This window comes from Streptomyces sp. NPDC040405 (genome assembly GCF_055595765.1).
The window spans coordinates 1,422,096-1,478,367 of record NZ_JBVIVI010000002.1; the positions used below are offsets into that span (position 1 = coordinate 1,422,096).

50 protein-coding genes, 2 pseudogenes and 1 riboswitch are annotated in these 56,272 nt (G+C 72.5%); of the genes and pseudogenes, 38 read left to right on the plus strand and 14 right to left on the minus strand.

The features are described from left to right. Positions 1–147: 147 nt before the first annotated feature. Complete coding sequence (locus ACZ59A_RS13660; RefSeq protein WP_470957562.1) at positions 148–1,011, minus strand: SAM-dependent methyltransferase; 864 nt, start codon at positions 1,009–1,011, stop codon at positions 148–150. 263 nt (positions 1,012–1,274) lie between these two features. Here ACZ59A_RS13660 and proS point away from each other — a divergent pair, with 263 nt between their 5' ends. The 18 genes and pseudogenes from proS (at position 1,275) to ACZ59A_RS13750 (ending at position 15,909) form a co-directional block, all read left to right on the plus strand. Further along, positions 1,275–2,690: a proline--tRNA ligase gene (gene proS / locus ACZ59A_RS13665; protein ID WP_470957565.1), complete on the plus strand. Its 1,416-nt coding sequence runs from the start codon at positions 1,275–1,277 to the stop codon at positions 2,688–2,690. Between the two features lie 205 nt (positions 2,691–2,895). Then, positions 2,896–3,489 carry a hypothetical protein gene (locus tag ACZ59A_RS13670; protein WP_468042313.1) on the plus strand — a complete coding sequence of 198 codons (594 nt, stop codon included), beginning with the start codon at positions 2,896–2,898 and terminating at the stop codon, positions 3,487–3,489. 155 nt (positions 3,490–3,644) lie between these two features. Then, entirely contained in the window at positions 3,645–4,088 is a 444-nt protein-coding gene (gene rpsP / locus ACZ59A_RS13675; RefSeq protein WP_385439403.1) for a 30S ribosomal protein S16, read from the plus strand. A 2-nt stretch (positions 4,089–4,090) separates the two neighbouring features. Continuing rightward, positions 4,091–4,330: an RNA-binding protein gene (locus ACZ59A_RS13680; protein ID WP_003958958.1), complete on the plus strand. Its 240-nt coding sequence runs from the start codon at positions 4,091–4,093 to the stop codon at positions 4,328–4,330. Positions 4,331–4,413: 83 nt separating this feature from the next. Further along, positions 4,414–4,989 carry a ribosome maturation factor RimM gene (gene rimM, locus ACZ59A_RS13685; protein WP_470957568.1) on the plus strand — a complete coding sequence of 192 codons (576 nt, stop codon included), beginning with the start codon at positions 4,414–4,416 and terminating at the stop codon, positions 4,987–4,989. Then, entirely contained in the window at positions 4,986–5,828 is an 843-nt protein-coding gene (gene trmD, locus ACZ59A_RS13690) for a tRNA (guanosine(37)-N1)-methyltransferase TrmD (RefSeq protein ID WP_470957570.1), read from the plus strand. The genes rimM and trmD overlap by 4 nt, the downstream gene beginning before the upstream one ends. Positions 5,829–5,960: 132 nt before the next feature. Beyond that, complete coding sequence (gene rplS, locus ACZ59A_RS13695) at positions 5,961–6,311, plus strand: 50S ribosomal protein L19 (protein ID WP_468042320.1); 351 nt, start codon at positions 5,961–5,963, stop codon at positions 6,309–6,311. Positions 6,312–6,373: 62 nt separating this feature from the next. Further along, the gene (lepB, locus tag ACZ59A_RS13700) at positions 6,374–7,210 is read left to right on the plus strand and encodes a signal peptidase I (protein WP_470957572.1); all 837 of its coding nucleotides are present in this window, start codon (positions 6,374–6,376) and stop codon (positions 7,208–7,210) included. After that, positions 7,203–8,277, plus strand: a pseudogene (gene lepB, locus ACZ59A_RS13705) (signal peptidase I). Before lepB (ACZ59A_RS13700) ends, lepB (ACZ59A_RS13705) begins: the two are co-directional and overlap by 8 nt. Next, positions 8,192–9,232 carry a signal peptidase I gene (lepB, locus tag ACZ59A_RS13710; RefSeq protein WP_470957929.1) on the plus strand — a complete coding sequence of 347 codons (1,041 nt, stop codon included), beginning with the start codon at positions 8,192–8,194 and terminating at the stop codon, positions 9,230–9,232. The pseudogene lepB (ACZ59A_RS13705) and the gene lepB (ACZ59A_RS13710) overlap by 86 nt, the downstream one beginning before the upstream one ends. A 91-nt stretch (positions 9,233–9,323) precedes the next feature. After that, positions 9,324–10,079: a signal peptidase I gene (gene lepB, locus ACZ59A_RS13715; protein ID WP_470957574.1), complete on the plus strand. Its 756-nt coding sequence runs from the start codon at positions 9,324–9,326 to the stop codon at positions 10,077–10,079. Further along, entirely contained in the window at positions 10,072–10,590 is a 519-nt protein-coding gene (locus ACZ59A_RS13720) for an NUDIX hydrolase (RefSeq protein WP_470957576.1), read from the plus strand. Before lepB (ACZ59A_RS13715) ends, ACZ59A_RS13720 begins: the two co-directional genes overlap by 8 nt. A 39-nt stretch (positions 10,591–10,629) precedes the next feature. Continuing rightward, the gene (locus tag ACZ59A_RS13725) at positions 10,630–10,938 is read left to right on the plus strand and encodes a DUF2469 domain-containing protein (RefSeq protein ID WP_004944840.1); all 309 of its coding nucleotides are present in this window, start codon (positions 10,630–10,632) and stop codon (positions 10,936–10,938) included. 129 nt (positions 10,939–11,067) lie between these two features. Next, a complete protein-coding gene (locus ACZ59A_RS13730) occupies positions 11,068–11,427 on the plus strand; it encodes a YraN family protein (RefSeq protein ID WP_468042328.1) in 360 nt (119 codons plus the stop codon). Then, positions 11,428–13,050 (plus strand): YifB family Mg chelatase-like AAA ATPase, encoded by a 1,623-nt coding sequence (locus ACZ59A_RS13735; protein WP_470957579.1) that lies wholly within the window; start codon positions 11,428–11,430, stop codon positions 13,048–13,050. It begins immediately after the preceding gene. Next, positions 13,050–14,303, plus strand: a complete 1,254-nt coding sequence (dprA, locus tag ACZ59A_RS13740; RefSeq protein WP_470957580.1) for a DNA-processing protein DprA — start codon at positions 13,050–13,052, stop codon at positions 14,301–14,303. Before ACZ59A_RS13735 ends, dprA begins: the two co-directional genes overlap by 1 nt. A 129-nt stretch (positions 14,304–14,432) precedes the next feature. Beyond that, positions 14,433–15,266, plus strand: coding sequence for an RNA polymerase sigma factor WhiG (gene whiG / locus ACZ59A_RS13745; protein ID WP_009714726.1), 834 nt, complete (start codon positions 14,433–14,435; stop codon positions 15,264–15,266). A gap of 103 nt (positions 15,267–15,369) precedes the next feature. Next, on the plus strand, positions 15,370–15,909 hold the full coding sequence (locus ACZ59A_RS13750) for a TetR/AcrR family transcriptional regulator (RefSeq protein WP_470957932.1): 540 nt from the start codon (positions 15,370–15,372) through the stop codon (positions 15,907–15,909). Positions 15,910–16,397: 488 nt separating this feature from the next. On the opposite strand, the pseudogene ACZ59A_RS13755 reads toward ACZ59A_RS13750, so the two are convergent. Next, positions 16,398–16,853 (minus strand): annotated as a pseudogene (locus ACZ59A_RS13755) (peptidoglycan DD-metalloendopeptidase family protein); the annotation flags it as partial. Positions 16,854–17,169: 316 nt separating this feature from the next. Here ACZ59A_RS13755 and rpsB point away from each other — a divergent pair. From rpsB to ACZ59A_RS13800, 9 genes are all read left to right on the plus strand, one after another. Then, the gene (gene rpsB, locus ACZ59A_RS13760) at positions 17,170–18,093 is read left to right on the plus strand and encodes a 30S ribosomal protein S2 (protein WP_470957584.1); all 924 of its coding nucleotides are present in this window, start codon (positions 17,170–17,172) and stop codon (positions 18,091–18,093) included. A 98-nt stretch (positions 18,094–18,191) separates the two neighbouring features. Continuing rightward, positions 18,192–19,028, plus strand: a complete 837-nt coding sequence (gene tsf / locus ACZ59A_RS13765) for a translation elongation factor Ts (RefSeq protein WP_470957586.1) — start codon at positions 18,192–18,194, stop codon at positions 19,026–19,028. Positions 19,029–19,183: 155 nt separating this feature from the next. Continuing rightward, complete coding sequence (gene pyrH / locus ACZ59A_RS13770; protein ID WP_468042339.1) at positions 19,184–19,963, plus strand: UMP kinase; 780 nt, start codon at positions 19,184–19,186, stop codon at positions 19,961–19,963. A gap of 104 nt (positions 19,964–20,067) precedes the next feature. Further along, positions 20,068–20,625: a ribosome recycling factor gene (frr, locus tag ACZ59A_RS13775; RefSeq protein ID WP_358621071.1), complete on the plus strand. Its 558-nt coding sequence runs from the start codon at positions 20,068–20,070 to the stop codon at positions 20,623–20,625. After that, complete coding sequence (locus tag ACZ59A_RS13780; protein WP_470957590.1) at positions 20,625–21,800, plus strand: phosphatidate cytidylyltransferase; 1,176 nt, start codon at positions 20,625–20,627, stop codon at positions 21,798–21,800. Before frr ends, ACZ59A_RS13780 begins: the two co-directional genes overlap by 1 nt. A 78-nt stretch (positions 21,801–21,878) precedes the next feature. Continuing rightward, on the plus strand, positions 21,879–22,985 hold the full coding sequence (gene rlmN, locus ACZ59A_RS13785) for a dual-specificity RNA methyltransferase RlmN (RefSeq protein ID WP_470957593.1): 1,107 nt from the start codon (positions 21,879–21,881) through the stop codon (positions 22,983–22,985). Between the two features lie 66 nt (positions 22,986–23,051). Next, a riboswitch (TPP riboswitch) is annotated at positions 23,052–23,155 on the plus strand. Continuing rightward, positions 23,151–24,224, plus strand: a complete 1,074-nt coding sequence (locus ACZ59A_RS13790; RefSeq protein WP_470957596.1) for a thiamine ABC transporter substrate-binding protein — start codon at positions 23,151–23,153, stop codon at positions 24,222–24,224. (Overlaps the previous riboswitch by 5 nt.) A gap of 77 nt (positions 24,225–24,301) precedes the next feature. Beyond that, positions 24,302–25,915 carry an ABC transporter permease gene (locus tag ACZ59A_RS13795; RefSeq protein ID WP_470957935.1) on the plus strand — a complete coding sequence of 538 codons (1,614 nt, stop codon included), beginning with the start codon at positions 24,302–24,304 and terminating at the stop codon, positions 25,913–25,915. 16 nt (positions 25,916–25,931) lie between these two features. Beyond that, positions 25,932–26,960, plus strand: coding sequence for an ABC transporter ATP-binding protein (locus ACZ59A_RS13800; protein WP_470957599.1), 1,029 nt, complete (start codon positions 25,932–25,934; stop codon positions 26,958–26,960). A gap of 41 nt (positions 26,961–27,001) precedes the next feature. On the opposite strand, the gene ACZ59A_RS13805 is transcribed toward ACZ59A_RS13800, so the two are convergent. The 5 genes from ACZ59A_RS13805 to ACZ59A_RS13825 form a co-directional block, all read right to left on the minus strand. After that, positions 27,002–28,156 (minus strand): LOG family protein, encoded by a 1,155-nt coding sequence (locus ACZ59A_RS13805; protein ID WP_470957602.1) that lies wholly within the window; start codon positions 28,154–28,156, stop codon positions 27,002–27,004. A 34-nt stretch (positions 28,157–28,190) separates the two neighbouring features. Then, positions 28,191–29,429: a hypothetical protein gene (locus ACZ59A_RS13810; RefSeq protein ID WP_470957605.1), complete on the minus strand. Its 1,239-nt coding sequence runs from the start codon at positions 29,427–29,429 to the stop codon at positions 28,191–28,193. Then, on the minus strand, positions 29,411–30,139 hold the full coding sequence (locus ACZ59A_RS13815) for an ABC transporter ATP-binding protein (protein WP_470957608.1): 729 nt from the start codon (positions 30,137–30,139) through the stop codon (positions 29,411–29,413). Before ACZ59A_RS13815 ends, ACZ59A_RS13810 begins: the two co-directional genes overlap by 19 nt. A 143-nt stretch (positions 30,140–30,282) precedes the next feature. Next, positions 30,283–31,935, minus strand: a complete 1,653-nt coding sequence (locus tag ACZ59A_RS13820) for a thiamine pyrophosphate-binding protein (RefSeq protein WP_470957611.1) — start codon at positions 31,933–31,935, stop codon at positions 30,283–30,285. Between the two features lie 39 nt (positions 31,936–31,974). Beyond that, the gene (locus tag ACZ59A_RS13825; protein ID WP_470957614.1) at positions 31,975–33,429 is read right to left on the minus strand and encodes a sodium:solute symporter family protein; all 1,455 of its coding nucleotides are present in this window, start codon (positions 33,427–33,429) and stop codon (positions 31,975–31,977) included. Between the two features lie 113 nt (positions 33,430–33,542). On the opposite strand from ACZ59A_RS13825, the gene ACZ59A_RS13830 reads away from it, so the two are divergent. Then, positions 33,543–34,982, plus strand: a complete 1,440-nt coding sequence (locus tag ACZ59A_RS13830) for a PucR family transcriptional regulator (RefSeq protein ID WP_470957617.1) — start codon at positions 33,543–33,545, stop codon at positions 34,980–34,982. Between the two features lie 392 nt (positions 34,983–35,374). Here ACZ59A_RS13830 and ACZ59A_RS13835 read toward each other — a convergent pair whose 3' ends face one another. Continuing rightward, positions 35,375–36,736: an aspartate aminotransferase family protein gene (locus tag ACZ59A_RS13835; RefSeq protein ID WP_468042361.1), complete on the minus strand. Its 1,362-nt coding sequence runs from the start codon at positions 36,734–36,736 to the stop codon at positions 35,375–35,377. A gap of 2 nt (positions 36,737–36,738) precedes the next feature. Then, on the minus strand, positions 36,739–37,212 hold the full coding sequence (locus ACZ59A_RS13840) for an Lrp/AsnC family transcriptional regulator (protein ID WP_468042363.1): 474 nt from the start codon (positions 37,210–37,212) through the stop codon (positions 36,739–36,741). Positions 37,213–37,389: 177 nt separating this feature from the next. Here ACZ59A_RS13840 and ACZ59A_RS13845 point away from each other — a divergent pair, with 177 nt between their 5' ends. Beyond that, positions 37,390–38,841: a gamma-aminobutyraldehyde dehydrogenase gene (locus ACZ59A_RS13845; protein ID WP_470957621.1), complete on the plus strand. Its 1,452-nt coding sequence runs from the start codon at positions 37,390–37,392 to the stop codon at positions 38,839–38,841. A gap of 7 nt (positions 38,842–38,848) precedes the next feature. Here the strand turns inward: ACZ59A_RS13845 and ACZ59A_RS13850 are convergent, their stop codons facing one another. Next, positions 38,849–39,553, minus strand: coding sequence for a glycerophosphodiester phosphodiesterase (locus ACZ59A_RS13850; protein ID WP_470957624.1), 705 nt, complete (start codon positions 39,551–39,553; stop codon positions 38,849–38,851). After that, complete coding sequence (locus ACZ59A_RS13855) at positions 39,553–40,629, minus strand: adenosine deaminase (protein WP_470957626.1); 1,077 nt, start codon at positions 40,627–40,629, stop codon at positions 39,553–39,555. The genes ACZ59A_RS13850 and ACZ59A_RS13855 overlap by 1 nt, the downstream gene beginning before the upstream one ends. Before the next feature lie 57 nt (positions 40,630–40,686). On the opposite strand from ACZ59A_RS13855, the gene ACZ59A_RS13860 reads away from it, so the two are divergent. Then, complete coding sequence (locus ACZ59A_RS13860) at positions 40,687–41,622, plus strand: DUF4190 domain-containing protein (protein ID WP_470957627.1); 936 nt, start codon at positions 40,687–40,689, stop codon at positions 41,620–41,622. Here the strand turns inward: ACZ59A_RS13860 and ACZ59A_RS13865 are convergent. Continuing rightward, positions 41,568–42,029 carry an NADAR family protein gene (locus ACZ59A_RS13865; protein ID WP_470957629.1) on the minus strand — a complete coding sequence of 154 codons (462 nt, stop codon included), beginning with the start codon at positions 42,027–42,029 and terminating at the stop codon, positions 41,568–41,570. The two genes, ACZ59A_RS13860 and ACZ59A_RS13865, sit on opposite strands and share 55 nt — an antisense overlap. A gap of 264 nt (positions 42,030–42,293) precedes the next feature. On the opposite strand from ACZ59A_RS13865, the gene ACZ59A_RS13870 reads away from it, so the two are divergent. Genes ACZ59A_RS13870 through ACZ59A_RS13890 form a run of 5 tightly spaced genes read left to right on the plus strand, consistent with a single transcriptional unit; the run spans position 42,294 to position 47,979 of the window. Beyond that, the gene (locus tag ACZ59A_RS13870) at positions 42,294–43,541 is read left to right on the plus strand and encodes a polyamine ABC transporter substrate-binding protein (protein ID WP_470957632.1); all 1,248 of its coding nucleotides are present in this window, start codon (positions 42,294–42,296) and stop codon (positions 43,539–43,541) included. A gap of 27 nt (positions 43,542–43,568) precedes the next feature. Further along, complete coding sequence (locus tag ACZ59A_RS13875) at positions 43,569–44,759, plus strand: ABC transporter ATP-binding protein (RefSeq protein ID WP_470957635.1); 1,191 nt, start codon at positions 43,569–43,571, stop codon at positions 44,757–44,759. Continuing rightward, positions 44,756–45,673 carry an ABC transporter permease gene (locus ACZ59A_RS13880; RefSeq protein WP_470957638.1) on the plus strand — a complete coding sequence of 306 codons (918 nt, stop codon included), beginning with the start codon at positions 44,756–44,758 and terminating at the stop codon, positions 45,671–45,673. Before ACZ59A_RS13875 ends, ACZ59A_RS13880 begins: the two co-directional genes overlap by 4 nt. Continuing rightward, positions 45,673–46,467 carry an ABC transporter permease gene (locus tag ACZ59A_RS13885; RefSeq protein WP_470957641.1) on the plus strand — a complete coding sequence of 265 codons (795 nt, stop codon included), beginning with the start codon at positions 45,673–45,675 and terminating at the stop codon, positions 46,465–46,467. Before ACZ59A_RS13880 ends, ACZ59A_RS13885 begins: the two co-directional genes overlap by 1 nt. Positions 46,468–46,473: 6 nt before the next feature. Next, positions 46,474–47,979, plus strand: coding sequence for an NAD(P)/FAD-dependent oxidoreductase (locus ACZ59A_RS13890; protein WP_470957643.1), 1,506 nt, complete (start codon positions 46,474–46,476; stop codon positions 47,977–47,979). A gap of 10 nt (positions 47,980–47,989) precedes the next feature. Here ACZ59A_RS13890 and ACZ59A_RS13895 read toward each other — a convergent pair whose 3' ends face one another. Further along, positions 47,990–48,853, minus strand: coding sequence for a phosphatase PAP2 family protein (locus ACZ59A_RS13895; RefSeq protein ID WP_470957647.1), 864 nt, complete (start codon positions 48,851–48,853; stop codon positions 47,990–47,992). 114 nt (positions 48,854–48,967) lie between these two features. After that, the gene (gene gabT / locus ACZ59A_RS13900) at positions 48,968–50,317 is read right to left on the minus strand and encodes a 4-aminobutyrate--2-oxoglutarate transaminase (protein WP_470957649.1); all 1,350 of its coding nucleotides are present in this window, start codon (positions 50,315–50,317) and stop codon (positions 48,968–48,970) included. Positions 50,318–50,586: 269 nt separating this feature from the next. Between gabT and ACZ59A_RS13905 the strand changes: the two genes are divergently transcribed. The 3 genes from ACZ59A_RS13905 to ACZ59A_RS13915 all read left to right on the plus strand — a co-directional run bounded on the left by ACZ59A_RS13905 (position 50,587) and on the right by ACZ59A_RS13915 (position 56,255). Then, on the plus strand, positions 50,587–52,755 hold the full coding sequence (locus tag ACZ59A_RS13905; protein WP_470957652.1) for a type IV secretory system conjugative DNA transfer family protein: 2,169 nt from the start codon (positions 50,587–50,589) through the stop codon (positions 52,753–52,755). 120 nt (positions 52,756–52,875) lie between these two features. Then, positions 52,876–54,630, plus strand: a complete 1,755-nt coding sequence (locus ACZ59A_RS13910) for a PucR family transcriptional regulator (protein ID WP_470957655.1) — start codon at positions 52,876–52,878, stop codon at positions 54,628–54,630. Between the two features lie 164 nt (positions 54,631–54,794). Next, positions 54,795–56,255: an aldehyde dehydrogenase family protein gene (locus ACZ59A_RS13915; RefSeq protein ID WP_470957657.1), complete on the plus strand. Its 1,461-nt coding sequence runs from the start codon at positions 54,795–54,797 to the stop codon at positions 56,253–56,255. Positions 56,256–56,272 lie beyond the last annotated feature (17 nt).

Below are 56,272 nucleotides of genomic sequence, written 5' to 3' on the forward strand. Positions count from 1 at the left end.
GCGTTTTCGACCCACCCGGGGCCAGCAAGGGCGGCAAGGACTTAAACCCCCCCGAGGAGTAAAAGAAGTGAAGGGGCGAAACCGCCCGAACAACGACCGGGTGCGCGGCCCCTACAACGGACGGCGGGGCCCCCCGCACCCGTATGTTCAGGCGCGCGCGATCAGATAGCGCAGTACGTTCGGCATCCACACCGTCCCGTCCGCCCGCTGATACGGATGCAGCGCCTCCGCTATCTCCTTGCGCACCTGTGTCGGATCGGTCGCCCGCTCCGCGGCGTCGAACAGCCCCGTCGACAGCAGCCCGCGCACCGCGCTGTCCAGGTCGGCGTACCCGAACGGGCAGGCCACCCGCCCCGATCCGTCCGGCCGCAGCCCGGCCCGCTCGGCCAGCGTCTCCAGGTCGTCCCGGCCGCACGGCCGCCAGCGCCCGGGGGCGCACATCGGGTCGGCGAGCCGGGCGCCCACCCGTAGCACCGACGAGGTGGCGCACCGCTCCGGCGGACCCCACCCGGCCAGCACCACCGCGCCGCCGCGCTCGGCGAGCGCCGCGGCCGCCGTGAGCGAGGACACCGCCGCGTCGAGCCCGCCGGGGCCGCCCGCCACCGGGGAGCCCGCCATCGGGGCGGCGGGCAGTGGCTCGAAGGCGGTCACCACGGTGAAGCGGGAGCCCGCCGCCGCATCCCGCGCGCACGCCGACTCCGGACCGCCGAACCCCAGCCGCACCGGGGCGGCCAGCCGCTCCCGCGCCAGCGCGAGGCGCGGCTCGTCCGTGTCGACCCCGCAGACGGCGGCGCCGCGCCCGGCCGCCATGAGGAGGGCGAGTCCCGAGCCGCAGCCCAGGCCCAGCAGTCGCGTGCCGTCGCCGACGTCCAGCCGTTCGTACACGGCCTCGTACAGCGGCACCAGCATCCGCTCCTGGATCTCCGCCCAGTCGCGGGCGCGGGCGTGGTGGTCCGCCGTGCGCTGCGAGGAGGGGTGCGGGTGGCGCCGCCGTACGAGCGTAGATGTCATCGAAAGGGCCCCAATCAGCGAAGAGCAGTGCCGTCGTCAGATCCCCCGGCGTTGCGCGCTTGGTGCGTCCCACCCCCGTATGCCAGAGAACTCCGCATCCGTCCCCGCGTCCAGAGCTTTCACGGCCGTGCTTGCGTGCCCCCTCCGTGCGCCCCCGCACGCCTTCGCGTCCGCCCCGCTCCCGGCCCCGCCCCGGGGCGCCGCGACCGCCCCCGGGCATTATTCGCGCGCCTCGGAGATCGCCGCCGCCTACGATCGGCCGCATGGCCAAAGCACCCGTTCTCACCCCTCGTGCGGTGGATTTTCCGCGCTGGTACCAAGATGTGATCAATAAGGCCGAGCTGGCCGAGAACGGTCCGGTGCGCGGCACCATGGTCATCCGACCGTACGGATACGGGCTGTGGGAGGGCATGCAGCGCGATCTGGACGCCCGGATCAAGGCGGTGGGCGTCCAGAACGCCTACTTCCCCCTTTTCATCCCGCAGTCGTATCTGACGCGGGAGGCCGAGCACGTCGAGGGCTTCGCGCCCGAACTCGCGGTCGTCACCCACGGCGGCGGCAAGCAGCTGCAGGAGCCGGTGGTGGTCCGGCCCACCTCCGAGACGATCGTCAACGAGTACTTCTCGAAGTGGGTGCAGAGCTACCGCGATCTGCCGCTGCTGATCAACCAGTGGGCCAATGTGGTGCGTTGGGAGCTGCGGCCCCGGCTGTTCCTGCGGACGACGGAATTCCTCTGGCAGGAGGGCCACACCGCCCACGCTACCTACGAGGACGCCCGGGAGTTCGCCGCCCGCATCCACCGCGACGTCTACGCCGACTTCATGGAGAACGTGCTCGCCATGGACGTCGTCCTGGGGCGCAAGACCGCCCGCGAGCGCTTCGCCGGTGCCGTCAACACCCTCACTCTCGAAGGGATGATGGGCGACGGCAAGGCGCTGCAGCTGGGCACCAGCCATGAGCTGGGCCAGAACTTCGCCCGCGCCTTTAATACCCGCTATCTGTCCAGGACCGGCGAACAGGAGCTGGTCTGGCAGACGTCCTGGGGCAGCACGACCCGCATGATCGGCGCGCTGGTGATGATGCACGGCGACGACGACGGGCTGCGGCTGCCGCCCCGGCTGGCGCCGGTCCAGGCCGTCGTCCTCGCGGTCAAGGGCGACGACGCGGTGCTCGCCGCGGTCCGCGAGACGGGCGACCGGCTGGCGGCGGCGGGCGTACGGGTGCGGATCGACGACCGCGCGGACCTCCCCTTCGGCCGCCGCGCCGTCGACTGGGAGCTGCGGGGCGTACCGGTGCGCGTCGAGATCGGTCCGCGGGATCTGGAGGCGGGCACCGCCACGCTCGCCCGGCGGATTCCCGGCGGCAAGGAGCCGGTGCCCACCGATCTGCTGGCCGAGGCGGTGCCGAAGGCGCTGGAGGAGGACCAGGCGCTGCTGCTGCGCCAGGCCCGGGAGCGGCGCACGGCGCGCACGGTGGAGGTGCGGACCGTGGAGGAGGCCGCGGAGGCGGCGGCCGCGGGCGGCTGGGCGCGCATCCGGTGGGCCGACCTGGGCCCGGAGGGTGAGGCCGCGCTCGCCGAGCGGGCGGTGTCCGTACGGTGTCTGGTCACCGAGGACGGGGCGGTGCCGGACGCCGATGACGCGCCGGGTAACGTCGCCTACGTGGCGCGCGCCTACTGATCGGCGCGGAACCCGCGAGCCGGTGTCTACGGGCCGGGCCGTACGAGGCGGTACGTACCGCCTTGGTGTGCGGTGGGCGGCTCATCCATGCATGTGCGCACCCGCCCTCGTCGCGACGCATCAGCGCTGAACTGACTGGTACGTGCAAATTATTTGAGATGCCCCGGAATCGGAACACCGGGCGGCTCCTGCTCGTTAGCACGACGTGAGCACGACACCACCTGTACTCGCCGCAGAGCTGGCACAGGCGTGGGCCGATATTCAACGGCACCACCCCGAGCTGCCAGATCTCGCCGCGCCCGAATCGCTGATCGGAGAGTCGTCGTCCGCATGTGGCGCCGAGCTCTCCTTCGAACGGCTGCTGCACGAGGCAGTCCATGGCATCGCCGCCGCCCGCGGTGTCCGTGACACCTCGCGCGCCGGCCGCTACCACAACCGCCGGTTCCTGGCGATTGCCGAGGAGCTGGGGCTTGACCACTCCGAGGAGCCGCATCCCAGCAGCGGCTTCTCGCTGGTCACCCTCAGCCCCGAGGCGAGAAAGCGCTATCGGACCACGATCGACCGGCTGCACCGCGCCCTCAAGGCGCACACCGTCGCCACCGGGGCCGAGACCTCCCGTGCCTTCCGCGGCCCCGCCGCGCGGCACGGTTCGTCCGGGGGCGGTGTCCGGGTCAAGGCGGTGTGCGACTGCGGGCGCAACGTCCGCGTCGTTCCGTCCGTGCTGGCCCAGGCGCCGATCATGTGCGGCGGCTGCGGGAAGCCGTTCCGGATCCCGGACGCGGTGGCCGCGGTCGGCTGACCGGCCACGGTGTGGCAGAATGGTCCGCTGTACTCGACAGCCGACCAGGACCCCTCTCTCCTCCGGCTGACGCGTCCATCGGGCACTCGGGTACCGCAACCCCACGCGGCACTTCGCAGTGCTCAACCACGTCAAGACCAGGAGACACCACTTCCGTGGCAGTCAAGATCAAGCTGAAGCGTCTGGGCAAGATCCGTTCGCCTCACTACCGCATCGTCGTCGCCGACTCCCGTACCCGCCGTGACGGCCGGGCCATCGAGGAGATCGGCCTGTACCACCCGGTGCAGAACCCGTCGCGCATCGAGGTCGACTCGGAGCGTGTGCAGCACTGGCTGAAGGTCGGCGCCCAGCCGACCGAGCCGGTGCTCGCCATCCTGAAGGTCACCGGTGACTGGCAGCAGTTCAAGGGCCTGCCCGCCCCGGCGCCGATGAAGGTCGCCGAGCCGAAGGCCGACAAGCGCGCCCTGTTCGAGGCAGCCGCCAAGGACGCTGGTGACGAGCCGAAGGGTGAGGCCATCACCCCGAAGGCGAAGAAGTCCGAGAAGAAGTCGGACGAGGCGGCCGAGGCCGCTGAGTCCACCGCCTCGACCGAGGCCTGAGGATGCTCGAGGAAGCCCTCGAGCACCTGGTGAAGGGCATCGTCGACAACCCCGACGACGTGCAGGTCGCCTCGCGCAACCTGCGTCGCGGGCGCGTGCTCGAGGTCCGGGTGCACCCCGATGACCTGGGCAAGGTGATCGGCCGCAACGGCCGCACCGCCCGCGCGCTGCGCACCGTCGTGGGCGCCATCGGCGGCCGTGGTATCCGCGTCGACCTCGTCGACGTGGATCAGGTCAGCTGAAAGGCGATCAAGAGGAGCACCGGCACGGGCCGGGGAGGGCTTTGGGCCGTCCCCGGCCCGTGTGCGTGAAAGGGACATGCATCGTGCAGTTGGTTGTCGCGCGGATCGGCCGTGCCCATGGCATCAAGGGCGAGGTCACCGTCGAGGTGCGCACGGACGAGCCCGAGCTGCGGCTCGGCCCGGGCGCCGTACTGGCCACCGAGCCCGCCTCGGCCGGACCGCTGACCATCGAGACCGGCCGGGTGCACAGCGGTCGGCTGCTGCTGCGCTTCGAGGGGGTGCGGGACCGTACGGGCGCGGAGGCGCTGCGCAACGTCCTGCTCATCGCGGAGGTCGACCCCGACGAGGTCCCCGAGGACCCCGAGGAGTACTACGACCACCAGCTGATCGACCTCGACGTGGTCACCGTGGACGGCACGGAGGTCGGCCGGATCTCCGAGATCTCCCATCTCCCGTACCAGGACCTGCTGATCGTGAAGCGGCCCGACGGCAGCGAGGTGATGATCCCGTTCGTCTCCGCGGTGGTGCCGGAGATCGACCTCGAAGAGCAGCGCGCGGTCATCGACCCGCCGCCGGGACTGCTGGACGAGGCCGAGGCGGAGATCGCGAGCAGCCGTGACGACGCCTCCGCGAGCGACGCCGAGGACGCGTCGTCATGAGGCTCGACGTCGTCACGATCTTCCCGGAGTACCTGGAGCCGCTGAACGTCTCGCTGGTCGGCAAGGCACGCACCCGCGGCGTGCTGGACGTCCGCGTGCACGACCTGCGCTCCTGGGCGCACGACCGGCACAACACGGTGGACGACACCCCGTACGGCGGCGGCCCGGGCATGGTCATGAAGCCGGAGCCCTGGGGCGAGGCGCTGGACGAGGTCATCGCGTCGGGCGAGGGCGAGGGGCTGCCCAAGCCGACGCTGGTGGTGCCCACCCCGAGCGGTCGCCCGTTCACCCAGACCCTTGCGGTGGAGCTGTCGAAACGCCCCTGGCTGGTCTTCGCGCCGGCGCGCTACGAGGGCATCGACCGGCGGGTGATCGAGGAGTACGGGGAGCGGCTGGAGATCCACGAGGTCTCCATCGGCGACTACGTCCTGGCGGGCGGGGAGGCCGCGGTCCTGGTGATCACGGAGGCCGTCGCCCGGCTGCTGCCCGGGGTGCTGGGCAACGCCGAGTCGCACCAGGACGACTCCTTCGCCCCGGGTGCGATGGCCGATCTGCTGGAGGGCCCCGTCTACACCAAGCCCCCCGAGTGGCGCGGCCGGGACATCCCGGAGGTGCTGGTCAGCGGCCATCACGGCAAGATCGCCCGGTGGCGCAGGGACGAGGCGTTCCGCCGTACCAGTGCCCACCGCCCCGATCTGATCGAACGCTGCGACCCGGCGACGCTCGACAAGCACGACCGGGCGCTCCTGGCCGAGCTGGGCTGGGAGGAGCTGCCCGGAGCGGGCGGAACCGGGGGACGGGCCCGATTTGGGCGGCCGGACCAGGCCGTGGAAGAATAGGCCGCTGCCGTACGTCCGGGTGTGCGCCCCTGCCACAGGGGGACCGACGCCCACCCGATGAGGGCGGCACTCCCATCAACATTCCGATATGCCGCTGATGACCTGTGGCATCAGCGAGGAAAGCAGACGATCATGACTCACCTGCTCGACAACGTCGACTCCGCGTCGCTGCGCAGCGACATCCCGGCCTTCCGCCCCGGCGACACGGTCAACGTCCACGTCCGCGTCATCGAGGGCAACCGCTCGCGTGTGCAGCAGTTCAAGGGCGTCGTCATCCGCCGCCAGGGCTCCGGCGTGCGGGAGACCTTCACCGTCCGCAAGGTGAGCTTCAGCGTCGGCGTCGAGCGCACCTTCCCGGTGCACACCCCGATCGTCGAGAAGATCGAGGTCGTCACCCGCGGTGACGTGCGCCGTGCGAAGCTGTACTACCTGCGTGACCTCCGCGGCAAGGCCGCGAAGATCAAGGAGAAGCGCACCAACTGAGTTTTGCTCGACTGCTGAGCTCCCGTCGGATGCCCCAGCCGGGCCGGATAGGCTCTGGCCCGATGGACATCGAAGGACGGCTCGCGGAGCGCGATCGCTCCTCCTGCTCCGACCCGGAGCACGAGGAGCGATCGCGCTCTTCGCATATCCCGGAGGAGCCCCCCGCGGAGCAGCCTCCCGCCCGGCGCCCGCGGGTGTGGCCGCCCGGCAACCGGCCGTGGCGGCGCGCCGCGCTCCTCGCGGCCGCCTCCATGGTGCTGGTCCTGCTGGTGAGCGGGTTCGTGGTGCAGCCGTTCCAGATTCCCAGCGGCTCCATGGAGAACACCCTGCGCCCGGGGGACCGGGTGCTGGTGAACAAGCTCGCCTACGGTTTCGGGGACGATCCGCGCCGCGGCGACGTTGTCGTCTTCGACGGCACGGGCTCCTTCTTCCAGGAGGAGTCGTCCGGGAACCCGGTGACCGGTGTGCTGCGCAAGGCGGCCGCGGCGGTCGGCCTCGCCGAGCCCGCCGAGACCGACTACATCAAGCGGGTGGTGGGCGTCGGCGGTGACCGGGTCGTCTGCTGCGACAAGCGGGGGAGGATCGAGGTGAACGGGCGGCCCGTGAACGAGGACTACCTGTACCCCGGGGACAGCCCCTCGCGGGTGCCGTTCGACACCGTCGTACCCGAAGGGCGGCTGTGGGTGATGGGCGATCACCGCAGCGCCTCCCGGGACTCCCGCGACCACCTCGGCGAGCCGGGCGGCGGCACCGTCCCGGTGGACCAGGTGATCGGGCGGGCCGACTGGATCGGCTGGCCGTTCGGCCGGTGGTCCCGCATCCGGGGCCCGGAGGTCTTCGCTCACGTTCCCGGACCCGGCGGGGCGGGGGGCGCGGTCCCGGGCGGTGCGCATGGGTAACCGCGGCCGCCCTCGCTCCGGCGCTCGCCGGGCGGGCCCCGACACCGCCCCCGCCGCGACCGCGCCGCCGCGCGAGCCGGGGCAGCGGCGGCTCGCCACGCGCGCGGAGCGGCGCCGGGTGCAGCAGCGGATCAAGCGCAGAAGGCGCCGTTCCGCCGTGCGGGAGATACCGATCCTGATCGGTGTGGCGCTGGTGATCGCGCTGGTCCTCAAGACCTTCCTGGTGCAGGCGTTCGTGATCCCGTCCGGCTCGATGGAGCAGACGATCAAGATCGGCGACCGGGTGCTGGTCGACAAGTTCACCCCGTGGTTCGGCTCCAAGCCGACGCGCGGGGACGTGGTGGTGTTCAAGGACCCCGGTGGCTGGCTGGAGGACGAGCGGAAGCCCCCCAAGGACGATCCGCCGGTCATCAAGCAGGGCAAGGAGTTCCTGACCTTCATCGGCCTGCTGCCCTCGTCGGACGAGCAGGACCTGATCAAGCGCGTGGTCGCGGTCGGCGGCGACACGGTGGCCTGCTGCGACTCGAGCGGCAAGGTCACGGTCAACGGGACGCCGCTGAACGAGTCGTATCTGTACCCGGGGAACGCGCCGTCGCAGCGCAAGTTCAAGGTGACCGTCCCGCAGGGGCGGATGTTCATGATGGGCGACCACCGGGCCAACTCGGCGGACTCCCGGGTCCATCTCGGGGAGGCGTACCAGGGCACCGTCGCGGACGAGAGCGTGGTGGGCCGCGCCGTGGTGATCGCCTGGCCGTTCGGCCACATGCAACAGCTGGACGAGCCCGGAACGTATGCGTCCGTGCGGGACGCGCCGAGTGGGGCGTCACAGGCGAGCGGTGCGCCGCATAGGGTGTCCCCCATGGATCGGCAAGGAATGATCCAGCTCCCGACCCCTGCGGAACTCCCGCTCGTTATGGGAGTGGTGGGCCTGCGCCGTTCGTGGAGCAGGCGGCAGCGGCGTGAGGAGTGAATGTGGGGGACTTGGCGGTCGGAGCGCGATCCGGTCACGAAGAGCCCGAGAGGCGGCCCGGGACGACGGGGGAGGGGACCACGGACCAGGCGTCTGAAGCGCCCGGGGCGTCCTCGGCACCGGGAGGGGCTCCCACGGCGGAACCGGCTGACGCGCAGTCCTCCGGCCCGTCCGGTCCGTCCCGGCCGGGGCCCGGGGCCGGGCCCGGCGCGGAGCGGGAGACCGGCTCCGCGGAGGACGGCAAGGAGCCGGGGGCCGGGCGGCGGCCCGCGAAGGGGCGGAAGGTGCGCTCCTTCTGGAAGGAGCTGCCGATCCTGATCTTCATCGCGCTGGTGCTGGCGCTGCTGATCAAGACCTTCCTGGTGCAGGCGTTCTCGATCCCGTCCGACTCGATGCAGAACACGCTGCAGCGGGGCGACCGGGTGCTGGTGGACAAGCTCACTCCGTGGTTCGGCTCGAAGCCGGAGCGCGGCGAGGTGGTCGTCTTCCATGACCCGGGCGGCTGGCTCGGGGAAACCCAGACGCAGGACTCGGGCCCGGTCGCCGAGGGCATCCAGGAGGCGCTCAGCAAGGTCGGCCTGATGCCGTCCGCCGACGAGAAGGACCTGATCAAGCGGGTCATCGCGGTCGGCGGGGACACCGTCTCGTGCAAGCGCGGCGGCAAGGTGATGGTCAACGGCAAGGCGCTGGACGAGCCGTACATCTTCCCCGGGAACACGCCCTGTGACGAGAAGCCGTTCGGCCCGGTCAAGGTGCCCAAGGACCGGATCTGGGTGATGGGCGACCACCGCCAGGACTCGCTGGACTCCCGCTACCACCAGAACCTGCACAACGGCACCGTCTCGGTCGACGACGTCGTCGGGCGCGCGATCGTGGTCGCCTGGCCGGTCAACCGCTGGTCCGCCCTGTCGGTCCCGGACACCTTCGACCAGCCGGGGCTGAGCGCGGCGGCAGCCATGGCCCCCTCGGCGCTCGGGCTCGCGGGCGCGGTGCCGCTCGTGCTGTGGCGTCGTCGCAGGCAGGCGGCGAAGGTGGCGGGGACGGCTGACTGACGCCCCGTACCGCGGGTAAGGTGCGATCCCGTGCCTCAGGGCATGCGGAACATGACCTTCTATGTCTGCTGGACACGGTGGGAGCACTGGAATGAGCGATGCCCGAGGGGCGGGGGGCGGCAGGCTGGGCGCCGTGCTGTCCGGGCTGGCGGTGGCCGTCGGCTGTGTGCTGTTCCTGGGCGGCTTCGCCTGGGGCGCGGTGCTCTACAAGCCGTACAGCGTCCCGACGGACTCGATGTCGCCGACCATCGGCAAGGGCGACCGGGTGCTCGCGGAGCGCATCGACGGCGGTGAGGTGCACCGCGGCGATGTGGTCGTCTTCCAGGACGAGATCTGGGGCGCCCTGCCGATGGTGAAGCGGGTCATCGGGGTCGGCGGCGACAAGGTCGTGTGCTGCGACAAGCAGAACCGCATCACCGTCGACGGCAAGGTGCTCGAAGAACCGTATCTTCAGGCCAAGGAACCGGCCTCGATGACCCGGTTCACCACCACCGTGCCCAAGGGGCGCCTGTTCCTCATGGGCGACCACCGCAGCGACTCCCTCGACTCCCGGGTGCACCTCACCGACAGCAGTCATGGAGCGGTCCCCACGGACGCCGTGACGGCCCGGGTGGACGCCACCGCCTGGCCGCTGGGGTCCTTCGGCATGATGGGGCGCCCGGAGGTGTTCGAGGAGCTGCCGGGCGGGGTCTCGCAGCCCGGTCCGCTCCGGCTCGTATTGGTCTCGGTCCTGACCGGCGCCGTGCTCATCCTGGGAGGTGCGGCCCACGGGCCGGTCGCGCGCCGGATGGGAGGCGGCGCCGCCCGGCGGAACGAGACGCGGGAGAAGGTGGCGGCCAGTGGCTGACGAGGCCCAGGAGACCGGCGGAGACGGGACGCGGCTGCGGAAGGTCGCCCGGGTGGTGCTGCTCGACCCGCGGGACCGGATCCTTCTGCTGCACGGCTTCGAACCGGACGACCCCTCGCGGACCTGGTGGTTCACCCCGGGCGGCGGGCTGGAGGGCGACGAGAGCCGCGAGCAGGCCGCCCTGCGCGAGGTGGCGGAGGAGACCGGGATCACCGATGTCCGGCTCGGCCCGCTGCTCTGGCGGCGCGTCTGCTCCTTCCCGTTCTACGGCCGGCGCTGGGACCAGGACGAGTGGTACTACCTGGCCCGTACGGAGCAGACCACGACGCGTCCGGAGGGGCTGACGGAGCTGGAGCGGCGCAGCGTGACCGGGCTGCGCTGGTGGACGCTGGAGGAGCTGGCCGGGGCGACCGAGCCGGTGTACCCGACCCGGCTCGTGGAACTGTTGCGTACGCTGCTCGACGAGGGACCGCCCAGTACACCGGTGATCCTGGAGACTGAGCGCGTCTGACGCACAATGGGGGGACGCACGGCTGAAGGGGAACATGCCATGAGCGCCGAGGACCTCGAGAAGTACGAGACCGAGATGGAGCTGAAGCTCTACCGGGAGTACCGCGACGTCGTCGGTCTGTTCAAATACGTGATCGAGACCGAGCGCCGCTTCTATCTCACCAACGACTACGAGATGCAGGTGCACTCGGTCCAGGGTGAGGTCTTCTTCGAGGTGTCGATGGCGGACGCCTGGGTCTGGGACATGTACCGACCAGCGCGGTTCGTCAAGCAGGTACGCGTACTCACGTTCAAGGACGTGAATATCGAGGAGCTGAACAAGAGCGACCTCGACCTTCCCAGCGGCTGATCCGCCGGGGGCTGGCTCACTCTTCCGGGTGGCCGAGTTGTCCACCAAAGCCGGGTCGTCCACAGAAATCCACCAAGATCCCTGAATTCGGGGCGGGCGGGTCACAGTCGGTGCCGGAGGTGGTGCCGAATGAACGCCCGGGGAGCACTGGGCCGCTACGGCGAGGATCTGGCGGCACGCCGGCTGGCCGAGGTGGGGATGACCGTCCTGGAGCGCAATTGGCGGTGCCGGGACGGCGAGATCGACATCGTCGCGCTGGATGCCGGGGCGCTGGTCGTCTGCGAGGTCAAGACGCGTCGCGCAGAGGGTTACGAACCTCCGGCGGCGGCGGTCGGGCCCCGCAAGACCGACCGGCTGCGGCGGCTCGCCGAGCGCTGGCTGGAGCGGCACGGCGGCCCGCCGCCGGGAGGCGTGCGGATCGACCTGGTGGGCGTGGTGCTGCCGCGGCGCGGTGCGCCCGTGGTCGAGCATCTGCGGGGGGTGGTCTGAATGGGATTCGCCCGCACCTGCTCGGTCGCGCTGGTCGGGGTCGACGGCGTGGTGGTCGAGGTCCAGGCCGATCTGGAGCCCGGCGTGGCTGCCTTCACCCTGGTCGGCCTGCCCGACAAATCCCTGGTGGAAAGCCGGGACCGGGTCCGCGCGGCCGTGGTCAACTCCGGAGACGCCTGGCCGCAGAAGAAGCTCACGGTCGGGCTCAGCCCGGCCTCCGTCCCCAAGGGCGGCAGCGGCTTCGACCTGGCCGTGGCCTGCGCGGTGCTCGGCGCCGCCGAGCGCATCGACCCGCGGGAGATCGCCGATCTGATGATGATCGGGGAGCTGGGTCTGGACGGCCGGGTCCGGCCCGTGCGCGGGGTCCTGCCCGCCGTGCTCGCGGCCGCCGAGGCCGGATACCGGCAGGTCGTCGTCCCGGAGCAGACCGCGGCCGAGGCATCCCTGGTCCCGGGCATCTCGGTGCTCGGGGTGCGGAGCCTGCGTCAGCTGGTCGCGGTCCTCACCGACGAACCGGTGCCCGAGGAGGACGAGCCGCTGGAGGCCGGGCGGCCCGATCCGATGCTGGCGGGGCTCGCCATGCCCGGCGCGGGCATGGGCACCGGAGTGGCCGCGCTTCCCGGGTCCGGGGTGGGGCGGCCCGATCTGGCCGAGGTCGCCGGGCAGCGGGCCGCCCGCACCGCGCTGGAGGCCGCCGCTGCCGGGGGCCACCATCTGTTCCTGGTGGGGCCGCCGGGCGCCGGGAAGACGATGCTCGCCGAGCGGCTGCCCGGGCTGCTGCCGCCGCTCACCCAGCAGGAGGCGCTGGAGGTCACCGCCGTGCACTCGGTGGCCGGGGCGCTGCCACCGGGCCAGCCCCTGGTGGAGACACCGCCGTACTGCGCACCGCACCACTCGGCGACCATGGCCGCCCTGGTCGGCGGCGGCAACGGGCTGCCGCGCCCGGGCGCGGTCTCCCTCGCCCACCGGGGGCTGCTCTTCCTGGACGAGGCACCCGAGTTCAGCGGCCGGGCCCTGGACGCCCTGCGGCAGCCGCTGGAATCGGGCCATGTGGTGGTCGCCCGCTCCGCGGGCATGATGCGCATGCCCGCGCGCTTCCTCCTCATGCTGGCCGCCAACCCCTGTCCGTGCGGGCGCCACGGGCTGATGGGGGACGGCTGCGAATGCTCGCCCTCGACGGTCCGCCGCTATCAGTCGCGGCTCTCCGGCCCGCTGCTGGACCGGGTCGACCTGCGCGTCCGCGTCGAGGCGGTCAGCCGGGCCGAGCTGACCGGGGCGGTCGGCGCGGCGGAGGGCACCGCCTCGGTCGCGGCCCGCGTGCGCGAGGCGAGAGAGCGGGCCGCCGCGCGCCTCGCGGACACCCCCTGGCGGCTGAACAGCGAGGTGCCGGGCCATGAGCTGCGCACCCGCTGGCAGCCCTGCCCCGGGGCGCTCCGCGAGGCCGAGCGCGACATGGAGCGCGGGCTGCTCACCGCCCGCGGCCTTGACCGGGTGCTGCGGGTCGCCTGGACCGTCGCCGACCTCGCCGGGCACGACCGGCCGCTGGCGCCGGACATCGCCCAGGCACTCCAGCTGCGCACCGGAGTGGCCCGCGGGGTGCCGGTCGGCGCGGGGGAGTGCTGATGGCCGCCTGTCCGGTGGGCGGTCCGCCCGCGGCACCCGCGATGCCATCCGCCGGGGACCCCGGGCCGGGCGTGGGGGACGAGGAGCGGCTCGCCCGGGCGGCCCTCACCCGGCTCGTGGAGCCTGGCGACGAGGCGGTGGGGCGCTGGCTGCGCCGCCTGGGGCCGGTCGGGCTGCGCCGGGCGCTCACCGGGCAGGCCCCGCCGCCGTCCGGGGCGAGCGCGCAGCGGCTGGCCGGATGCGCGCTGCGGGCCGGTGGGCTCGACCCCGCGGCCGACCTCGGCCTGATCGCCGCCCGCGGCGGGCGGTTCATCTGCCCCGGGGACATGGAGTGGCCCGGTCAGCTCGACGACCTCGGGGACGCTCGCCCGGTCGGGTTATGGGTGCGGGGCCCCGCGTCGCTGCGCATGTGGGCGCTGCGCTCGGTCGCGGTGGTGGGAGCGCGCGCCTGCAGCGACTACGGCGCGCATGTCGCGGCGACGATGGGCTCCGGGCTCACCGAGCGTGGCTGGGTGGTGGTCTCCGGCGCGGCCCAGGGGGTGGACGGCGCGGCACACCGCGGGGCGCTCGCCGCGGGCGGGGCCACCGTCGCGGTGCTCGCCTCCGGGGTGGACACCCCTTATCCGCGGGGGCACGCCGAGTTGATCGAGCGCATCGCGGAACAGGGGCTGGTACTGGCCGAGTTGCCGCCCGGGGCGCATCCCACCCGCAGCCGCTTCGTGCTGCGCAACCGGGTCATCGCCGCCCTCACCCGCGGCACGGTCGTCATCGAGGCCGAGTACCGCAGCGGATCGCTGGCCACCGCGCGCCGGGCACAACAGCTCGGCCGGTCCACCATGGGAGTGCCCGGCCCGGTCACCAGCGGGCTTTCCGCGGGGGTCCATGAACTGCTGCGCGGCGAGGCCGTCGTGGTCACCGACGCCGACGAAGTGGTCGAGCTGATCGGCGGCATCGGAGACCTCGCGCCCGTCCGGGAAGGGCCCCTCGTCGAGCGGGACCTGCTCGATCCCGTGACGGCACGGGTGCTGGAAGCGTTGTCGGCACAGGGCGGCAACGAAGGACATGAGGTGGCCAGGGATTCCGGGACGAGCTGCGAGGAGGCCGTGGGCCGGCTCTACGAACTGCTCGCCCTGGGTTTCGTCGAACGCCATGGCGACCGCTGGCAGTTGGCGCCGCCCGCACGCCGGAGTGACGGCACACGGCGAGGCGATCCCCCAAATCGGGGCAATCGGGTGAAAGGGTTGAGGCGATGACCGTATCCGCACACCGCCGAGCCGCTTCCCTTCGCATACCGCGACGTCACAGTCACGCTACGCTCACAAGGTTTCCGGTGGAAGCGTACGTCCTCACCCATGTCATGGCAGAACGGCTCAAGGCGACGAATGCCCCAGCACATCTCCGGGTCTGACCGCGCGGCGCCGCCCGCTGCCCGCGGCGCGGTGCGCCCCGCGGCGCCGTCCTCGCTGGACGAGCTGTGGCGGTCGTACAAAGCCACGGGCGACGGGCGGCTGCGGGAGCAGCTGATCCTGCACTACTCGCCACTGGTGAAATACGTGGCCGGGCGGGTCAGCGTCGGGTTGCCCTCCAATGTCGAGCAGGCCGACTTCGTCTCGTCCGGAGTCTTCGGACTCATCGACGCCATCGAGAAGTTCGACCCCGAGCGCGCCATCAAGTTCGAGACCTACGCCATCACCCGCATCCGTGGTGCGATGATCGACGAGCTGAGGGCGCTGGACTGGATCCCGCGCTCGGTCCGCCAGAAGGCCAGGGCGGTCGAGCGGGCGTACGCCACGCTGGAGGCGGCGCTGCGGCGCACCCCCACCGAGGTCGAGGTCGCCGCCGAGATGGACATCAGCGTCGACGAACTGCACGGGGTATTCAGCCAGTTGTCGCTCGCCAACGTGGTCGCCCTGGAGGAGCTGCTGCACGTCGGCGGCGAGGGCGGCGACCGGCTCAGCCTCATGGACACCCTGGAGGACACCGCCGCGGACAATCCGGTCGAGGTGGCCGAGGACCGGGAGCTGCGCCGACTGCTCGCCCGGGCCATCAACACCCTTCCTGAGCGGGAGAAGACCGTGGTCACGCTCTACTACTACGAAGGGCTCACCCTCGCCGAGATCGGCCAGGTCCTCGGGGTCACCGAGAGCCGGGTCAGCCAGATCCACACCAAGTCCGTGCTCCAGCTGCGCGCGAAACTCGCCGACGTCGGACGCTGAATCGTCTCGTTGGTATCGCCACCACCGTGACGTCACCGTGACGTCTCCGTACAGTGGTGACGTGCCCAGGATTCGAGCGGCCTCAGTGGCCGAGCACCGGACGATGCAGCGCGGCGCCTTGCTGGAGGCCGCCCGCTCCTTGCTGTCCGAGGGCGGTACGGAGGCGTTGACCTTCCCCGCACTCGCCGAGCGCACGGGCCTCGCCCGCTCGTCCGTCTACGAGTACTTCCGTTCCCGCGCGGCCGTGGTCGAGGAGTTGTGCGCCGTCGACTTCCCGGTCTGGGCCGCCGAGGTCGAGGCCGCCATGGAGGAGGCCGGTACGCCCGAGGCGAAGGTCGAGGCGTATGTGCGCCGACAGCTCGCCCTGGTCGGCGACCGCCGCCACCGCGCCGTGGTGGCGATCTCGGCCGGTGAGCTGGACGCGGCCGCGCGCGAGAAGATCCGCGCCGCCCACGGCGGGCTGATCGGCATGGTGGTCGACGCCCTCGGCGCGCTCGGCCATCAGCAGCCCCGACTGGCCGCGGTGCTGCTGCAGGGCGTCGTGGACGCCGCGGTCCGCCGCATCGAGCTCGGCGCCGCGGAGGACCCTGGGCACATCACGGAGGCGGCGGTAGCCATGGCCCTGGACGGCGTCCGAGGCTGACCCCACGGCCCGGTGCGGATCCCCGGGCCCTGGGGGGTGAGCCTGCGGATCCCCGCAGATCCCTGTTGCTCCCTGCGGTGCCCGGGCTCCTTGCGGCCCCACGGCTTTGTGGACCGGTGCGGCCGCGCGGACCACGTACCGCCAGGGTTCTTGCGATCCCTGGCTCTCGCGCCCCTGCGGCCACCGCGGTCTGCCCGGCGCTGCCCCGTCGCTCCGGTTCGCTTCGGGCGGCGTCGGACCGGGGTGGTCCCGTGCCTACCGGGGTGCCGGGCGCGCAGGCGGTGTCCGGACCAGGCGGCCGCGGCCGCCAGGGCCGTGGCCGCAGCCAGGTTCGGTGGGCCGGTGGCGGCCGTCAGGCGGGGGTGTGTTCCGGCCAGTGGAGCTGACGCCGCGGACCCCTCGGCGGCCGGGACGCCGAAGACCGGCAGCAGCCGGGACGGCCCGCCCCGCAGCATCGACCGCGGTAGCAGCGACAGCGGATCCAGATAGCGGTCCCCGCGCCGCAGCCCCCAGTGCAGACAGCCCACCGGGCAGTGGAACGGGCCCGCCTCCACCACTCCCACCACCTGTCCCGCCGCCACCCGCGCGCCTCTGGCCACCGTGGCCCGCACCGGTTCGTAGGACGTCCGCAGCGGAGGGGCGCCGGTCCCGGACAGCTCGATGGTGAGCACCCCGCGCCCCGCGACAGGCCCCGCGAAACTCACCCGCCCCGCGGCCGCCGCCCGCACCCGCTGCCCCGCGCGCGCCGCCAGATCGACCCCGCGGTGGCCCGCCGCCCACGGCGCGGGCGGCGGCCGCCACGCCCTCAGCACCGAGGGCCGCGCCGCCCCCTCCGGCCCGGCCACCGGCCATGACCGGCCATCGGAACCCGCGGCCGCCACCGCGGCCGGTGCCAGGAGAAGAGCGCACAGGGCAAGAGCCCACACCACACCAAGCCGTCGCATGTCACCCACGGTGATGCCAATCGCCACATCCGGTGGATCATGGACGCGAACTGGGGACTACCCACGGGTTGTGGATATCGCCGTCACCCGGCACCGCACGGGTCCCGTACACTTCTTATGGCGATCCGGGTCACCGGATTGACTTCGCACGCCCCGCCGCCCGCGCCCCGAGCACGTATCGGCAGCACGGCGGCCGCGCCCCTCGGTCCTCGGACGAGCCCCCTACCAGGGCCCTCGTTCGTGGCAGGCGCGCCGGGGCGTCAGGAGCGGCGGCCGCCCGGCCGCCGTGGAACCGAGTACCTCAAGGAGTACGGCCATGGCCGTCGTCACGATGCGGGAGCTGCTGGAGAGCGGCGTCCACTTCGGGCACCAGACCCGCCGCTGGAACCCGAAGATGAAGCGCTTCATCTTCACCGAGCGCAACGGCATCTACATCATCGACCTGCTCCAGTCGCTGTCGTACATCGACCGCGCCTACGAGTTCGTCAAGGAGACCGTCGCTCACGGCGGCTCCATCATGTTCGTCGGCACCAAGAAGCAGGCGCAGGAGGCGATCGCCGAGCAGGCGACCCGCGTCGGTATGCCGTATGTCAACCAGCGCTGGCTGGGCGGCATGCTGACCAACTTCTCGACTGTCTACAAGCGCCTGCAGCGCCTGAAGGAGCTCGAGCAGATCGACTTCGAGGATGTGGCCGCCTCGGGCCTCACCAAGAAGGAGCTCCTGGTCCTCTCCCGCGAGAAGGCCAAGCTGGAGAAGACCCTCGGCGGTATCCGCGAGATGCAGAAGGTGCCGAGCGCCGTCTGGATCGTGGACACCAAGAAGGAGCACATCGCCGTCGGTGAGGCGCGCAAGCTCCGCATCCCGGTGGTCGCGATCCTCGACACCAACTGCGACCCCGACGAGGTCGACTACAAGATCCCGGGCAACGACGACGCGATCCGCTCCGTCACGCTGCTCACCCGCGTGATCGCCGACGCCGTCGCCGAGGGCCTCATCGCCCGCTCCGGCGTCGCCACCGGCGACGAGAAGGCCGACAAGGGCGCGGGCGAGCCGCTGGCCGAGTGGGAGCGCGACCTGCTCGAGGGCGAGAAGAAGGCCGACGAGCCCGAGGCCAAGCCGGCCGAGGCCGTTGAGGAGAAGGCGGCCGACGCCGAGAAGCCCGCCGAGGCCGAGGCCGAGAAGCCGGCCGAGGACGCGAAGCCCGCCGAGGTCCCGGCAGCGGACGCCGAGCAGGCCTGACCACTCAGACGGTGTACAACGGCGGGGGACGGTGCGACGGCACCGCCCCCGTCGTTCACCCGTAGAGCTTTCGACTTTCGAGAAGAGATTCACAGATCATGGCGAACTTCACCGCCGCTGACGTCAAGAAGCTCCGCGAGCTCACCGGCGCCGGCATGATGGACTGCAAGAAGGCGCTGGACGAGTCCGAGGGCAGCGTCGACAAGGCCGTCGAGATCCTCCGCGTCAAGGGCCAGAAGGGCGTGGCCAAGCGCGAGAGCCGCAGCGCCGAGAACGGTGCTGTCATCTCCGTCATCGCCGACGACAACACCTCGGGCGTGCTGCTCGAGCTGAAGTGCGAGACCGACTTCGTGGCCAAGGGCGACAAGTTCGTGGCCGTCGCCGACGCCATCGCCGCCCACGTCGCCAAGAGCGCCCCGGCCGACCTGGAGGCCCTGCTCGCCTCCGAGATCGAGGCCGGTAAGACCGTCCAGGCGTTCGTGGACGAGGCCAACGCGACCCTCGGCGAGAAGGTCGTCCTCGACCGTTTCGCGCAGTTCTCCGGCGGCTACGTCGCCGCGTACATGCACCGCACCAACCCCGACCTGCCGCCGCAGGTCGGCGTGCTGGTCGAGCTGGACAAGGAGAACGCCGAGGTCGCGCGGGACATCGCGCAGCACGTCGCCGCCTTCGCGCCGAAGTTCCTGAGCCGTGACGAGATCTCGGCCGAGACGGTCGACAACGAGCGTCGCGTCGCCGAGGCCACCGCTCGCGAGGAGGGCAAGCCCGAGGCCGCCCTACCGAAGATCATCGAGGGGCGCGTCACCGGCTTCTTCAAGGAGAACGTCCTGGTGGAACAGGCGTTCGCCAAGGACAACAAGAAGTCCGTCCAGAAGGTCCTGGACGAGGCCGGCGTCTCTCTGACCCGCTTCGCCCGTTTCCGCGTCGGCGTCTGAGCCGAGCAGCGAAACACCGGCGACACCGATAGGGTCGTAGGCAGCCAACCGTCAACCGGTCGGCCGCAGATGTGACGAGGAGGCCATTGCCGCAGAGGTCGTACCAGGACCCGTCCGGCAGTGGCCTTCTTCGTATGTGCACGAGGAGATCTCCAATGAATCATGGCGCGGACGCCGAACAGGCCGCCGACAAGAACGCGGACGGCACAGCCCGACACGGCCGTTTCCTGCTGAAGCTGTCCGGCGAGGCGTTCGCCGGGGGCGGTGGACTCGGGGTCGATCCCGATGTCGTCCACGCCATCGCCCGCGAGGTCGCCGCCGTGGTGCGGGACGGCGCCGAGATCGCCATCGTGATCGGCGGTGGCAACTTCTTCCGCGGGGCCGAGCTGCAGCAGCGCGGCATGGACCGGGCGCGCTCGGACTACATGGGCATGCTCGGCACCGTCATGAACTGCCTCGCCCTCCAGGACTTCCTGGAGAAGGAGGGCATCGACTCCCGCGTCCAGACCGCCATCACCATGGGCCAGGTCGCGGAGCCGTACATCCCGCTGCGCGCGGTGCGCCACCTGGAGAAGGGGCGCGTGGTGATCTTCGGCGCGGGCATGGGCATGCCGTACTTCTCCACGGACACCACCGCCGCCCAGCGCGCCCTGGAGATCGACGCCGAGGCGCTGCTCATGGGCAAGAACGGGGTGGACGGGGTCTATGACTCCGACCCCAAGCGGAACCCGGACGCGGTCAAGTTCGACGCGCTGGAGTACGGCGAGGTGATCACCCGGGACCTCAAGGTCGCCGACGCCACCGCGATCACCCTCTGCCGGGACAACAAGCTGCCGATCCTGGTTTTCGAGCTCACCGCCGAAGGAAATATCGCGCGCGCGGTGAAGGGTGAGAAGATCGGCACGCTCGTGAGCGACCGGGACTCACGGGGCTGACGGCTCGTTCGGGGGATGGACAACGGCCTGCCGGTCGGACACCGTGCAGGAGAAGACGCACGCAGGGGCGAGGCTCTGCCTACGCATAACACCAGGAGCAAGTGGTGATCGAAGAAATCCTCCTCGAGGCCGAGGAGAAGATGGAGAAGGCCGTTGTGGTCGCCAAGGAGGACTTCGCCGCGATCCGCACCGGGCGTGCGCACCCGGCGATGTTCAACAAGATCGTGGCGGACTACTACGGTGCGCTGACGCCGATCAACCAGCTCGCGTCGTTCTCGGTGCCCGAGCCGCGCATGGCTGTGATCACCCCGTTCGACAAGAGCGCCCTGCGCAACATCGAGCAGGCGATCCGCGACTCCGACCTGGGCGTCAACCCCAGCAATGACGGCAACATCATCCGAGTGGTGTTCCCCGAGCTGACCGAGCAGCGCCGCAAGGAGTTCATCAAGGTCGCCAAGGCCAAGGGCGAGGACGCGAAGATCTCGATCCGCAGCATCCGCCGCAAGGCCAAGGAGTCGATCGACAAGCTGATCAAGGACGGCGAGGTCGGCGAGGACGAGGGCCGCCGTGCCGAGAAGGAGCTCGACGACCTCACCGCGAAGTACGTCGCGCAGGTGGATGAGCTGCTCAAGCACAAGGAAGCCGAGCTGCTCGAGGTCTGATGAACGACTCTTCCTGGGGGGCCCCACCACGCGCCGGACTCTGGGGACCGACTGATCAGGGCACCTCCCCCGGCTATGGCTGGGAGGTGCCCCCTTCTTCGGCGGGTCCCGCGCACGAGGTGGCCGAAGCGGCGCAGACTCGCCCCATGCCCACCGTGCCGCACGCAGGCGGCGACCCCGGCGACGCCGTCGGCCGCGACCGGGGGGCCGCCCGGCCGGGCGGCCCCTTGTTCCGCGATGAGCGGGAACCGCGGCCCGGGCCCCGGCAGCCCTCCGGGCAGCCGCCGACGCCCCCCGGCCCCGGCTCCGAGGCCACCGGCAGCGCGCCCGGCAGCGGCGGCGGTCAGGGGACGAAGAAGAAGAGCGCGGGCCGTGATCTGCGCGCCGCGATAGGGGTGGGCGTCGGCCTCGGCGTGATCATCGTCGCCTCGCTCTTCATCTACAAGCCGGTGTTCATCGGCGTGATAGCGGTCGCCGTGGTCGTCGGGCTGTGGGAGCTGACCTCCCGGCTCGCCGAGCGGAAGGACATCCGGGTTCCCCTGGTGCCGCTCGCCGTCGGTGGCGTCGCCATGGTCGTCGCGGGCTATGTGCGCGGCGCACAGGGCGCCTGGGTGGCGGTGTCGCTCACGGCGCTCGCCGTGCTCGTGTGGCGGATGACCGAACCGCCCGACAACTACCTCAGAGATGTCACCGCGGGCGTCTTCGCCGCCTTCTACGTGCCGTTCCTCGCCACCTTCGTGGCGCTCATACTGGCCGCGCCCGACGGCCCGTGGCGGGTGCTGACCTTCCTGCTGCTGACCGTGGTGAGCGACACCGGGGCGTACGCGGTGGGCTGGCGCTTCGGCAAGCATCCGCTCGCCCCCCGCATCAGCCCCGGCAAGACCCGCGAGGGGCTGCTCGGCGCGGTGGCGTTCGCGATGGTCGTGGGGGCGCTGTGCATGCAGTACCTGATCGAGGACGGCGTGTGGTGGCAGGGGCTGCTGCTCGGCCTCGCCGTCGCGGTCAGCGCGACCCTGGGGGACCTCGGCGAATCCATGATCAAGCGTGACCTCGGCATCAAGGACATGGGCAAGCTGCTGCCCGGCCACGGCGGGATCATGGACCGGCTCGACTCGCTGCTGCCCACCGCCCCCGTGGTGTGGCTGCTGCTGGTGATCTTCGTGGGCGGCGGCTGAGCCCCGTACGCGCACCTTGTGGGCCCCGCGCCGCCCGTGGCGCGGGGCCTTCCGCATGTCTGCGACACTGGTACGGCCATGCCTAAGCCCGGAGAACTCACTTTCGCCGTGCCGCGTGGGGCCAAGAAGCCCCCGCGGCATCTCGCCGACCTCACGCCCGCCGAGCGTCGCGAGGCTGTCGCCGCCCTCGGAGAGAAGCCCTTCCGGGCCAACCAGGTGTCGCGTCACTACTTCGCCCGCTACACCGACGACCCCGCCCAGTGGACCGACATCCCGGCCACCGCGCGCGAGAAGCTCGCGGCCGGGCTGCTGCCGGACCTGATGAGCGTGGTGCGGCACATCAGCTGCGACGACGACACCACGCGTAAGACCCTGTGGCGCCTCTTCGACGGCACGCTCGTCGAGTCCGTGCTGATGCGCTACCCGGACCGGGTCACCATGTGCATCAGCTCCCAGGCGGGCTGCGGCATGAACTGTCCGTTCTGCGCCACCGGCCAGGCGGGGCTGGACCGCAACCTGTCCACCGCCGAGATCGTGCACCAGATCGTCGACGGGATGCGGGCGCTGCGGGACGGCGAGATCCCCGGTGGTCCGGCCCGGCTGTCCAACATCGTCTTCATGGGCATGGGCGAGCCGCTGGCCAACTACAACCGGGTCATCGGTGCCATCCGTCGGCTCACCGACCCCGAGCCGGACGGCCTCGGCCTGTCCCAGCGCGGTATCACCGTCTCGACCGTGGGGCTCGTCCCGGCGATGCTGCGGTTCGCCGACGAGGGCTTCAAGTGCCGTCTCGCGGTGTCCCTGCACGCGCCCGACGACGAGCTGCGCGACACCCTCGTCCCGGTCAACACCCGCTGGAAGGTGCGCGAGGTCCTGGACGCGGCGTGGGAGTACGCGGAGAAGTCCGGTCGCCGGATCTCCATCGAGTACGCGCTGATCAGGGACATCAACGACCAGGCGTGGCGCGCCGACCTGCTCGGGCGGCTGCTCAAGGGCCGCCGGGTGCACGTCAATCTCATCCCGCTCAACCCGACGCCCGGCTCCAAGTGGACGGCGTCCCGGCCCGAGGACGAGAAGGCGTTCGTGGCGGCCCTGGAGGCGCACGGGGTGCCGGTGACCGTCCGGGACACCCGCGGGCAGGAGATCGACGGGGCGTGCGGCCAGTTGGCGGCCACGGAGCGCTGACCACCGGCTGATACGGTGCCTTCGCACAAACCGTCGTACAACCATCCCGCGACGACGGACAAATGAACATTCCGACAGGGGAGCGCGACAGCGCTGAGAGTGCGGCACGGCCGCAGACCCTCCAACCTGATCCGGGTCATACCGGCGTAGGGAGTCAGCCTCACGATGAACAGCCATCTTCGGCGTGCCGTCACCGCCGCTCTCGTCGGTTCCCTCGGCACCGGAGTCCTGGCGGGCTGCGGTGGGGACGCGGCGGACGGCAAGGACTCCAAGACCGTCACCCTGGTCTCGCACGACTCGTTCGCGGCGTCCAAGGCGGTCCTCAAGGAGTTCACCCGTCAGACCGGCTACAAGGTGCGGGTGCAGGCGGGCGGTGACGCGGGGGCGGCCGTCAACCAGGCGATCCTGTCCAAGGGCCATCCGCAGGGCGATGTGTTCTTCGGCGTCGACAACACCCTCCTCTCCCGCGCGCTCGACAACGACCTGTTCACGCCGTACGAGGCGAAGGGCCTGGCCAAGGTCCCCGCGGCCTTCCAGCTCGACCGGGCGAAGCACCGCGTCACCCCGGTCGACTACGGCGACATCTGCGTCAACTACGACCGCGCCTACTTCGAGCGCAAGAAGCTCGCGCCGCCGAAGACGTTCGCCGATCTGACCAAGCCCGCGTATAAGAACCTGCTGGTCACCGAGAACGCCGCCACCTCGTCCCCCGGCCTCGCCTTCCTCCTCGGCACCGCCGCCCGCTACGGCGACCACGGCTGGCGGGACTACTGGAAGAAGCTGCGGGCCAACGGCGTCGAGGTGGTCGACGGCTGGGAGCAGGCCTACTACGACCGCTTCTCCGGCTCGGCGGGCGGCGCCAAGGGCGACAGGCCGCTCGTCGTCTCGTATGCCTCCAGCCCGCCCGCCGAGGTGGCGGACGCGAAGGCGAAGCCCGCGAAGGCCCCGACCGGGGTGGCGGACGGCACCTGCTTCCGGCAGACGGAATTCGCCGGGCTGCTGAAGGGCGCGGGCAACACCAAGGGGGGCAAGGCGCTGCTGGACTTCCTGCTGACCAAGCGCTTCCAGGAGGACGTACCGCTGAACATGTACGTCAATCCGGTGCGCGAGGACGCCGAACTGCCGGAGGTCTTCACCCGGTACGGGACCAAGGTCGCCGACTCGGCCACCCTGCCCCCGCGGAAGATCGCCAAGAACCGTGAACCCTGGGTCAAGGCATGGTCCTCGCTCGTTCTGTAGAGGCCACGGCAGAGGCCACGGCAGACGCCACGGCCCGCCGCGGCCGGTGGCGGGGCGCCGCCCCGCGGCTCGCCCTGATGGCCGTGCCGCTCGCCTTCTTCGCCGTCTTCTTCGCGTATCCGGTGGCCGCGATCGTCACCCGCGGGCTGCGCGTCGACGGCCGGTGGCAGCTGGGGCGGATACCCGAGGTGCTGGGCGATCCGTCCATCCTGCACATCCTGTGGTTCACCGGCTGGCAGGCGGCCGCCTCGACCGGGCTGACGCTGGCGGTCGCGCTGCCCGGCGCGTATGTCTTCGCCCGCTTCGCCTTCCCCGGCAAGGGGCTGCTGCGCGCCGTGGTGACCGTGCCGTTCGTACTGCCGACCGTCGTCGCCGGATCGGCGTTCCTGGGGCTGCTCGGGCGCGGCGGGCTGCTGGACGAACGGTGGGGGATACGGCTCGACACCAGCGTCTGGGCGATCCTGCTGGCCCACGTCTTCTTCAACTACGCGGTGGTGGTCCGCACCGTCGGCGGGCTGTGGGCGCAGCTCGACCCGCGCCAGGAGGAGGCCGCCCGGGTGCTCGGCGCGAGCCGCCTCGCGGCCTGGCGCCGGGTCACCCTGCCCGCGCTGGGCCCCGCCGTGGCCGCCGCCGCGCTGATGGTGTTCCTGTTCACCTTCACCTCCTTCGGCGTGATCCAGATCCTCGGCGGCCCGCGCTACGCCACCCTGGAGGTGGCCATCTACCGGCAGACCGCGCAGCTGCTCGACCTGCCCACGGCCGCGGTGCTGACCCTCGTCCAGTTCGCGGCGGTGGCGGCAGTCCTCGCCCTGCACGCCCGGACCGTGCGCCGCCGGGAGGGCGCGCTGCGGCTCGTCGACGCCGCCCGGACCGCGCGCCGCCCCCAGGGTCCGGCGCAGTGGGGGCTGCTCGCGGGGGTGCTGGCGGTCGTCGCGCTGCTGATCGTGCTGCCGCTCGCGGTGCTGGTGGAGCGCTCGCTGCATGGGCCGGACGGCTACGGATTCACGTACTACCGGGCGCTTCAGTCCGCCGCCGACAGCGGCGGCACCTTCTTCGTGGCCCCCGTGGACGCCCTCGGCAACTCGCTCCAGTACGCGGCCGTCGCCACCGTCTTCGCCCTTCTCGTCGGCGGGCTCGCCGCCGCCGCGCTCACCCGGAGGGCCGGGCGGCTCGTCCGCGGCTTCGACGCGCTGCTGATGCTGCCGCTGGGCACCTCCGCCGTCACCGTCGGCTTCGGCTTCCTCATCGCGCTCGACGAACCCCCGCTGGACCTGCGCTCCTCCTGGGTCATCGTCCCGCTCGCGCAGGCCCTGGTGGGCGTGCCCTTCGTCGTGCGCACCCTGCTGCCCGTCCTGCGGGCCGTGGACCACCGGCTGCGGGAGGCCGCCGCCGTGCTGGGCGCCTCCCCGCTGCGCGCCTGGCGCGAGGTGGACCTGCCGCTGGTGGGGCGGGCGCTGGCGGTCGCGGCGGGGTTCGCGTTCGCCGTATCGCTCGGCGAGTTCGGGGCCACGGTGTTCATCGCCCGCCCCGACCTGCTCACGCTCCCGGTGGCCGTCGCGCGCTTCCTGGGCCGCGCGGGGCAGCTCAACTACGGGCAGGCGATGGCGCTGAGCACGATCCTGATGCTGGTGTGCGCCTGCTCCCTGCTGGCCCTTGAGCGCATCCGCACCGACCGCTCGGGGGAGTTCTGAAATGGGGGAGAGCTGGATGACGCTGCTGCGACTGGACGAGGTGACGGTCCGGTACGGCCGCCGCGACGCGCTCGACGCCGTCGACCTGGACGTCGCCGAGCACGAGACCGTGTGTGTGCTGGGCCCCAGCGGCAGCGGCAAGTCCACCCTGCTGCGCGTGGTGGCCGGACTCCAGCGCGCCGCCTCCGGCCGGGTGTGGCTCGGAGGCCGCGACCAGAGCGGCATACCCACCCACCGGCGCGGGGTGGGGCTGATGTTCCAGGACCATCAGCTCTTCCCGCAGCGCGACGTGGGCGGCAACGTCGCCTTCGGGCTGCGGATGCGGGGGGCCGGGCGCGCGGAGGCGGACCGCCGGGTCGCCGAACTGCTGGAGCTGGTCGGGCTGCCCGGCGCGCAGCGGCGGCCCGTCGACTCGCTGTCCGGCGGTGAGCAGCAGCGCGTCGCGCTCGCCCGCGCGCTGGCGCCGCGGCCGCGGCTGCTGATGCTGGACGAGCCGCTGGGCCAGCTCGACCGCGGGCTGCGGGAGCGGCTGGTCATGGAGCTGCGGGAGCTGTTCGCCCGGCTGGGCACCACGGTTCTCGCGGTCACCCACGACCAGGGCGAGGCGTTCGCGCTCGCCGACCGGGTGGTGGTCATGGAGGACGGCCGGATCGCGCAGTCCGGCACCCCGCTGGAGGTGTGGCAGCAGCCCGCGAACGAGTTCGTCGCCCGCTTCCTCGGCTTCGACAACGTGGTCGAGGCGACCGTGCACGGCGAGATCGCCGACACCGTGTGGGGCAAGCTGCCGGTGCCGCCCGGCTCCCGGACGGGACCGGCCAGGCTGCTCGTCCGCCCGGCCGGGGTACGGCTCACGGCCCCCGCGGACGGGCTGCCCTGCACGGTCGCGGCCCGCACGTTCCGCGGCGACCATGTGGCGGTCGTCCTCCAGCCGTCCGACGGCCCCCGCCTGGAGGCGTCCTGTGCGCTGCGGGACGCCCCGGAGGCGGGGGACCGGGTCGGGGCGGCCTTCGACGCCGCGGATGTGGTGGTGCTCGGCGCGTCCTAGCGCGGCACGCTGTAGCGCGCGCCGTACGGAAGTCCGGCTCGTCAGGCGGACGCGCGGCCCGTCATCGAGGCGAGGGCGTCCGGGGCCTCGTCCACCGAGTCCACCAGCGCGATGCGGGCCTTCATCGGCCGCCCCTCCGCGAGCGCTTCGAGCAGCGGCCAGGCCGGAAGGCGGCGGGTCCAGTGGTCGCGGTCCACGAGCACCATCGGGGTCGGCTCGCCGCGCGACTCGTAGTAGTTGGGCGTGGCGTTGTCGAAGATCTCCTGAAGTGTTCCGGCGGCGCCGGGCAGGAAGACGACGCCCGCGTTCGAGCGGGCCAGCAGCCCGTCCTCGCGGGTCGCGTTGGCGAAGTACTTGGCGAGGTGCGAGGCGAACGCGTTCGGCGGCTCGTGCCCGTAGAACCAGGTCGGTATCCCCACCGACGCGCCGCCGTCCGGCCACCGCTCCCGCACCGCGAACGCGGCCCCGGCCCAGGCGCCGACCGAGGGGCGGAACGAGGGCGTCCGGGCGAGGAGTTCCAGCGCCTCCTTCAGCGCCGCGTCCGGAAGCGGTGCCGTGTACGCGCCCAGGTTGGCGGCCTCCATCGCGCCCGGGCCGCCGCCCGTCGCGACCGTCAGCCCGGACCGCGCCAGCGCCTGTCCGAGCCGGGCGGCGCCCGCGTACCCCTCGGAGCCGCGCTCCAGCGCGTGCCCGCCCATCACGCCCACCACCCGGGTGCCGGTGAGCAGTTCGTCCAGCGCGTCGGAGACCGCGTCGTCGTGGATCGAGCGCAGCATCGAGGAGAAGATGTCGCCGTCCGCCTTGGTCCGCTGGAACCAGGCGTACGCGAGGGCGTCCGGCGTGCCCGCGTACCCGTCCGCCCCGTCGTCCAGGCCCTCGAACAGCTCGGCCGCGGTATAGAGGGTGCCGCGGTACGGGTCGAAGGGCAGGTCCGGCACGGGCGGGAAGACCAGCGCCCCCCGCGCCCGTACCCGCGCGGCGGCCTCCGGCTCCATCGGACAGCCCAGGAAGACCGCCCGTTCGGTGTCGGTGGACAGCAGCGCGGACGTACGGGACGTCAGATCGACGGACTGGACCCGGTATCCGGCCAGGGTGCCACGGGCGACGACCTGGTCGAACTCCTCCAGGGACTCGATCTCGATGTCGGGTGCGGTGGGCGCTTCGGGCGCGGTGGTGTCTGCGTCATCGGTCTGCACGGCGTCATGCTAATCACATCGAACGCCGGTGCGGTCAGCGATGGGTGAACGGCATCGTCGTCAACTGGGCCACGGCCCACGCCACCGGCGCCAGTACGAGCAGCAGGACCGCGCCGCGCAGCGCGGCTGCGCCCCGCAGCAGCCGGGCCGACGCGCCGAGGCGCAGCAGGGCGGCCGTGGTGCGCCGGCGCGCGCTCCGCGCCTCCAGCGCCGCCGTGAGCACCGTGGTGAACGCGCACATCAGGACCAGGGCCGCGCCCAGGTCGGTGAGTGGGCCGAAGGACTGCGCGCCGGAGTGCACGGCGTGACCGTGGGCCGCCCCGTGCAGCCGCAGCGCCCCGTACAGCCCGGACGCGACCGCGCACAGCACTCCCACCGGACGCCCGATCAGCCCCGCCTCCTGCTGCAGCATGCGCCCCGCCAGCAGTCGCAGCGGGCCCGGCCGTCCCATGGCCAGCACCCGGCCGCAGCCGTGCACGAGCCCGGGCCCGGCCAGCACCAGACCGGCCACCGTCAGCATCCAGCCGCCCACCACCTCGGGCATGCCGCCGCCGAACCCCCCGGACACCAGGGCGCCGGGGGACGGATGCGCGCCGCGCCCCGCGTACGCCTCCAGTGCGAGCCCCGCCGCGGTCAGCGCGACGCCCCACGGCAGGGCGGACGCGGCGCGGTGGGGCGGCGGGGTGAGCGGGCCGGTCGCCACGGTGGGGAGCGCGGGCCGTGACGTACGGGCCGCGGCCCCCGCTCCCGGCCCCCGGGGCCACAGCCCCGCCGTGCTCGCCGCGCCCGCCACCACCGGTACGACGGCCACCAGCGTGACCGCCCCGGCCAGCGGCAACGGCCGCTCCCCGCCGAGGGCGCCGCCCGCCGCGCCGCTGCCCGCCCACAGCAGCCACGAGCCGCCCACATCGCCGCGCAGATGAAGGAAGGCCAGCAGGGCGAGGGCGCTCCCGGCCGCGCAGGCCGTCGCCGTCGCGACGCCCGCCAGCAGCGCCAGCCGGGCCGGGCCGAGCCCGGCCGCCGCGAACCCCGCCCCCGGGCGGGTGCTGGGGTCGGCACGGGCGACCGACATGGCCAGCTGCACGGTCGCGGCCAGCGGCACGACGCACCACAGCAGCCGCGCGAGCGCCCCGTCGGCGTCGGCCGGGTGGCTCGCCGCGAATCCCAGGGCGGACAGCAGCAGAAAGCTCGCGCCCGCCGCCGCGACGGCCACCAGCGACCGGCGCAGCAGGACCAGCGGATGCGAGCCGCGGGCTAGGCGGAGGCTGAGCACGCCGCGATGCCCTCCGCGTCGGGGAACGCCGCCGGGTCCACCAGGCGGCCGTCCAGCAGCGTCACGGTGCGGTCGGCGAGCGTGGCCACCTCGGGGTCCTGGGTGGCGAGCACGACGGTGATGCCGTGGGTGCGCGCCGCCGTGGTGAGCGCGCGCAGCACCTGGGCGCGGTCGGCGCGGTGCAGCGGCGCGGTGGGCTCGTCCGCGAACAGCACACTGGGCGTGGGGGCCAGCGCCCGCGCGATGGCGACCCGCTGGCGCTGCGACTGCAGCAGCGCGCCGGGGCGCGCCCCGGCGCACTCGGCGACGTCGAGCCGCTCCAGCCACTCGTACGCCACGCTCTTCGCCGCCCGCCGCCCGGTGCCGCGCAGCATCAGCGGCAGCGCGGCGTTCTCCCATCCGGTCAGCTCGGGCACGAGCTGCGGTTCGGTGTCGATCCAGCCGAAGTGGTCGCGCCACAGCCGCTCGCGGCTCAGCGGGGTGAGGGAGTGCACGGGGGTGTCGTGGAACCACACCTCTCCGTGATCCGGGACGAACTGTCCCGACAGACACTTCAGCAGCGTGGTCTTCCCGCAGCCGCGGGGGCCGGTCACCGCCAGGATCTCGCCCTCGCGGGCGCCGACGGAGACACTGGCGAGGGCGGGCGAGCCGTCATGGGCGTACGACAGGGTGCCTGCCCGGAGCACGTCGTTGTCCGGCGGAGCCACCATCCAGAGCACCTCGCCTTACCTGCGATCGTCCCGCTCCCCCGACGGGGTGAACGAGGCCGGAGCCAATGGGTCACTGGCACGGTAAGGACTCCCGCCGGGGCCCGTGCCTGAGGCTCGGCCGGGCGCGGGCCCAGTTCCTCCGATCAGCCCTCGTCCGCGGTGCGGTCGGTGTGGGTGGGGGCGAACATGCGCAGGCGGGCGGGGAGCACGACGACCGAGGGGCCCGGGGCGGCCAGCGCCGCCGCCAGGTCGGTGCGCAGCCGGTCGGGTGCGGTCGTCACGGCCGGTACGCCGAAGGACTCGGCGAGCGCGGCGAAGTCCGGGCGGGCCAGCTCGGTGGCCGTCGCCTCGCCGAACGCGTCCGTCATGTACTCGCGCAGGATCCCGTAGCCGCCGTCGTCCACGATCAGCCAGGTCACCGGCAGGTCGTACTGGCGGGCGGTGGCGAGTTCGGCGATCGAGTACATGGCCCCGCCGTCGCCCGACACGGCCAGCACCGGCCGCGTGCGGTCCGCGGCGGCGGCCCCGAGGGCGGCCGGGAAGCCGTAGCCGAGGCCGCCCGCGCCCTGTGCGGAGTGCATCGCGCCCGCGCGCGGGTCGAACGCGGACCAGGCCCAGTACGCGAGGATCGTCATGTCCCAGAAACTGGGCGCGTCGTCGGGCAGGGCCTCCCGTACGGCGCCCAGGACCCGCTGCTCCAGGTCCAGGTCCTGGGCCGCGATCCGTTGCCGTACGCGGGCCAGCAGGGCGGCCGCGGTCTCGGCGCCGGTTTTTTCCGGGCGGGGGGTGACGGCGGCGGCCAGGGCGGTCAGGGCGGGTTTCGCGTCGGCGTGGACGGCGAGGGCCGGGTGGTTGGATTCCAGCTTGCCGAGGTCGGCCTCGATCTGGACGACCTGACCTCGGGGCCGGAACGTGTGGTAGTTGGACGAGAGTTCGCCGAGCCCCGAGCCGACCACGAGCAGGACGTCCGCGTCCTGAAGGAGGTCGGTCGTGTGCCGGTCCTCCAGCCAGGACTGGAGGGAGAGGGGATGGTCCCAGGGGAACGCGCCCTTCCCGCCGAACGTCGTGGCCACGGGGGCGTCCAGGCGCTCGGCCAGCGCGCGCAGTTCCTCGCACGCCCCCGCGCGGACGACCCCGCCTCCGGCGAGGATCACGGGGCGTTCCGCCGTGCTCAGCAGCTGCGCGGCCCGCTCCACGAGTTCGGGGCGGGGCGGCAGCGGGCGCGGTGCGGCGGCGTCCGCCAGCGAGGTCACGGGGGGTACGGAGGTGGGGGCGAGCAGCACGTCCTGCGGTATCTCCAGCCACACCGGGCCCGCCGGTGCCTCCAGGGCGGAGGCCCAGGCGGCGGCGAGGGCGGACGGGATCTGGGAGGCCGAGCGGACCGTGTGGACGGACTTGACGATGTCGCGGAACGACGCCTTCTGGTCGACCAGTTCATGCAGATATCCCTTGCGGCCGCCGCCGAGCCCCGGGGTCGGCACCTGGCTGCCGATCCCCAGCACCGGCGCGGACGCCGCGGCCGACTCCTGCAGGGCGGCCAGGGTCATGAGCGCGCCGGGGCCGGTGGACACCAGCAGCGGGGCGACGGAGCCGGTGACGCGGGCGAAGGCGTCGGCCGCGAACCCCGCGTTGTTCTCCACGCGCAGCCCCACGTAGTCGAGGCCGGAGCGGCGCAGCGCGTCGAAGGCGCCGAGCGCGTGCTGTCCGGGGAGCCCGAAGACGGTGGTCGCGCCGAGCGCGGTGAGGGATTCGACGACGAGATCGCCGCCGTGGCGCTCGCGCTGTGCCGTGCGCATGGGGGTGCCCTTTCCTGGTGGTGCGGGTGGGGGGTGGGGTTACGCGTTGGCCGGGGCGGGGTCGGCCTCGGGTGCCGGGGCGCCGCTCAGGCGGCGGTGCCAGGCGTCCAGGACCGCCGCGTCCGTCGGCCTGGTGGACAGGCTCACCGCCACGTACGCCACGAGTGAGGCCAGCAGGCCGAGGTAGATGGGCTCGCTGGCGAGAATGCCCTTCCAGAACATCAGCCCGATCACCGTCAGCCCGCCCACGGCCACCGAGGCCAGCGCCCCCGCACCCGTGCCGCGCTTCCACAGGAGGCCGCCCAGGATCGGCACCAGAAGCCCGCCGACGAGCAGGTTGTAGGCGACGGTCAGCGCCTCGACGACGTTGTTCAGCGCGATCGAGATGCCGACCACTGTGAGGCCCATGATGAGGATGAAGAGGCGGTTGCCCGCGACCTCGTCGTGCGAGGCGTTGGCGGGGCGGCCCCGCAGGCGGGCCCAGATGTCGTTGTTCGCGACCGTGGCGCAGGCGATGAGCGCGCCGGAGGAGGTCGACATCACCGCCGACAGGGCCGCGGCCAGGACCAGCCCCTTGACGCCGATGGGAAGGGCGTCCTTGACGATGGTCGCGAACGCGTCGTCGGGGGAGCCGAGGTGGGGGTAGAGGACCTTCGCCGCCGTACCGATGACGGCTCCGGCGACCGCGTACGCCAGACAGTAAGTACCGGCCGCGGTGCCGGCGTGGCGGGCGACCTTGTCGTCGCGGGCGGTGAAGACGCGTTGCCAGATGTCCTGGCCGATCAGCATGCCGAACGAGTAGATGAGCACATAGGTGAAGACCGTCTCGGCGCCGATGCCCATGGGAGAGAAGTAGCTGTCCGGCAGCTCGGCCTTCATCGCGGCGAAGCCGCCCGCCTTGACGACGGCGATCGGGAGCAGGAGGAGGAGCACGCCGACGGTCTTCACGACGAACTGCACCATGTCGGTGAGCGTGATCGACCACATGCCGCCGAGCGTGGAGTAGCAGATCACGATGGCCCCGCCGAGCACGATCGCCACGACCCGGTCGAGACCGAAGATCACGTCGAAGATGGTCGCGTACGCGATGGTCGAGGTGACCGCGAGCATGAGGGTGTACGCCCACATGACGATGCCCGAGATCAGCCCGGAGGTCCCGCCGTAGCGCAGGTCGAGCATCTGGCTGACCGTGTAGACCTTGAGGCGGGCTATGCGCGCCGAGAAGAAGACGGACAGGGCGAGCAGGCCGAAGCCGATGGCGAGGACCATCCAGGCGCCCGAGAGCCCGTACTGGTAGCCGAGGCCCACGCCGCCGATGGTGGAGGCGCCGCCCAGGACGATCGCGGCCATCGTTCCGGAGTACATGGCGGGCCCCAGGCGGCGGCCCGCCACCAGGAAGTCGCTGGTGGAGGTGGTGCGACGCATTCCCCACCAGCCGAGCGCGAGCATGCCCGCGAGATAGACGACGATCACCGTGTAGTCGACAGCGGTCATGGCGGGGCTCCTCATCAGGGGCGATGGCGGTGACCGAGACCTTAGGTGTCGCCGGAGGAGCCGGGAAGTGTACGTTTCCTCCACTCGTGGTTCCCGGGATGGAGGAAATGGCCATGCCGCCGACCGTGCCCGTACCGCTGGCCGTCCTGCTGGACCACCCCGGCCTGGGGCTGCGACAGGTCGCCGGGCCGCGCGGGGAGGCGCCGGTGTACCTGGTGCACACGAGCGAGATGGAGGACCCCGTTCCGTATCTGCTGGGTGGTGAACTGCTGCTCAGCGCCGGGGTGCACGGTTCGGCGGCGACGGACGCGTACTGGGACCGCTATGTGGCCCGTACGGTCGAGGCGGGCGCCACGGCGCTCGGGTTCGGCATCGCCCCGGTGCACCAGGAGGTGCCGCGGGCGCTGGCCGAGGCATGCGACCGGCACGGGCTGCCGCTGGTGGAAGTGCCGCGCGAGACCACCTTCACGGCCGTCGCGAGCGCCGTGTGGGACGCGATGGCCGAGCGTCGGCACCAGGAGCTGCGGCGGATCACGGAGGTGCAGCAGTCGCTCGCGGCCGCCGCCGCCCGGCCCCATCCGGTACCCGCCGTGCTGCGCCAACTGGCCCGGCACCTGGGCGGGTGGGCGGTGCTGTACGGGCCGGACGGCGCGGAGCTGGCGGCGGCGGGCCCCCGGCCGCCCGAGGAGGCGCGCGCGGCGCTCGGCTCGCTGGCCGCCCGGCTGCGGACGGGGCCCGCCTCGGCCGCGGGCACGGCGGAGGGGGCGTCCTTGAGCGCGTACGGCCTGGGCGGGCCGGAACGGCCGCTCGCCCTGGGGGTGTGCGCGCCGCGCCGCGACGCGACGGAGACCGCGGTGGTGGGGGTCGCCATGGTGCTGCTCGCGCTCCTGACGGGGCCGCGCACGGCCGACGCCGGGGCCGAGCGCACGGCGCTGGTGCGGCTGCTGCTGGGCGCCGAACCGGCCGATGTCGCCGGGCTGTTGAGCGGCGCGGACGTGTGGACCGTGGTACGCGGGCGGCGTCGCGGCCGGGGCGGCGACGACGCGCTGCTGGCCGCGGCGGCGCTCGCCGCCGGGCTCGGCACGCCGCTGGTCGACCTGGACGGGGACGAACTGCGCGCCCTGGTCCCGGGGGAGGCGGAGGTACGGGCGCAGCCCGGCTGGACGCTGGGCGCCGCGGCGCCGGTGCCCGCCGACGCGCTGGCGCGCGGCGCCGCCGACGCGGCCCGCGCGCTGCGCCGGGCGGTCGCGGAGCGGCTGCCGGTGGTGCGGCACGCTCCGGGGCGGGGCGGGGTAGCCTCCCTGGTCGACCCGGCCGAGGCGGCGGAACTGTGCCGGACCCGGCTGGCGCCGCTGGACGACGCGCCCGCGCTGCGCGAGACGCTGCGGACGTGGCTGTCGCTGCACGGCAGTTGGGACCGTACGGCGGTGGCGCTGGACATCCACCGCAACACGGTCCGCCAGCGCATCGCCCGCGCCGCGGCCCTGCTGGAGGCGGATATGGGCGACGCGGACGTGCGGATGGAGCTGTGGTTCGCCCTCAAGTGGCGGTGAACCCCGCCGAGCAGCAGCCCGGCGCCCCGCCCGCGCCCTCCCGTACCCGACGCCAAGCCCACCGCCGAGCGCGCGCCCGCGAGCGGTAGCCCCCTGTTGTGGGGCGCGGGGGCGGCACTCGCGCCTGGAGCGCCCCGGCTATGGGGGCCAGCGGCGGAACCCGCGCCAGTGGGCCCGCCGGGCCCCGAACGCAGCCCCGGGCGCCGGGGCGCGCGCCTTCGGGGCGCGGCGCGATGCGCCCGCGAACGGTGGCCCGGCGTCCGGGCCACCGGGTGCGAGGCGCTGCCCGACCCCGGGCTCGGGGCCCGGCGTTCCCCGCGCTCGGGGTCCAGGGGCGGAGCCCCTGGGTTCGGGAAGGGGCGGGGTGGGGAAGAAGCCCCCCCCGTGCCAGGTCAGAGCTTTGTCCACGCCTCCGTGAGCACGCCCCTGAGCACCTGCTCGATCTCGTCGAACAGCGCCTGGTCCGCGATCAGCGGCGGGGCCAGCTGGACGACCGGGTCGCCGCGGTCGTCGGCGCGGCAGTAGAGCCCGTTGTCGTACAGCGCCTTGGAGAGGTAGCCGTACAGGACGCGCTCGGTCTCCTCCGCGTCGAAGGACTCCTTCGTGGCCTTGTCCTTCACCAGCTCGATGCCGTAGAAGAAGCCGTTCCCCCGGACGTCGCCGACGATCGGCAGGTCGTGCAGCCGCTCCAGCGTCGACCGGAACGCCCCCTCGGTGTCCAGCACGTGCTGGTTCAGCCCCTCGCGCTCGAAGATGTCGAGGTTGGTGAGGGCCACCGCGGCCGAGACGGGGTGGCCGCCGAAGGTGTAGCCGTGCAGGAAGGTGTTGTCGCCCTCGTAGAACGGCTCGGCGAGCCGGTCGGAGACGAGGCACGCGCCGATCGGGGAGTAGCCGGAGGTCATGCCCTTGGCGCAGGTGATCATGTCCGGGACGTAGCCGAACTTGTCGCAGGCGAACATCGTGCCCAGCCGCCCGAACGCGCAGATGACCTCGTCCGAGACGAGCAGGACGTCGTACCGGTCGCAGATCTCGCGCACCCGCCGGAAGTACCCGGGCGGCGGCGGGAAGCAGCCGCCCGCGTTCTGCACCGGCTCCAAGAAGACCGCGGCGACGGTGTCCGGGCCCTCGAAGAGGATCTGCTGCTCGATCTGGTCGGCGCACCAGCGGCCGTACGCCTCGGGGTCGTCGCCGTATATCGGCGCCCGGTAGATGTTGGTGTTGGGCACCTTGTGCGCGCCGGGGACCAGCGGCTCGAAGGGGGCCTTGAGCCCGGGCAGGCCGGTGATCGACAGGGCGCCCTGCGGGGTGCCGTGGTAGGCGACGGCCCGCGATATGACTTTGTACTTGGTGGGCTTGCCGGTGAGCTTGAAGTACTGCTTGGCCAGCTTCCAGGCGGTCTCGACCGCCTCGCCGCCGCCGGTGGTGAAGAAGACCTTGTTGAGGTCGCCCGGCGCGTAACCGGCAAGTCGTTCGGCCAGCTCGACGGCCTTGGGGTGGGCGTAGCTCCACACCGGGAAGAAGGCCAGCTCCTGCGCCTGCTTGTACGCGGTCTCCGCGAGTTCGGCGCGCCCGTGCCCGGCCTGCACCACGAACAGCCCGGCGAGGCCGTCGATGTAGCGCTTGCCCTTGTCGTCGTAGATGTACGTGCCCTCGCCGCGCACGATCGTCGGCACGGGGGCGTTCTCGTACGACGACATGCGGGTGAAGTGCATCCACAGGTGGTCGTACGCCGTCTTGGAGAGGTCCGCGCTCATGGCTATCTCGTTCCCCAGGTGTAGGTCTGCTTGCGGAGCTTGAGGTAGACGAAGCTCTCGGTGGAGCGCACGCCGGGCAGCGTGCGGATCCGCTTGTTGATCGTTTCAAGGAGATGGTCGTCGTCCTCGCAGACGATCTCGATGAGGAGATCGAAGGAGCCCGCGGTCACGACCACGTACTCGACCTCTTCCATGGCGGTCAGCGCGTCCGCGACCGGGTCGAGATCGCCCTCGACGTTGACTCCGACCATCGCCTGGCGCCGGAACCCCACGGTGAGCGGGTCGGTGACGGCGACGATCTGCATCGCGCCCTGGTCGAGCAGCTTCTGCACGCGCTGCCGTACGGCCGCCTCGGACAGGCCCACGGCCTTGCCGATGGCGGCGTAGGGCCGTCGGCCGTCCTCCTGGAGCTGCTCGATGATCGCCAGGGATACGGAGTCGATCGACGGCGTGCCGTTCTTGTCAGGTGTGGCCACGACGCTCACTGTGCACGAGCCTCGACTGTCTGGCAACCCTCGACCGATGAATTCCGTTGTTCGAAGGGCGTCAGATCACTGATTCCGTTGTTCTGGTGTGGCGGGTATGTTGAAAACGTCGTCCTCGCGACTAGGGTGGTGTCTCACCCATCGGACAGCTGACAGGAGGGGTGGCACGTGACCACCGAGCTGCGTCGTTTGCGCAACTACATCGACGGTGAGTTCCGGGACGCCGCGGACGGGCGCACCACGGAGGTGGTCAACCCGGCCACGGGCGCGCCCTACGCCACGGCGCCGCTGTCGGGAGCGGCGGACGTGGACGCGGCGATGAAGGCGGCCGCGGCCGCCTTCCCCGCCTGGCGGGACCTGGTCCCCGGCGAGCGGCAGAAGGCCCTGCTGAAGATCGCCGACGCCTTCGAGGCGCGCGCGGAGGAGCTGATCGCGGCCGAGTCGGAGAACACCGGCAAGCCGCTCGCGCTCACGCGGTCGGAGGAGATCCCGCCGATGATCGACCAGATCCGGTTCTTCGCGGGCGCGGCACGGATGCTGGAGGGCCGCTCGGCCGGTGAGTACATGGAGGGGCTGACCTCGATCATCCGCCGCGAGCCCATCGGGGTGTGCGCGCAGGTCGCGCCGTGGAACTACCCGATGATGATGGCCGTGTGGAAGTTCGCACCGGCGCTGGCGGCGGGCAACACCGTCGTCATCAAGCCCTCCGACACCACCCCGGCCTCCACCGTGCTCTTCGCCGAGATCATCGGCGGGGTGCTGGCGGAACTGGGCCATCCGCAGGGCGTCTTCAACGTCATCTGCGGCGACCGCGACACCGGGCGGCTGATGGTCGAGCACGACGTGCCCGCCATGGCGTCCATCACCGGCTCGGTGCGGGCCGGTATGCAGGTCGCGGAGAGCGCGTCGAAGGACCTCAAGCGGGTCCATCTGGAGCTGGGCGGCAAGGCGCCGGTCGTGGTCTTCGAGGACAGCGACATCGCCAAGGCCGTCGAGGACATCTCGGTCGCGGGCTTCTTCAACGCGGGCCAGGACTGTACGGCGGCCACCCGCGTGCTCGTCCACGAGTCGATCCACGACGAGTTCGTGACCGCCCTGGCCAAGGCCGCCGCGGACACCAAGACCGGCGCCCCGGACGACGAGGACGTGCTGTTCGGCCCGCTCAACAACGCCAACCAGCTGGCTCAGGTCACCGGCTTCATCGAGCGGCTGCCCGCGCACGCCAAGGTCGAGGCGGGCGGCCACCGGGTGGGGGAGAAGGGCTACTTCTACGCGCCCACCGTGGTCTCCGGGCTCAAGCAGGACGACGAGATCGTCCAGCACGAGGTCTTCGGCCCCGTCATCACCGTCCAGTCGTTCTCCGACGAGGCTCAGGCGGTCCAGTACGCCAACGGCGTGGAGTACGCGCTCGCCTCGTCGGTGTGGACCAAGGACCACGGCCGCGCGATGCGGATGTCCAAGGCCCTGGACTTCGGCTGCGTCTGGATCAACACCCATATCCCGCTGGTCGCGGAGATGCCGCACGGTGGATTCAAGAAGTCCGGCTACGGCAAGGACCTGTCGGCGTACGGCTTCGAGGACTACACCCGCATCAAGCACGTGATGACGTCGCTGGACTGATACTCCTTCAGGAGATCGTGGGTCGGCGGCCGCCGACCAGGGCGCAGAGGGTGCCGATGCGGTTGGTGGTGATCGCGTCGGCACCCGCGCGCAGCAGCCGCGCCATCGAGCGGCGGGTGTCGGCGGTCCACGCGGAGACCAGCAGGCCGTCGGCGTGGGCGCGTTCGACGAGGCCGGGAGAGACCAGGCCGAAGCGGTAGTTGAGCCAGCGCGGCCGCAGATCGGCCAGCAGGGCCGGCCGGGGCGGCGCCAGAGTGGTCCAGGTCAGGGAGATCTCGGCGCCGGGCTCCGCGCGGCGCACCCGGCGCAGCGCGGACAGCTCGCCGCAGTAGTACACCCGGTCCGCGGCCCCGGCCTCGCGCACCTCGGCGACGGCCGCGAGGGCGGCCGACGCGTCGGGCAGGTCGATCAGCAGCCGGGCCGGGCCGGTCGCGGCGAGCGCGTCGCGCAGCGTGGGTATGCCCCCGCCGGACAGCTGCCGTACCTCCTCGGCGGTCAGCGTGGACAGCGGCCGGTCGTGGCCCCACAGCCGCTTGAGGGTGGCGTCGTGCAGGAGCACCGGGACGCCGTCGCGGGTCACCCGGACGTCGATCTCCACGGCGCCCGCCCCGGCGCGTATCGCCGAGCCGACGGACGCCAGGGTGTTCTCGCGGTGGGCGTACGGGTCGCCGCGGTGGCCGACCGGGACGAAGGCCGTGCCCGCCGCCGTCATCAAGCCGCGACCGCCGTGTAGGCGTCGATCTCGGCGGCCAGCCGCGCCTTGCCCGGCGCGTCGAGGAAGGACGCCTCGACGGCGTTCTTCGCGAGGGCCGCGACGCCCGCCGCGTCCAGGTCGAGCAGCCGGGCGGCGACCGCGTACTCGGTGTTGAGGTCGGTGCCGAACATCGGCGGGTCGTCGCTGTTGATGGTGACGAACACCCCGGCCTCGACCATCTGCTTGAGGGGGTGTTCGTCGAGGGTGGCGACCGCGCGGGTGGCGATGTTGGAGGTCGGGCAGACCTCCAGCGGAATGCGGTGCTCCGCGAGATGGGCGAGCAGCTTCGGGTCCTGGACGGCGCTGGTGCCGTGGCCGATCCGCTCGGCGCGCAGCTCGGTGAGGGCGTCCCAGACCGTCTGCGGTCCGGTCGTCTCGCCCGCGTGCGGAACGCTGTGCAGCCCGGCGGCGATGGCGCGGTCGAAGTACGGCTTGAACTGCGGGCGCGGCACGCCGATCTCGGGCCCTCCGAGGCCGAACGAGACCAGTCCGTCGGGCTGCAGGTCGCAGGCGATGCGCGCCGTCTCCTCGGCGGACGGCAGCCCGGCCTCGCCGGGGATGTCGAAGCACCAGCGCAGCACGGTGCCGAACTCGGCCTCGGCGGCCTTGCGGGCGTCCTCGATCGCCTCGGTGAACGCGGCGTCCGGGATGCCGCGCCGGGTCGAGCTGTACGGGGTGACGGTCAGCTCGGCGTAGCGGATGTTCTGCCGGGCCATGTCGCGGGCGATCTCGAAGGTGAGCAGCCGCACGTCCTCGGCGTCGCGGATGAGGTCCACCACGGAGAGGTAGACGTCGATGAAGTGCGCGAAGTCACGGAAGACGAAGTAGTCGGCCAGCGCCTCCGGATCGGTGGGCACCCTGGAGTCCGGATGGCGCGCGGCCAGCTCCGCCACGATGCGCGGGGACGCGGAGCCGACGTGGTGGACATGCAGCTCCGCCTTGGGCAGTCCGGCGATGAAGGCGGTGAGATCGGTCAACGAAAACCTCCGGGTGACGGCCGCCGTCGGCGGGCTCCGGTCATCGTAGATGTGCATGCGCGGGGCCCTGTTCGCAGGCCGTAGCATGGGCGGACATCGCTGTGGGGGAGATACATGGCTGACCAGCCCGACCAGCACGAACAGCCGCGGCAGCCGGAGCCGCGCGACCACGACCCCTGGGCCCCGCCGGCCCCGCGCACATCCCTGGACAAGCCGCCGTCCCGGCCCTCGGTGGCCGAGCAGCAGACGCTGACCTCCCTGCCCACCGGGCTGTCAGTCCCGTCCCCGCCGCCCGCCCCGGGCCCGCCGCCCGCCGCCCCCGGGCCCCCGCCGCCCGCACCGGGTCCGCCACCTGCCGTACCCGGGCCGCCGCCGGGCGGCGCGACGCTGCCGGACGGAGCGGCCCTGCCGGGCGCGGTGCCCCCGCCGCCGCCCGCCCCGACGGGGCCCGGCACCCCGAGCGCGTACCAGGGCTCGCCGTACGGCACCGGCGGCTACGGTCACCCGGGCTACGGTCAGGCTCCCTACGGCGCCGGTCAGGCTCCGTACGGCGGGCCGGGCTACGGCTACCCCGGCGCGGCGTACCCCGGAGCGGCGACGTACCCCGCCTACCCGGGCACCGCCCATCCCGGCCCCGCCTACCCCGGGACCGCCTACCCGGGTGCCGCCTACCCGGGCGCGGGCTACGCCCAGGGCTGGCAGGCCGGCGGTGCGTATCTGCCGAACAACGGCACCGGCACGGCCGCCCTGGTGCTCGGCATCATCGGTCTGGCCTTCTTCGCCAGCGTCGTGCTGGGCATCATCCTCGGAGTGCTCGCGATCATCTTCGGGGTGCTAGGCCGTGCCAAGGCGGGCCGGGGCGAGGCGAACAACGGCGGGGTGGCCCTCGCCGGGCTCATCCTCGGGGTGGCCTCCGTGGTGGCGGGCGTGGTGATGATCTTCGTCTATACCGCGGCCGCGGACGGCGACAGCTCGGACGACTCCGACGACTCCGGCTATGCGGATACCTCGGTCGTGCGGGTGGTCCCGTCGGCCGATATGAGCCGCTGACGCGCCTCCATCAGCGCGAAGCCCAGCAGATTGAGCCCGCGCCAGCGGCCCGGGTCCGCCACCCGCTCGTCGTCCGCGCCGCGCACCGAACGGCCCGCGTCCTTGGCCTGCTGGGGATGCGAGGCGGTCAGCGCCCGCCGCTCGGCGTCCGCATCGCCGAACAGCCGCGCCTTCCCGGCCATCATCCAGTGCTCGGCGGTCGGGTAGCCGACGCCGTCCACCTCGAACGGCGCGGGCCACCACTGGTTGAAGCACCCGGCGCCCACGCCGCCGTCCCGCCGCGGCCGATGGCCCCAGAAATACACGTACGTGAAGGTCTCGCCGCGCGCCGCCCGGTCCATCAGCTCCTCGACCGAGGGCGGGCCGCCGTCCGCCGCGACCGGTGCCGCCACCCCGTTCGTCTCCATGTCCGGGATTCTCGCACCGGCCACCGACAGCGCCCGGGACGGCGGGGGCGGTGAACCTCGGGTGTCGTCACCGAATCCGTCGAGAAACCAAAAAGCAACAACGGAATCACTTGTTGAAGTAGGGGCTCTCTGTCAGGATCGGCCTCCGATTCCGGTTGGAGCTACGCCGCTCTCCCCGCGGGAGTGCGGTCCGGCGGAGGAGATCAGGCGATGGATCAGCGATGCGGTCCGACGGAGCGGCGGTTCGCCGAGGGGGCACAGCGTATGGAGTCACGGCACGAGCCCGAGAGCCTGTCCGCCCCGCAGCTCGCCGCGGTGCGGCGCAGCATGACCGGCGGCCGCATGGCGCTCACCCGCCGCGCCCTGCTGCGAGTGGGCGGCGCCGGGGCGCTCGCCACCGGCGGGCTCGGGGCGCTCGGCGGCTGCGGGATCCCGCCCGCCGGGCGCACCGGCGCCGACCGCACCGCCGACGACCACTCCGCCGAGGAGAAGCGCGTCGACTTCTCCAACTGGACCGAGTACATGGACGAGGCCAAGGGCGGCCACCGGCCGACCCTGGAGGAGTTCCGGCGCCGCACCGGCATCACGGTGAAGTACACCGAGGACATCAACGACAACGTGGAGTTCTTCGGCAAGATCAAGCCGCAGCTCGCCGCGGGCCAGGACACCGGACGCGACCTCATCTGCGTCACCGACTGGCTGGCCGCCCGGATGATCCGGCTCGGCTGGGTGCAGACCCTGGACGCGGCCAACCTGCCCCACGCCTATACACACTTGGCCGCGGAGTTCCGCGATCCGGACTGGGACCCGGGCCGCGCCCACTCCTACCCGTGGACCGGCATCCCGGCCGTCATCGCGTACAACAAGAAGGCCACCGGCGGCCGCAGCGTCACCTCCGTCTCCCAGCTGCTGGAGGATCCCCGGCTCAAGGGCCGGGTCGGCCTGCTCACCGAGATGCGCGACACCGTCGGGCTGACCCTTCTCGACATGGGCAAACGGCCCGAGAACGTCACCGCCGACGACTTCGACGCGGCGGTCGCCCGCCTCCAGAAGGCGACCGACCGCGGCCAGATCCGCCGCTTCACCGGCAACGACTACACCGGCGACCTCACCCGTGGCGACCTCGCCGCCTGCATGGCCTGGGCCGGAGACCTCATCCAGCTCCAGGCCGACAACCCGGAGCTGGAGCTCGTCGTCCCCGAGGCCGGTTACATGACCGCCACCGACAACCTCCTGATCCCGGCCAACGCGCGCCACAAGAAGAACGCCGAACGGCTCATCGACTACTACTACGAGCCCAAGGTCGCCGCGAAGATCGCCGCCTATATCAACTACGTCTGCCCGGTCGACGGCGTACGCGCCGAACTCGCGAAGATCGACAAGGAGCTGGCGGACAATCCGCTGATCCTCCCGGACGAGGAGATGGCCGCCAAGTCCCACGCCTTCCGCTCCCTGTCGAGCACGGAAGAGACGGCGTTCGAGGACGCGTTCGCCAAGCTCACCGGCGCCTGACGGCCTGACACGCGAGGAAGCCCACCCATGACCCAGCCCACCACCAGCGGCGGCGACGTCCGGCTCGACGGGATCAGCAAGGCCTACGGGTCCTTCACCGCCGTCCACCCGCTCGATCTGCACATACCCGTCGGCTCCTTCTTCGCCCTGCTCGGCGCCTCCGGCTGCGGCAAGACCACCACCCTGCGCATGATCGCCGGGCTGGAGGAGCCCACCACCGGCACCGTCCGGCTGGCCGGGGACGACATCACCGCCCTCCCGCCGCACCGGCGGCCCGTCAACACCGTCTTCCAGAGCTACGCCCTCTTCCCGCACCTCGACATCTACGAGAACGTCGCCTTCGGGCTCCGCAGACGCGGCATCAAGTCCGTCAAGAAGCAGGTCGGGGAGATGCTGGACCTCGTCCAGCTCGGCGACTTCGCCCGCCGCAGGCCGCAGCAGCTCTCCGGCGGCCAGCAGCAGCGCGTCGCCCTCGCCCGCGCACTGATCAACCACCCCCGGGTGCTGCTCCTCGACGAGCCCCTGGGCGCCCTCGACCTCAAGCTGCGCCGCCAGATGCAGCTGGAACTCAAGCGCATCCAGACCGAGGTCGGCATCACCTTCGTCCATGTCACCCACGACCAGGAGGAGGCCATGACCATGGCCGACACGGTCGCGGTCATGAACGGCGGCCGCGTCGAGCAGCTGGGCGCCCCGGCCGAGCTGTACGAGAGCCCGGGCACCACCTTCGTCGCCAACTTCCTCGGCACCTCCAACCTCATCGAGGCCGAGATCACCGACAAGAGCGGCGGCGATCTCCTGCTCACGGCCGCCGGGGGCAGGCTCACCCTGCCCGCCGGGCGATGCCGCGCCGCCGTCCGCACCGGCGCCCCGGTGCTGGTCGGGGTGCGCCCGGAGAAGATCTCCCTCACCCCCGCCGAGGACCCCGACGCCGTCCCCGCGACCCGCAACCGGATGACCGGCCGCATCGTGGACTCCAGCTTCATCGGCGTCTCCACGCAGTACGTCGTGGCCACCCCGGACGGCGCCGAGCTGGCCGTCTACGAGCAGAACATCGAGCGCGACCCCCGGCTCGTCCCCGGGGCCGAGGTCGTCCTGCACTGGAACCCGGCGCACACCTTCGGCCTCGACCCGGCCCAGGGCATCGCCGCGGGCACGGATGCGGGCACCGACGGTTCCGGTACTGACGGCCCCGGCACCGGCGGGGAGGCGGCGTGACGGCCACGGAGACGCGCGCCCCGGCCCCCGAAGCGCCCCGTAAACCCGCCGTACGCAAGCGGCTCGTTCCCTACTGGCTGCTGCTCCCCGGCATCCTGTGGCTGCTGGTCTTCTTCGCCGCCCCGCTCGTCTACCAGGCGTCGACCTCCGTCCAGACCGGCTCCCTCGAAGAGGGCTTCAAGGTCACCTGGCACGTCCAGACCTACTGGGACGCACTCACCGAGTACGCCCCGCAGTTCCTGCGCTCGGTGCTGTACGCGGCCACCGCCACCGGGCTGTGTCTGCTGCTCGGCTATCCGCTCGCGTACGTCATCGCCTTCCGGGCGGGCCGCTGGCGCAATCTGCTCATGATCCTGGTCATCGCGCCGTTCTTCACCAGCTTCCTGATCCGCACCCTCGCCTGGAAGACGATCCTGGCCGACGGCGGCCCGGTGGTGGGGGCGCTGAACTCCCTGCACGTCCTGGACGTGACCAGCGGGCTGGGGATCACCGAGGGGCAGCGGGTGCTGGCCACCCCGCTCGCCGTGGTCTGCGGGCTGACGTACAACTTCCTGCCCTTCATGATCCTTCCGCTCTACACCTCACTGGAGCGCATAGACGGCCAGCTGCACGAGGCCGCCCGCGACCTCTACGCCCGCCCCGTCACGGTCTTCCGCAAGGTCACCTTCCCGCTGTCCATGCCGGGCGTCGTCGCGGGCACCCTGCTCACCTTCATCCCGGCCGCGGGCGACTACATCAACGCCGAGCTGCTGGGCTCCACCGACCAGAAAATGATCGGCAACGTCATCCAGTCGCAGTTCCTGCGGGTACTCGACTATCCGACGGCCGCCGCGCTGTCCTTCCTCCTCATGGCGGCGATCCTCGCGATGGTCACCGTCTACATCCGCAAGTCCGGGACGGAGGATCTCGTCTGATGGCCCTCATCCGCTGGATACGGCGCAACCTGGTGGTCCTCGCGGGCCTCGCCACCCTCGCGTATCTGATCCTGCCGAACGTCGTCGTCCTGGTCTTCTCGTTCAACAAGCCGAACGGCCGCTTCAACTACGCGTGGCAGCGGTTCTCCACCGACGCCTGGACCGATCCGTGCGGCGTCTCCGACCTGTGCGGCTCGCTCGGCCTGAGCCTGCGGCTCGCCGTGTGGGCCACGCTCGGCGCGACCGTCCTCGGCACGATGATCGCCTTCGCGCTGGCCCGCTACCGCTTCCGGGCCCGCCCCGCGGTCAACAGCCTGATCTTCCTCCCGATGGCGATGCCCGAGGTCGTCATGGCCGCCTCCCTCGCCACGCTCTTCCTCAACATGGGCGTCGGCTTCGGCCTCTGGACGATCCTCATCGCCCACATCATGTTCTGCCTGAGCTTCGTCGTCACCGCCGTCAAGGCACGCGTCATGAGCATGGACCCCCGGCTGGAACAGGCCGCCCAGGACCTCTACGCCTCCCCGGCGCAGACGTTCCTGCGCGTCACCCTGCCGATCGCCGCCCCCGGTATCGCCGCCGGTGCGCTGCTGTCCTTCGCGCTCTCCTTCGACGACTTCATCATCACCAACTTCAACGCCGGATCCACCGTGACCTTCCCCATGTTCGTGTGGGGATCCGCGCAGCGCGGCACCCCCGTCCAGATCAATGTGATCGGGACGGCGATGTTCGCCCTCGCGGTGCTGTGCGTCCTCGCCGGTCAGCTGGCCGGCGCCCGCCGCAAGAGGAGCTGACACCCCATGGCCGCAGACGCCATGCCCCGCCCTCCCGGAGACAGCGACGCTCCCGGACCGCCCGTCCTGGAAGCCCTCGCCGACGTCGCCTACACCCCGTACTGGCTGGACGGCCCCGGACGGCCCCGCCCGAACCCCGCCCTGGTCGGCGACGAGCGCTGCGACCTGCTCGTCGTCGGCGGCGGCTACAGCGGGCTGTGGACCGCCCTGGTCGCCAAGGAGCGCGACCCCGGCCGCGACGTGGTCCTGGTCGAGGGCCAGGAGACCGGCTGGGCCGCCTCCGGCCGCAACGGCGGCTTCTGCGCCGCCTCCCTCACCCACGGCCTCGGCAACGGCGCCGCCCGCTGGCCCGGTGAACTGACCGAACTGGAACGGCTCGGCCACCGCAACCTGGACGAGATCGAAGCCGCCGTCGCCCGCTACGCCATCGACTGCGACTTCGAGCGCACCGGGGAGATCGACGTCGCCACCCGGCCCCACCAGATCGCCGAGCTGCGCGAAACCGCCGCCCAGGCCGCCGCACTCGGCGTCACGGAGCCCGAGTTCCTGGACCGTGACGCGGTGCGCGCCGAGGTCGATTCGCCCACCTTCCTCGCCGGGCTCTGGGACCGCCGGGGCGTGGCCATGCTGCACCCCGCCAAGCTCGCCTGGGGCCTCAAACGGGCCTGCGCCGAGCTGGGCGTACGGATCTACGAACACACCCCCGCCGAGCAGCTGAGCCGCGCCGGAACGGGATCGGGATCGGGGTCGGGACCGGGGTCGGGGTCGGGATCCGGAACGGGAACCTCCGGGATGCTGGTGCGCACCCCCTACGGCCGGGTACGGGCACGTCAGGTCGCGCTGGCCACCAACGCCTTCCCGGCCCTGGTCCGCCGCGTCCGCCCGTACATCGTCCCCGTCTACGACCACGCCCTGATGACCGAGCCGCTGACCGACGCGCAGCTCGCCGCGATCGGCTGGCAGCGGCGGCAGGGCCTCAGCGACACCGCCAACCACTTCCACTACTTCCGCCTCACCGCCGACCACCGCATCCTGTGGGGCGGCTACGACATCGTCTACCGCTACGGCGGCGGGGTGCGCGCCGAATACGACCATCACCCGGCCACCTACCGCACCCTCGCCCAGCACTTCTTCCGCTGCTTCCCGCAGCTGGAGGGCGTGCGGTTCAGCCATGCCTGGGGCGGCGCGATCGACACCTGCTCGCGCTTCTCCGCGTTCTTCGGCAGCGCACACGGCGGACGCGTCGCCTACGCCCTCGGGTACACCGGCCTCGGCGTCGGCGCGAGCCGCTTCGGCGCGGAGGTGATGCTCGACCTGCTGTCCGGCGAGCACACCGAGCGGACCCGGCTGGAGATGGTGCGCAGCAAGCCGCTGCCGTTCCCGCCGGAACCGGTCCGCTGGGCGGGGATCGGCCTCACCCAGTGGTCGATGAGCCGGGCCGACGCCAACGGGGGACGGCGCAATCTGTGGCTGAAGGCGATGGACCGGGTCGGGCTGGGCTTCGACAGCTGAGGCCCGGGCGTCAGGGCGTGCGCCCGCCGCCTCGTTCGCGTATCCGGAACACCGCCCACAGCAGACAGCCGCACAGACACCAGCTCCCGGCCACATCCAGCGGCCAGTGGTACGCCCTGCGGACCAGTCCCGCCCCCACCGCGAGGTTGAGCAGGACGACGGCGGCGATCAGCCACCCCCGCGGTCGCCCGCGAAGGCGGGGGAGCAGCAGCACGGCCGCCGCGCCATAGGCGACGGCGGCCGTCGCGGCGTGGCCCGACGGGAAGAACCCGGTCGCGCCGGCCAGCGGGCCGGGCGGACCCGGGCGGTCCATCAGCGCCTTGAGCGGCACGATCAGGGCCGGGACCGCCGCCATCGCCAGCGCGGCCGCCAGCGGCCCCGGCCACCGGCGCGCGGCCGGGGTACGCGCCGGGGCGTGCGCCGGGTCACGCCACGCCGCGCAGACGAGCGCGAGACCGAGGACCGGGAGCGCCACCGCCGTATTGCCGAGGTCGGCGAAGAACTCCGCGACGGGGGAGGGGAGCGGCGATCCGGCGACCGCGCGGCCGAGCCGCTCGTCGAACGTACGCAGCGGACCATGGGCGGCGACCTGCCAGGCGCACAGCGCGAACGCCGCCAGCAGTGCCAGGGGGAGCGCGAACGCGCGGAGGAAGAAAGACGTCGGCCCCGGAACAGGGGGGGTGGTTCCGGGGCCGACGTGGCGATCGGTGTGCCGCTCGCCCCGGGGGGTTTGGGGCGGGCGGCCGTCCGATCGGTGAGGAGATCCGGAGCCGGAGGCTCCAGTGGTGTGCGCGAGGGCACAGCCGGGTCGGAGCTGGGGAAGCGCCGGCTCGGCATCGCCCGCAGTCCCCTGCGAGCGGGGTGTTTCTCTCATCTGGAATGACCGTACGGCAGCGAGAGGCTGTCGGACAGGCCGATCACCCACCTGTCATGGGCCCCGCACATCTTCTTCACGCTCCCGACGAACCACCCACAGTCACCGGCACCGTCACAGCTCGGCGAAGGCTCCCTCGAGGACGTCCAGCCCCTCGTTCAGCAGGGCCTCGCCGATCACCAGCGGCGGCAGGAAACGCAGCACGTTCCCGTACGTACCGCAGGTCAGAACCAGCAGGCCCGCGGCGTGGCAGGCCTTGGCGACGGCCGCCGTCGCCTCCGGGTTCGGGTCCTTGGTGCCCGGCTTCACCAGCTCGATGGCGATCATCGCCCCGCGGCCCCGGAGGTCGCCGATGATGTCGTACTTCTCCTGCATCGCGGACAGGCGGCCCTTCATGACCTCCTCGATGCGCTTGGCCTTCGCGTTGAGGTCCAGCTCGCGCATCGTCTCGATCGCGCCCAGCGCCGCCGCGCACGCCACCGGGTTGCCGCCGTAGGTGCCGCCGAGGCCGCCGGAGTGCGCCGCGTCCATGATCTCGGCGCGGCCGGTCACGGCGGCCAGCGGAAGGCCGCCAGCGATGCCCTTTGCGGTGGTGATCAGGTCCGGGACGATGTCCTCGTCCTCGCACGCGAACCACTGGCCGGTGCGGCAGAAGCCGGACTGGATCTCGTCCGCGACGAAGACGATGCCGTTGTCCTTCGCGAACTCGGCGATCTTCGGCAGGAAGCCCTTGGCCGGTTCGATGAAGCCGCCCTCGCCGAGGACCGGCTCGATGACGATCGCGGCCACGTTCTCCGCCCCGACCTGCTTGCTGATCATGTCGATGGCCTGGGCCGCGGCCTCCTCGGCGCAGTTCTCCGGGCCCGTCAGCCAGCGGTAGGGGTAGGCGACCGGAACCCGGTAGACCTCGGGCGCGAAGGGGCCGAAGCCGTGCTTGTACGGCATGTTCTTCGCGGTGAGCGCCATGGTGAGGTTGGTCCGGCCGTGGTAGCCGTGATCGAACACGACGACCGCCTGGCGCTTGGTGTGCGCGCGGGCGATCTTCACCGCGTTCTCGACCGCCTCGGCGCCCGAGTTGAACAGCGCCGACTTCTTGGCGTGATCGCCCGGCGTGAGCCGCGCCAGCTCCTCGCAGACCTCCACGTACCCCTCGTACGGGGTCACCATGAAACAGGTGTGGGTGAAGTCCGCCAGCTGCGCCGACGCCCGGCGCACCACGGCCTCGGCGCTGGAGCCGACCGAGGTCACGGCGATGCCGGAACCGAAGTCGATCAGCGAATTGCCGTCCACGTCCTCGATCACCCCGCCGCCCGCACGCACCGTGAAGACCGGCAGCACGCTGCCCACGCCGCCGGCGACCGCCGCGGTCTTACGGGCGAGCAGCTCCTGCGACTTCGGGCCGGGAATCGCGGTGACGACGCGACGCTCCTGGGGGAGGGACGGGCCTCCGGACAGTTCGGTCATGAGGTACTCCACGGAAAGAAAGGGGCGTGACAGGGGCTTTACTCGCAGGCTAGGCGCGCGGCGAGCGAAGCGGCATGTTCCGTTCGGGAGCAGTGCGTGTGGTGCGTTGTCCGCGACGGACATAGCCGCGGCCCGGGCGCCGTTCCGGCACGTCGTGAGGTGCCACCCCGGTGGGGTCGCTGAACTCCCCGGGCGGGAACACTAGATTGAGCGATGGCGCGGTGGCGCGAAACGCAGAGGCACAGCCGTCAGGGGGCAAGGGGTAGCAGATGGACACCGAGGGCACGTTCGACTCCCGCAACACGCAACCCACCCCCCCACCCCGCCCCCCATCCCCGCCCCGGGTGCCTCCGGCGGCCCCGGCCGCCCCGGCGGTGCCGCCGCCGATGCCGCCGGGCGCGCCCACGTCCCCGCCCGCGACGGCCCCGGGCGCGCGGCCGTCTTTCGTCGCCTGGCTGCGTACCGCGCGAGCGGAGGGGGCTGGGCCGGGGGTGTGGACGTATGGGTACAGGCCCAAGCCACCGGAGGATCCGGACCGGATTCCCGGGCGACGTCTGATCAGCGGCGCGCTGATCGCCGGGCTCTGCGGGTGGCTGGTGTGGTCACTGCTCTGGAACGGATACCTCGGCGGCTACTGGCTGTGGCCGCTGGATCTGTTCACCCCCGACTCGTGGGTGCAGAACGGTGACCGTGCTTACGTCATCGCGACGTACATCTACTACGGCATTTTCGTGTGCGCCATCGCCGTCCTCTTCGGCCGTGTCGGGCATTGGGGTGAGGTCTGGCGCCGCTACGTCACGCCCCTCTTCCGGCGGGCCTGGGACGAGACGGACGCGGCGGCCGAGCCGAGTCGGCCCGAGGCCGATCCCGTCGAGTGGCCGCATCTGCGGGCCGCCGGGGCGCACGGGGCGGCTGATCGGCTGGCGGCCGAGGCGCGGGCCGGGGCGATGAACGACGTCGATCACGCGCGGATCGAGCACGCCTGGCAGTCCGTGCGCGCCGGACGCAATTCGCTCGCCGCGTTCACCGACACCGTGCTGCGCCACGGCGCCGCCTCGCACGGCCATCCGTCCGGCGCCCGGGACCTGCCCGCGCGCACGGCCGAGCACGATCTGCTCGCCCGCCAGGTCCGTCTCGGGACCGCCATCGACGATCTGCGCAATCCCTACCAGCACCGCGGCACCGGGCTCGCGCTCGACCCCGAGGTGCTGGGGACCTCGCTGCTCGCCGTCGGGCCGCCCGGGTCGGGGAAGACCGGGCGGCTGGTGCGGCCCGTCGTGGAGTCGCTGTGTCTGCAGGCGCTCGCCGGGCGGGTCGCGGTGGTGGCCGTGGGGGCGGCCGGGGCGGGTCTGGGGCCCGACGAGGCGTTCGACGTCGTCGTGAAGATCGGCCGCCCCGACTCCGTGTACGACCTCGACCTCTACGGCGGCACCACGGACCCCGACGAAGCCGCGGGCATCCTCGCCGAGGCGCTGATCGGCGACATGGCCGCCTCGCTGCCCGGCGGCGACAGCCGACGGGCAGCCACGGCGCTGGCCCAGCTCCTCGGCCCCTACCGCGCCGCTCACGGCCGCTTCCCGTCCGTGCCGGAGCTGCGCGAGCTGCTGGACGGCGCGAAGACGGCGGTCGGCGCGCTGCGCGAGGCGCTCGACGCGGCGGGGGAGCGGGCGCAGGCGCGGGAGCTGGAGGCGCGGGTGCGGCAGTCCGGCGCGGCCGGGGACGTGGGCGCCCTGCTGGCGGACCGGATCGCGCTGCTGGACCGGCCCGCGTTCGCCGACTTCTTCGACACCACCGGCGGCCGTCGGCCGTTCTCCCTCCGCGCTCTCGAACACCCGTTGCGGGTCCGGATCGATCTGCCGGAGCGCGGGCACGCCGAGGCGTCCCGCATGCTGGCCCGTCTCGTGCTCGCGCAGTTCACCGAGTGCGCCGTGGGCCGCGCCGACCGGTCGCTCTTCGCCTGCCTGGTCCTGGACGACGCGTCGCACACCATCACCCCCGAGGCGTTGCGCGGTGTCCAGCGCCTCCGCGCCGCCCACGCGGGCGCGGTGCTCACCCTCCGCACCCTCGACGACGTCCCCGAGGCGCTGCGCAGCGCGCTGCTGGGGGCGGTCGGCTGCCGGATGGCCTGCGCCGGGGTGACGACATGGGACGGGGCCCGGTTCGCGGAGGTGTGGGGGACGGAGTGGGTCGAGACCCGGGACGTCACCGACCGGCAGATCATCTCGGACGAGCCGTTCACCAAGGTCCTGCACTTCATCCGCAAGGTGGTGACGGGGAAGGCCGTCACCACCCAGTCCGTGACGGTGCGGAAGGTGGAGCGCGAGCGCTGGTCCGCCTCGGAGCTGGCGCATTCGGTCCCCGCCGGGCACGCGGTGCTGTCCGTGACGTCGGTGCGGGGTGAGGGTGGGCCGCCGGTGCTGGTGGACCTGCGCGGCTGAGCGACCAGGCGGCGGTACGGCGCGGATACCACGGATTCGTCCATTGAGGCAGAATCGGCAGTAGCCGTTCATACGGGACGGTGAAGTCGCATTCGTCGTCGCATCCGCATCGAAGGTGCCATGCCTCCCACGCTCGCCTCACTCGTCCACCACACCGCGCTCAAGCTGTCCGTCCTCGCGGGAGAGGACCGGCTGGAGAGGCCGGTGCGCTGGGCCCATGTCAGCGAGCTGGCCGACCCGGTGCCGTACATGGAGGGCGGTGAGCTGCTGCTCACCACCGCGATGAAGCTGGCCGCCGAGGACCCGGACGAGATGGCCCGCTACGTCCGGCGGCTGGCCGCCGCGGGGGTGGTGGGGCTGGGCTTCGCGATGGGTGTCGCCTACGACGAGGTGCCGGCGGCGCTCGTGGCCGCGGCGAAGGAGGAGGGGCTGCCGCTGCTCGTGGTGCCGCGCCGTACGCCCTTCATCGCCATCAGCAAGGCCGTCTCGGCGGCGATAGCCGCCGACCAGTACCGCGCGGTGACCGCCGGGTTCGAGGCGCAGCGTGAGCTGACGCGCGCCGCGCTCGGCGCCGAGGGGCCCGCCGCGCTGCTCGCCCGGCTCGCCGCACACGTCGATGGCTGGGCGGCGCTCTACGACGCCTCCGGCTGCGTGGTCGCCGCCCCCGACTGGGCGGCCCGCCGCGCCGCCCGCCACACCGCCGATGCCGAGCGGCTGCGCGCACGGCCCGCCCCGGCGAGCGTGGTGGTCGGCGGGGGCGGCGCGGAGGCGGGCGACGAGGCGACGGACCGGGTGGAGCTGCAGTCGCTGGGTACGGGGCGCCGTACCCGGGGCGTCCTCGCGGTCGGTACCGCGGCGCCGCTGGGGACCGCCGAGCGGTACGCCGTCCACTCCGCCGTGGCGCTGCTGACCCTGACGACCGAGCGTTCCCGGGCCCTGCGGGAGGCCGAGCAGCGGCTGGGCACCGCCGTCCTGCGGATGCTGCTGGCGGGGGAGCCGGACCATGCCCGGGCGGTGGCCGGGCGGCTGTACGGGGGGCTGCTGGACGCCCCGTTCCGGATGCTGGTCGCGGAGGCGGTACCGAGCGGCGGTGCCCAGACATCGCAGGCATCGCACGGGTCGCACGCGGCATACGCCGCCGACGAGACGGCGGCCGAGACGTCCGCGGACGCCGACACCGGCGGCGGAGCCACGCCGGGCGACCCCGACCGCGCCGACCCCCTCGGCGCGCTCGTGGACGCCATGGAGGCGGCCGCGGCCCGTACCGGCGAGGCGGTGCTCGTCGTGCCCGACGGCGAGCGGCTGATCGTGCTGGCCCCGGACGGCGGGGCCGCGGTCGCCGTCTGTACGGAGCACGCCGAGGGGATCGAGACGCGCCGCGGTACGGCGACCCGCCCCCGCGACCGCGGCGCCGCCGCGTCCCAGGGCGGCGACCTGGTCGTCGGCCTGTCCGCCCCGGCGGGCCCGATCGCGGCCGCGGCCGCCTACCGGCAGGCGGAGCAGGCCCTGTCGGTGGCCCGGCGGCGCGGCCGGGTGCTCGTCGAGCACGAGCACGTCGCGGCGGGTTCGCTGCTGCCGCTGCTCGCCGACGACGCCGTACGGGCCTTCGCCGACGGCATGCTGCGCGCCCTGCACGACCACGACGCGACGGGCCGCGGCGACCTGGTCGCCTCGCTGCGCGCCTGGCTGTCCCGGCACGGCCAGTGGGACGCGGCCGCCGCCGACCTGGGCGTCCACCGGCACACCCTGCGCTACCGGATGCGCCGCGTGGAGGAGATCCTCGGCCGCTCCCTCGACGACCCGGACGTCCGGATGGAACTCTGGCTGGCCCTGAAGGCCACGGCCCCGGCGACGCCCACGCTGAAGTCACCCTGAAGAACACAGGGCACGCCAAAAACAGGGGACACACCATTGCGGTGCGATGCGGGCGCCGACTGCGCCGCCCCGGACAAAAGCGCCGCGTGCCCCGCGCGCCTACGGTGGGAGGCGAGAGACATCCGCACCATCACCCCACCACTTCAGAAGGGTCGGGATCCGCTGTGCCAGACACAAACGAAGCTGTCACCCATGCGTTCTGGCTCGCCGGCCGCGAGGCGACGGGCGAGAGCACGCTCGAGGTCACGTCGCCGTGGGACGGCCGACGCGTCGGCGCGGTGAGCGTTCCCACCGAGGCACAGATCGAGGAGGCCGTGGCGGCCGCCGAGGCCGTGCGCGCGGAGTTCGCCGCGACGCCCGCGCACGTGCGGGCCGCCGCCCTCGACCAGGTGTCGCGACGGCTCGCCGAGCGCACCGAAGAGATCGCCCGGCTGATCTCGGACGAGAACGGCAAGCCCATGAAGTGGGCGCGCGGCGAGGTCGGCCGTGCCGTCTCCGTCTTCCGTATCGCGGCGGAGGAGGCCCGCCGGTTCAACGGCGGCGAGGCCCAGCGGCTGGACACCGACGCCGGTGGTGAGGGGCGGCTCGCGCTGACCCGCCGCTTCCCGCGGGGCACCGTGCTCGGCATCGCGCCGTTCAACTTCCCGCTGAACCTGTGCGCGCACAAGGTCGCCCCGGCCCTCGCCGTCGGCGCGCCGATCATCCTCAAGCCCGCGCCCGCGACCCCGCTGTCCGCGCTGATCCTCGGCGAGCTGCTCGCCGAGACGGAGCTTCCGGCGGGTTCCTGGAGCGTGCTGCCGGTGCCGAACGACCAGATGCCCGCGCTGGTCCAGGACGAGCGGCTGCCGGTCATCTCCTTCACCGGTTCGGACAAGGTCGGCTACGCGATCCAGGCGTCCGTGCCGCACAAGCACTGCACGCTGGAGCTGGGCGGCAACGGCGCGGCGGTCGTCCTGTCGGACTACGCCTCCGACGCCGACCTCGACTGGGCGGCCACCCGCATCGGCACGTTCTCCAACTACCAGGGCGGCCAGTCCTGCATCTCCGTGCAGCGGGTGATCGCGGACGCGTCCCTGTACGAGCGGCTGCTGCCGAAGGTCGTCGCGGCCGTCGAGGCGCAGGTCACCGGCGATCCGTCCGATGACGCGACCGATGTCGGCCCGCTGGTCAACGAGGACGCGGCCAAGCGCGTCGAGTCCTGGGTGGACGAGGCGGTCCAGGCCGGTGCGAAGCTGCTGACCGGCGGCAAGCGCGAGGGCGCGAGCTACGCCCCGACGGTGCTCGCGGACGTGCCCTCGGACGTCACGCTCTCCTGCGAGGAGGTCTTCGGCCCGGTGCTCACCGTCCAGCGGGCGGCGGACGAGGAGGCGGCGTTCGCGGCCGTCAACGACTCCAAGTACGGGCTGCAGACCGGCATCTTCACCCGCGATGTGCAGACCGCGTTCCGCGCGCACCGCGCGCTGGAGGTCGGCGGTGTGATCGTCGGCGATGTGCCGTCGTACCGGGCCGACCAGATGCCGTACGGAGGCGCCAAGAAGTCCGGCGTGGGGCGCGAGGGCGTGCGGTTCGCGATGGAGGACTACACGTACGAGCGGGTCATGGTCCTCACCGGGATCGACCTGTAACAAGCAACCCCGTGGCC

Excerpts from the sequence above, each read along its gene's own strand:
- ACZ59A_RS13660 (WP_470957562.1), bottom strand. The coding sequence starts at position 1,011 with ATGACATCTACGCTCGTACGGCGGCGCCACCCGCACCCCTCCTCGCAG.
- proS (WP_470957565.1), top strand. The coding sequence starts at position 1,275 with ATGGCCAAAGCACCCGTTCTCACCCCTCGTGCGGTGGATTTTCCGCGC.
- ACZ59A_RS13680 (WP_003958958.1), top strand. The coding sequence starts at position 4,091 with ATGCTCGAGGAAGCCCTCGAGCACCTGGTGAAGGGCATCGTCGACAAC.
- trmD (WP_470957570.1), top strand. The coding sequence starts at position 4,986 with ATGAGGCTCGACGTCGTCACGATCTTCCCGGAGTACCTGGAGCCGCTG.
- rplS (WP_468042320.1), top strand. The coding sequence starts at position 5,961 with ATGACTCACCTGCTCGACAACGTCGACTCCGCGTCGCTGCGCAGCGAC.
- lepB (WP_470957572.1), top strand. The coding sequence starts at position 6,374 with ATGGACATCGAAGGACGGCTCGCGGAGCGCGATCGCTCCTCCTGCTCC.
- lepB (WP_470957574.1), top strand. The coding sequence starts at position 9,324 with ATGAGCGATGCCCGAGGGGCGGGGGGCGGCAGGCTGGGCGCCGTGCTG.
- ACZ59A_RS13725 (WP_004944840.1), top strand. The coding sequence starts at position 10,630 with ATGAGCGCCGAGGACCTCGAGAAGTACGAGACCGAGATGGAGCTGAAG.
- ACZ59A_RS13730 (WP_468042328.1), top strand. The coding sequence starts at position 11,068 with ATGAACGCCCGGGGAGCACTGGGCCGCTACGGCGAGGATCTGGCGGCA.
- ACZ59A_RS13735 (WP_470957579.1), top strand. The coding sequence starts at position 11,428 with ATGGGATTCGCCCGCACCTGCTCGGTCGCGCTGGTCGGGGTCGACGGC.
- dprA (WP_470957580.1), top strand. The coding sequence starts at position 13,050 with ATGGCCGCCTGTCCGGTGGGCGGTCCGCCCGCGGCACCCGCGATGCCA.
- whiG (WP_009714726.1), top strand. The coding sequence starts at position 14,433 with ATGCCCCAGCACATCTCCGGGTCTGACCGCGCGGCGCCGCCCGCTGCC.
- ACZ59A_RS13750 (WP_470957932.1), top strand. The coding sequence starts at position 15,370 with ATGCAGCGCGGCGCCTTGCTGGAGGCCGCCCGCTCCTTGCTGTCCGAG.
- rpsB (WP_470957584.1), top strand. The coding sequence starts at position 17,170 with ATGGCCGTCGTCACGATGCGGGAGCTGCTGGAGAGCGGCGTCCACTTC.
- tsf (WP_470957586.1), top strand. The coding sequence starts at position 18,192 with ATGGCGAACTTCACCGCCGCTGACGTCAAGAAGCTCCGCGAGCTCACC.
- pyrH (WP_468042339.1), top strand. The coding sequence starts at position 19,184 with ATGAATCATGGCGCGGACGCCGAACAGGCCGCCGACAAGAACGCGGAC.
- ACZ59A_RS13780 (WP_470957590.1), top strand. The coding sequence starts at position 20,625 with ATGAACGACTCTTCCTGGGGGGCCCCACCACGCGCCGGACTCTGGGGA.
- rlmN (WP_470957593.1), top strand. The coding sequence starts at position 21,879 with ATGCCTAAGCCCGGAGAACTCACTTTCGCCGTGCCGCGTGGGGCCAAG.
- ACZ59A_RS13790 (WP_470957596.1), top strand. The coding sequence starts at position 23,151 with ATGAACAGCCATCTTCGGCGTGCCGTCACCGCCGCTCTCGTCGGTTCC.
- ACZ59A_RS13795 (WP_470957935.1), top strand. The coding sequence starts at position 24,302 with ATGGCCGTGCCGCTCGCCTTCTTCGCCGTCTTCTTCGCGTATCCGGTG.
- ACZ59A_RS13800 (WP_470957599.1), top strand. The coding sequence starts at position 25,932 with ATGACGCTGCTGCGACTGGACGAGGTGACGGTCCGGTACGGCCGCCGC.
- ACZ59A_RS13815 (WP_470957608.1), bottom strand. The coding sequence starts at position 30,139 with ATGGTGGCTCCGCCGGACAACGACGTGCTCCGGGCAGGCACCCTGTCG.
- ACZ59A_RS13820 (WP_470957611.1), bottom strand. The coding sequence starts at position 31,935 with ATGCGCACGGCACAGCGCGAGCGCCACGGCGGCGATCTCGTCGTCGAA.
- ACZ59A_RS13825 (WP_470957614.1), bottom strand. The coding sequence starts at position 33,429 with ATGACCGCTGTCGACTACACGGTGATCGTCGTCTATCTCGCGGGCATG.
- ACZ59A_RS13830 (WP_470957617.1), top strand. The coding sequence starts at position 33,543 with ATGCCGCCGACCGTGCCCGTACCGCTGGCCGTCCTGCTGGACCACCCC.
- ACZ59A_RS13835 (WP_468042361.1), bottom strand. The coding sequence starts at position 36,736 with ATGAGCGCGGACCTCTCCAAGACGGCGTACGACCACCTGTGGATGCAC.
- ACZ59A_RS13850 (WP_470957624.1), bottom strand. The coding sequence starts at position 39,553 with ATGACGGCGGCGGGCACGGCCTTCGTCCCGGTCGGCCACCGCGGCGAC.
- ACZ59A_RS13855 (WP_470957626.1), bottom strand. The coding sequence starts at position 40,629 with ATGCACATCTACGATGACCGGAGCCCGCCGACGGCGGCCGTCACCCGG.
- ACZ59A_RS13860 (WP_470957627.1), top strand. The coding sequence starts at position 40,687 with ATGGCTGACCAGCCCGACCAGCACGAACAGCCGCGGCAGCCGGAGCCG.
- ACZ59A_RS13865 (WP_470957629.1), bottom strand. The coding sequence starts at position 42,029 with ATGGAGACGAACGGGGTGGCGGCACCGGTCGCGGCGGACGGCGGCCCG.
- ACZ59A_RS13870 (WP_470957632.1), top strand. The coding sequence starts at position 42,294 with ATGGAGTCACGGCACGAGCCCGAGAGCCTGTCCGCCCCGCAGCTCGCC.
- ACZ59A_RS13875 (WP_470957635.1), top strand. The coding sequence starts at position 43,569 with ATGACCCAGCCCACCACCAGCGGCGGCGACGTCCGGCTCGACGGGATC.
- ACZ59A_RS13885 (WP_470957641.1), top strand. The coding sequence starts at position 45,673 with ATGGCCCTCATCCGCTGGATACGGCGCAACCTGGTGGTCCTCGCGGGC.
- ACZ59A_RS13890 (WP_470957643.1), top strand. The coding sequence starts at position 46,474 with ATGGCCGCAGACGCCATGCCCCGCCCTCCCGGAGACAGCGACGCTCCC.
- ACZ59A_RS13895 (WP_470957647.1), bottom strand. The coding sequence starts at position 48,853 with ATGAGAGAAACACCCCGCTCGCAGGGGACTGCGGGCGATGCCGAGCCG.
- gabT (WP_470957649.1), bottom strand. The coding sequence starts at position 50,317 with ATGACCGAACTGTCCGGAGGCCCGTCCCTCCCCCAGGAGCGTCGCGTC.
- ACZ59A_RS13905 (WP_470957652.1), top strand. The coding sequence starts at position 50,587 with ATGGACACCGAGGGCACGTTCGACTCCCGCAACACGCAACCCACCCCC.
- ACZ59A_RS13910 (WP_470957655.1), top strand. The coding sequence starts at position 52,876 with ATGCCTCCCACGCTCGCCTCACTCGTCCACCACACCGCGCTCAAGCTG.